Consider the following 57,671-nt stretch of genomic DNA (forward strand, 5'->3'; position numbering starts at 1 on the left):
ATAATACTTGGATTAATTTTCCCAACCAAAGGAAAAATAATTTATAATGCAAAACTAAATAGTGGTTATGTACCACAAAAATTATCACTGGATATAATAATGCCTTTAACAGTTAAACGATTTATGACATTAAAAACTGGCATAAAAACTAATCACATTATTCCTGTATTAATGCGTGTTGGCGCAGATCATCTTATTGATAAACAAATGCATAAATTATCTACTGGTGAAATTCAACGTATTTTACTTGCGCGTACATTACTTAATCCACCACAATTACTAGTTTTAGATGAACCAACACAAGGTGTGGATATAAATGGTCAGATAGCTTTATATAATTTAATTGATAGTATTCGTAATGAATTAAATTGTGCTGTTTTTATAATATCACATGATCTTCATTTAGTAATGGCTAAAACCGATCAAGTATTATGTATTAATAAAAAAATATGTTGCTCAGGGAGGCCTGAAGATATAGCTTTAAATCCTCAATTTATTAATATGTTTGGACATATTGCGGTAAAAAAAATAGGTATCTATCGTCATAATCATCAATAATTAATATAACTAGATTAATAATATTAATGATACAACTATAGGATATATACTATTATCATGATTGAATTATTATTACCTGGTTGGGTAGCTGGTATGCTATTAACAATTGCGGCAGGACCGCTAGGATCCTTTATTGTATGGCGACGTATGTCATACTTTGGTGATACTCTTGCTCATGCCTCATTATGTGGCATTGCTTTTGGTTTATTAATTAATATCAATTTGTTTTATTCTGTTATTAGCATAACATTTATTCTTTCAATATTATTAGTTTGGCTGGAAAAAAAACCTCAACTAGCAATAGATACTTTATTAGGAATAATTGCTCATAGTACTTTATCACTTGGATTAGTAGTAATTAGTTTAATGAGAAATATTCGTATGGATCTTATGGTGTATTTATTTGGTGATTTGTTATCAGTAACAACTGAAGATATTTTCTCAATTGCAATAGTTGTTACCATTGTTTGTTTAATTCTTATTTGGCAATGGCGTAATCTATTATTAATAACAGTAAATCAGGATTTAGCATATGTTGATGGCATAAAAATACAGCAACTAAAAATACTACTAATATTAATAACTGCTCTTACTATAGGTATAGCAATGAAATTCGTTGGTGCTTTAATTATCACATCATTATTAATTATTCCTGCTGCTACTGGAAGACATTTTTCTAAAACACCAGAACAAATGTCAATAGCTGCAATTATTAGTGGAATGGTTGCAATAACTTCTGGATTAGCTTTATCTGTATATTATGATACCCCAGCTGGTCCTTCTGTTGTAATTTGTTCTAGCATATTATTTATAATAAGTTTATTTTTTAAAATAAATAATTCAACTTAGATTAACAAAATATTTTTTAATAAAAAAAATAAATACACTTTTGTTTTATATTAATTTTTTAAACTATTTTTCAGTGACAATTTATAATGACTAAAATAGTTATAAATAATAGATTTATTATTTATTTACAAATACGTTTTTTGATTAGATAATACTTTATTTAAGATTGGATGATTATGTTAATATTTTCCTAAAATTTAACATATCAAATATAACATCAACAAATCTTTTATATAATAAATATTCATAATACATTAATACAATTTAATTGTTTAAATACTATTTCCAAACGATTAACCATAGAAGTTTGACCCATTCGTAACCAAATACGAGGATCATAATATTTTTTATTAGGTTTATCTGCACCGTCTGGATTACCTAATTGACTTTGTAAATAATCTTTATTATTTTTATAATAATTTAAAATACCTATCCAAGTTGCCCACTGAATATCAGTATCAATATTCATTTTTACAACACCGTAATTAATTGCCTCATGAATATCTTCAATATTTGATCCTGAACCACCGTGAAAAACAAAATTTATATTATTTTTTGTTGGTAAATTAAATTTCTTTGTAACATATTGCTGTGAATTTTTAAGAATTTTAGGTATCAATTTAATGTTTCCTGGCTTATAAACACCATGCACATTACCAAAAGATGCAGCAATTGTAAATCTATGACTAATTTTAATTAATTTTTCATAAGCATAAGCAACATCTTCAGGCTGAGTATAAAGTGACGCATTATCTAAACTTGTATTATCAATACCATCTTCCTCTCCTCCAGTACAACCTAATTCAATTTCTAATGTCATTCCAATTTTTTTCATCCGTTGTAAATATTGAGAACAAATATCAATATTATCCACTAAAGATTCTTCAGATAAATCTAACATGTGAGATGAAAATAAAGGTTTACCAGTAATTTTGTAAAATTTCTCGCCTACATCTAATAAACCGTCAATCCAAGGTAATAATTTAAGATTACAATGATCAGTATGTAATATTACTGCTACTCCATAATGTTTTGCCATTTTATGTACATGATGAGCGCCTGAAGTAGCCCCTAAAATTGCCGCTTTATGATCTTCTATTTTTAAACCCTTACCAGCAATAAATAAAGCACCACCATAAGAAAATTGAATAATAACCGGATAACTAACTTTAGCAGCAGTTTCTAAAACAACATTAATTGAGTCTGTACCTATACAATTAACTGCTGGTAATGCAAATTTATGCTCTTTTGCAACAGCAAAAACTTTTTGTACATCATCTCCAATGATAATATCTGGTTTTATAAATTTAAATATTTTATACATGAGATAACGTCCTATTTTAGATAGGTAATTCATAATACTTGTAATTTCTTAAATTACTTATTAAGATCGTTCTTCTAAAACTGCAACTGCTGGTAATTTTTTACCTTCAATAAATTTAAGAAAAGCACCACCACCAGTAGAAATATAAGATATTTTATCCTTAATACCAAATAGATCAATAGCTGCTATTGTATCACCACCACCAGCGACAGAAAAAGCTTGACTATCTGCAATAGCTTGTGAAATTATTGCCGTACCATTCCTAAAATTAGGCAACTCAAATACTCCAATTGGGCCATTCCACAGAATAGTTTTTGCCTCTTTAATGATATTAGTTAATATTTTAACTGATTTATCACCTAAATCTAAAATCAATTCATTATCTTTAATTTCATCAACAAATCTTAATTTTTTTTCTGCCTTAGCAGAATATTCTGTTGCTACACAAACATCATTAGGTATAAAAATATCACAAATGGATAGTAATTTTTTCACTTCTGGGACTAAACTAGCTTCATATAAAGAACGACCAATATTATAACCTTTAGCAGCAATAAAAGTATTTGCAATCCCTCCACCTACAATAATCTGATCAGCAATCTTTGTTAAAGAATCTAATATAGTTAATTTAGTAGAAACCTTTGAACCACCAACTATAACAACCATTGGCCGATCAGGATTTTTTAAAACTTTAGTTAATACTTCTAATTCAGAGGATAATAGTAATCCTGAACATGATATAGGTGCAAAATTTGCAATACCATAAGTTGATGCATGCATACGATGAGACGTGCCAAAAGCATCCATTACGTAGATATCACAAAGTGCTGCATATTGTTTAGAAAGAATTTCATCATTCTTTTTTTCTCCTATATTAAACCGTACATTTTCTAAGACTACCAATTCACCTTTAATAACTTCAACTCCATTTAAATAATCTTTTACCAAACGGACAGGATATTTAAGCTTTTCTTTTAAATAATCTACAATTGGTTGTAATGAAAAAATCTCATTATATACACCTTCAATTGGACATCCTAAATGTGATGTTATCATAACTTTTGCATTTTGTTTTAAAGCTGTTTCAATAGTAGGTAAAGATGCTCTAATTCTCATATCAGAAGTAATTTTACCATTATTAATGGGAACATTTAAATCAGAACGTATAAATATTCTTTTGTCATATAAATCTAAATCAGTCATTTTAATTAGAGACATAATTAATTCTCTTATTGAATTTTAAAATATTAAATAACTTCTAATATTAAAAATAAAATACATATATATTATCTTATACATATAGAATTACTAAATCCAGTAGTAGCCATTGCTAATGTAGTATTCAACATTCTATTAGCAAAACCCCATTCATTATCACTCCAAACAAAAATCTTAATTAAATATTGACCACTTACACGAGTTTGTGTGCCATCAACAATAGCACTATGTGGATCATGATTAAAATCTGTTGATACCAATGGAACTTCAGTATAATCAACTATACCATTAAACGACCCCTTAGCTGCCTGTTGTAAAATTTGATTAACTTTTTTTACTGTTACTTTAGATCTCACTATTACATTAAGATCAATTGCCATTACATTAATAGTAGGCACACGAACTGATATTGCTTCAAAATGATTTTTAAATTTAGGAAATATACGTGTAATACTAGAAGCTAACTTAGTATCAATTGGGATAATAGATTGGCTAGCAGCACGTGTTTTCCGTAAATCTGAATTATAAGTATCAATAACCTGCTGATCATTCATTGCTGCATGCATTATTGTTACAGTTCCATATTCGATATTTAAAGCATCATCTAATATTTTTATAATAGGAATAATACAATTTGTAGTACATGATGCATTTGATACTAATTTATCACTATTCTTTAATATGTTATCATTGACACCATATACAATAATTGCATCAAGATCACTACTTCCAGGATGAGAAAATAAAACCTTTTTTGCACCACTAGATAAATGAGCATACCCATCTTCTTTTGATCCATAAACACCAGTACAATCTAGTACTACGTCTATATCTAATGAATGCCATGGAAGTTCTTCAATTTTATCTTGATGAAATAAATGAATACTATCATTTCCTACCATTAGTAAATCTTTGTCAAGACTAATATCTAAAGTAGATCTACCATGACTAGAATCATATTTTAGTAAATGAGCCATACCTTCAGAACTAGCAATTTCATTAATTGCAACAACAGAAATTTGAGTTCTGTGATTAGATTCATAAAGAGCTCTTAATACACTACGCCCTATTCTCCCAAAACCATTAAGTGCTACTCTAACTACCATACTATTCCTTTAATTTAATAACTACTTTTTTTAACTGCTAAGAATACTGATAATTACAGCTTTTCTACTAAAAATTTTTATTATTAACAATAATTATACTGTAATTTTAAATTATCAATCTAAAAAACAAAACTTTTAGCACTTTTACGATACTAAAAAATCGCAATATACCAAAAATTTTTGCTGTAAAAAGTACATCTATATTATATAAAATGCGCAAATAATTTCATCTATTTTTTAATGTAATAAAGATTTTGCCCTAGTAATAACATTTTCTATAGTAAAACCAAATTTTTTAAATAATACTTTTGACGGCGCTGATGCGCCAAAAGTACATATACCAATAACAGAACCAGTTGTGCCAATATATTTATACCAATAATCAGGAATACCTGCCTCAATAACAAGACGAGCAGTAACTGAAGAAGGTAATACAGATTCACGATAATCAAGATCCTGTTTATCAAAAGTATCAGTTGATGGCATAGAAACTACTCTTATGTTATAACCATCAATAGTCAATTTTTCGTAAGCCTTAACAGCTAATTCCACTTCAGAACCAGTTGCAATCAAAATAAGCTCTGGTTGTTCTGTACTATCTCTAAGCACATAACCACCTTTTATAATATTAGATAATTGGTTGCTATCACGTGATTGATAACAAAGAACCTGACGTGAAAAAATTAATGCACTTGGACCATCTTTGCGTTCAATTGCATACTGCCATGAAATAATAGATTCAACTTGATCACAAGGACGCCAAGTACTTATATTTGGTGTCATACGTAAACTAGCTAATTGTTCAATAGGTTGATGAGTTGGACCATCTTCACCTAAACCTATAGAATCATGAGTATATATAAATATACTATGAATTTTCATTAATGCAGCCATACGTACCGCATTACGTGCATATTCAAGAAACATTAAAAATGTTGCACCATAAGGAATAAAACCACCATGCAAAGCAATACCATTGATAATGCCTGACATACCAAATTCACGTACACCATAGTGAATATAATTACCAGATGGATCGTGTTTTATTGATTTAGAATTTGACCACATCGTTAAATTGCTTTGAGCTAAATCAGCAGAACCTCCTAAAAGTTCAGGAAGTATATGACCAAAAACATCTAAAGTATTCTGAGAAGCTTTACGACTAGAAATATTATCAGGATTATGTTGTATTTTTTCTATAAAATTTTTTACTACAGATGACCAATTAATAGGTAATGTACCATTAATACGACGAATAAATTCATCTGCTAATTGTAAATACGAATTTTTATAAGAAGCAAATTTCTCACGCCAAATAACTTCTTTTTTTTTACCTATTGTACACGCATTCCAAGCTTTTAAAATATCTTCCGGTATCTCAAAAGATGAATAAGGCCATTCGAGTGCTTTTCTAATTTCTAAAATTTCATTTTCACCTAAAGGTGAGCCATGTACTATTTCTGAACCAGCTTTATGTAATGAACCATAACCAATTATTGTTTTGCATATTAATAAAGATGGTTTATCTATAACTTCGCGAGCTTGTTCAATTGATAATTTTATTTGTTCTGTATTATGTCCATCAATTCCATCTATAACATGCCAATTATAAGCATCAAAACGTTTTGCTGTATTATCTGTAAACCAATTTTTTACATCACCATCAATCGAAATACCATTATCATCATAAAAAACAATTAATTTACCTAATTTTAATGTTCCAGCCAATGAACAAACTTCATGTGAAATACCCTCCATCATACAACCATCACCCATAAATGCATAAGTATAATGATCAATAATATTATGGCCAGGACGATTAAATTGATTAGCTAAAGTTCGCTCAGCAATAGCAAATCCTACAGCATTTGCTATTCCTTGGCCTAGTGGTCCAGTTGTGGTTTCAACACCTGGTGTGTGGCCATATTCAGGATGTCCTGGTGTTTTTGAGTATAATTGACGAAAATTTTTTAATTCTTCTATCGATAAATCATAACCTGTAAGATATAATAAACTGTAAAGTAGCATTGAAGCATGTCCATTAGATAGAACAAAGCGGTCACGATTTATCCATTTAGGGTTAGATGGATTATGGTTCAAATAATCTCTCCAGAGTACTTCAGCAATATCTGCCATCCCCATTGGTGTTCCTGGATGACCTGAATTTGCCTTCTGTACTGCATCCATACTAAGAAAACGTATAGCATTAGCAAGAATTTTACGGGTGACCATTGTATGCTCCATAACTAATAAATCACAAAATTTATATATATTTTCTGTACATTATTTTCTATAAAATAATATATTTTATAAATATAACAATAACAAAACTTATTGATAATAAAAAACTCTTTTAATAAAAAACTTTTAAAAATAAGATATAAATAATATAGAGTGATGTTATATAAACATCAAAAATATTACTATATTTATATTAATGCTAAGTAAAAACTAATATCATTGAATATGATTTTACTAGAAAAGATCTATAATTTATATTATAAAAAATATAAATTTTAACATAATACTGGCGGTGCGGACGGGACTTGAACCCGCGACCCCCGGCGTGACAGGCCGGTATTCTAACCAGCTGAACTACCGCACCTAAAATTAGCGTTTATATAATATTACGAATCAGTCATCTATACGTCAATATTTTAATAAAAATAATTTTATATTTATTTTATCAATATCTTAAAAATTTAAACTTTATTTTACTCTTTAAGAGTATCATATAATCGCCATAAAGAAATTTTTCCACTTTTTTTTTCAATAAAATCTAATTTTGCTTCATGAGAAATAATTTCTTCTTTATTGGCATAAGCTACTCTTAATTTATTAGTTTGTTTATTTACTTTATCAAAAAAAATATCATTATCTAAATCTGAATCAAATGAAAATGCTAAAGATGTTTGTCCACCAGTCATTGCCATGTAAACTTCAGCTAAAATCTTAGCATCTAGCAATGCACTATGTAATTTACGTTTTGAATTATTAATATGATAACGTTCACATAAAGCATCAAGATTATTACGCTTTCCAGGAAATAGTTGTCTTGCTAAAATCAAGCTATCTGTAATTCGACAAAAATCTTTTATTGGAGGAATATTTTTATTTAACATAGAACATTCGTAGTCTATAAATCCTATATCAAAAGGAGCATTATGAATAATTAATTCAGTATCTCGGATAAAATTTAAAAATTTTTCTGATATTTCAGAAAAAGATGGTTTGTTTTGTAAAAACTTATTATTAATTCCATGTACTAGAAAGGCATCATGATCAATTAATCTTGGTGGTTTTACATAAAAATGAAGATAACGACCAGTAATACGGCGATTAATTATTTCAACCGCACCAATTTCAATAATATTATGTCCTTCATAATGGATACCTACTTTATTCATACCGGTAGTTTCAGTATCAAGAACAACTTGTCTTATATTATCTGTGCTCATAATATCTTTTATGTCAGAATTATAAATATAATTCAAGAATAAACGAGTTAAAAAATAATGAAAAAGATAGAAATTTTTACTGATGGTTCTTGCTTGGGTAATCCAGGACCTGGTGGTTATGGAATACTACTTCGTTATCATAAGTACGAAAAAAGTTTAAGCAAGGGATATTTTTGTACTACTAATAATCGTATGGAATTAATGGCTGCTATTATTAGTTTAGAACTATTAAAAGAACCATGTCAGATTATTTTAACTACAGATAGTCAATATGTGCGTTATGGAATAACTCAATGGATACACAAATGGAAAAATCAACATTGGCGTAGAACAAATACATCACCTGTTTTAAATATTGATTTATGGCAACGTTTAAATATATTAATATCTAAACATAAAATAAAATGGTATTGGGTAAAAGGACATTCAGGTAATCCTGATAATGAACTATGTGATCAATTAGCAAAAAATGCAGCAACTCTTCCAACAGAAGAGGATACTGGTTATATGGTAGAGAAAAATTTATAATAAAAATAGTTAATATTAACATTTTATAACCTCAACTTTATTACATATTTCCATAAAAGATTTTATAAATTTTGTTGGTGTTGGAGTAAATGGTAAAGTTCTTTTACGTGCAATTATAAGATTAATACAACCTATAAATTGTATATTTTTATTTATAAAATTATTAGGACTTATCCATGGTATTATTTGAAAACTTTGTTGATACAAAATTTCGTAACTTAATAAACTTAACCAATCAAGTTGACGATAAGTTGAAAACATACGACATCGATATGGTTCTTTCTTACATAAGAAGGGAATATATTTTACTATTCCTAATAAACTAAATGGATTAAAATTAGATAAAATTAACCAGCCATCATCTACTAAAATTCTATTAACCTCATATAATAAGCAATGTGGATTAATGCTGTATGATAGTTGTTGTATCAACAAGCAAGCATCTATCGATTTATCTCCAAAAGGCATTTCATTAGGATTACCTAGTAATTGGAAATTATTACCTGATATATTCATACTAAATTGATGTGTAATCAAAGATGATTGAGTGTCAACCTGTAAACTTAATTGACCAATTTTTAGTAAATGATCACCTAATATTTTAGGCCACCATGGCTGTAATTGCTTATTTAATGCAATAAGATAATATTTTCCACCTGGAATATCTTCCCAAGAATTAGGCATTTTAGATAATTTTGTAATATGAATGGATTTCATTTATTCATCTTATGAATTTTATAATATGAATAGCATATCAAAATAACTTTCATAGTTACACATAATATATTATAGTGATAAATCATTAATAATGATTTATCATACATTCTATTGCCAATAGAATACAAACTCATAGAATCATATAATTTTTTTATTTAATAAATTTCATAAAAAATAAATATTGTTTGTAATTTAAATATCAAAATTATAAAAAATATTAAAATAATTAAATATGAATAAAATTCATTACACTATAAAAATATTTATTATTTTTAAATTATTTATTTGATATTTTAATTTATATATATAATTAATGAAAAATAATCTATAAATAATTAAAAAATGCTTTAAACATTAGCTAATATAATAATTTTTTAAAAGATGCACTATTAATAATATATATTATAAACTAATTTATATAAACACAATTCACATAAATATTGATGTTTAAATACTTATGTGAATTGTGTTTATATTTAACTACAGAAATTTAATACTCAGTTTAATTATCATTCTGTGAATAGAATAATATTATTACATATCCAATAATATACAATTCATTTTTTCAATAAATAGAAAAAATGAATTGTATAATTTATAAAAAATTTAAATTAACGTACATTATTATAATATTTTTAATATCTTTAGTTTTAAGAAAATGATATTTAATATATAAAAAATATACTTCATAAAAATTATACTTTTAATCTATACTTAAAATTCTTCTATAATTTGTAAAATAAAAATATGCTATAAAAGAAAAATTATAAAGAAAAATAAAATACTTCTAAAGAAAATAATATCTATTTTTAATTTTAGATTATTGTAATACTCATTAAATATATAATATAAAAATATTATTTATTTAATTTGTAAATAAATTTATTAATAATTAGAGATCTATTTTAAACCATTAAAAATATCTTTTTTACTTAATGCTTCTTCAATACGAATTAATTGATTATATTTAGCTACTCGATCCGAACGACTCATAGACCCAGTTTTTATTTGACCTGCTGCTGTACCTACTGCTAAATCTGCAATAGTAGCGTCCTCAGTTTCACCGGAACGATGTGAAATAACTACAGTATAACCGGCATCTTTAGCTATTTTAATTGCTTCTAAAGTTTCAGTTAGAGTACCAATTTGGTTCAATTTTATTAAAATTGAGTTAGCAATACCTTTTTTAATTCCTTCTCGTAAAATTTTGGGATTAGTGACAAACAAATCATCGCCAACTAACTGAATATTATCCCCTAATACTTTTGTTTGATAAGAAAATCCAGCCCAATCTAACTCATTAAGACCATCTTCAATAGAAATAATAGGATATTGTTTTGTTAGATCTTCTAAATAATGGGTAAATTCTTGTGAAGAAAAACATTTTTTTTCTGCTTTTAATTCATAAAAACCATTTTCTTTATTATAGAATTCTGAAGCTGCGCAATCTATTGCAAAAGCAATATCTTTACCTAGTATATAACCAGATGATTCAACTGCTTCTTTAATAATATCTAATGCTATGGCATTAGATTTTAAATTTGGAGCATAACCACCTTCATCACCAACAGTAGTTGGCATACCTTTATTTTTTAATATTTTTGCTAAATGATGGAAAACTTCTGAACCAACCCTAACTCCTTCTTTTAGACTTTTTGCACTTATGGGTTGAATCATGAATTCTTGAATATCTAGATTATTATTTGCGTGTTTACCACCATTAATAATATTAATCATAGGTAGTGGCATAGAAAAGTTACCTTGAGTACCATTTAATTCAGCAATATGCTCATATAAAGGCATACCTTTTGCAACTGCAGCTGCTTTAGCATTTGCTAGTGACACTGCTAAAATAGCATTAGCGCCAAATTGAGATTTATTTTTTGTGCCATCTAATTCAATCATAATATTATCAATAAGATCCTGATTTTTAGCATTTTGACCAAGTAATGCTTTATTAATTGGACCATTTACTGCTGCTACTGCTTTTAAAACACCTTTACCTAAAAACCTATCTTTATCATTATCTCGTAATTCTAATGCCTCTCGTGAACCAGTTGATTTACCAGATGGGGATGCTGCTAAGCCAACAAATCCACCCTCTAAGTGAACTTCTGCCTCAACTGTAGGATGACCTCTAGAATCTATAATTTCACGAGCTATTATTTTAACTATTTTAAACATTAAATTATCCCTTCTATAATCATAAATTAAACAGCAATAATATTTATATTTTATACAATATTTTTTTTTAATTTAAACTGTTGATATTCGTTAGCAGCCTTTATAAATCCAGCAAATAAAGGATGAATATCTCTTGGAGTAGAAGTAAATTCTGGGTGAAATTGACATGCTATATACCAAGGATGATTAGAATCTTCAATAATTTCTACAAATTTATTATCAGCAGAACGACCTGAAACACACAAACCAGCTGCTTCAATCCGTGATAAAAACATATTATTAACTTCATAACGATGCCGATGTCTTTCTACAATAGTATCTTTATTGTATAATTTACGAACTTTACTACCATGCATCAAATGACATAATTGACTACCTACCCTCATTGTACCACCAAAATGACTATTTTCATCACGAACTTGAATATCATCTACATCATTAGACCATTCTGTAATTAAAGCAATAACAGGATAAGGGCAATTAGGTATAAATTCTGTAGAATTTGCTCCTTCCATTCCTGCAACATGACGAGCATACTCAATAAGAGCTATTTGCATTCCTAGGCAAATACCTAAATAAGGAATATGATTTTCACGAGCATAACGTGCTGCTATAATTTTTCCTTCAATACCTCTTTCACCAAATCCACCTGGAACTAAAATAGCATCAATATTTTCTAATAAATTAATACCATATTTTTCAATATCTTCAGAATCAATTAATTTAATCTGAACTGTTAACTTGTTTTTCAATCCACCATGTTTTAATGCTTCAATAACTGATTTATAAGCATCAGGTAACTCTATATATTTACCTACCATACCAACAGTAACTTGCCCAATAGAATTAGATTGCGTATAAATAACATGTTCCCAATCAGATAACTCAGCTTCTGGACAAACTAAGTCAAATTTTTCACAAACATAATCATCTAATTTTTGAGATCTTAATAAATTAGGAATTTTATAAATTGAATCAACATCTTCTAATGAAATAACTGCTCTTTCAGGTACATTGCAGAACAATGCAATTTTTACTAATTCATTAATAGGAATAACTCGATCTGAACGACAAATTAATATATCAGGTTGGATTCCAATAGATAAAAGTTCTTTTACTGAATGTTGTGTAGGTTTAGTTTTTAACTCACCTACAGCATGCAAATAAGGGACCAAAGTTAAATGTAAAAAAAGAGTATGTGTACGACCAACATCAATAGCTAATTGACGGATAGCCTCTAAAAAAGGTAAGGATTCAATATCTCCAACTGTACCTCCAACTTCCACAAAAACAATATCATATTTATTATTCCCAAGATAAATTCGATGTTTGATTTCATCAGTAATATGTGGAATTACTTGAATGGTTTCACCTAAATAATCACCACGACGTTCTTTACGTAATACTTCAGCATAAACTCTACCAGTTGTAAAATTATTATGACGTGTCATTTTAGTGCGAATAAATCTTTCATAATGTCCTAAATCAAGATCAGTTTCTGCGCCATCTTCAGTAACAAAAACTTCTCCATGTTCTATTGGACTCATATTACCAGGATCAACATTAATATAAGGATCTAACTTCATAATAGTAACATTTAATCCACGAGATTCTAATATAGCAGCTAGAGAAGCAGCAGCTATTCCTTTTCCTAAAGAAGAAACTACTCCTCCAGTTACAAAAATATAATTCGTTTTCATATTAAACCTGAAAATATAGGTATAAAAATGATAAGTATAGTAATGGTGGAAAATATATCATAACAGTAAATTTTATGTAGAGCTAATTTAAACACAATAACTAATATCCATTATATTTTCAATTTATCTAAAAATAAATTGATTATCTAAAAATAAAATTATTTTATGCCTTAACATAAAAATTATTAATAATTAATTTAATTATTTTAATTATTTAATTATATAAAAATATCCCTAATTAAATTTATATAATCTACTTTTATACTGTTATGATTTTTTTTTTGAAAAAAATAAATTATTTATTAAAAATCATTTATATATTTTAATTAAATAGCATTTATATTAATAAATTTAATTATAATTAATAGAAATAACTATACAGTCTATAATAACAGTTCACAATAATAATATTTTTCAGTAATAAAAAATGATATTAATTAAATTAAAAATAAAAATCTAATATTTTTTAACAAATATTATCTATGATAATTTTTATTAGAGTTATTAATAACACATAATAAAATTACATTATTTGACTACATACATACAATTATATAATTAAAGTTAACTATAAATTTCATAAAATATTTTTCTATAACGAATAATCTTCTGTAACGCTATCAATTTGCTTAACCAAATAAGATGATTTTCATAAAGATTTACTCTACTAGTTATTATAACTCCACTTTTGTATTTCCAATGAGCTGCAATACCTAATTCAGCATCTTCATGCATTTTTTTAGTCCTTATTTGTATCTCAATAGTTTTAACATTTGGACCTAATATAACAGTATGGATAGATTGATAGCCATTGGGTTTAGGATTAGCAATATAATCATCAAACTGATCAGATAAATAGCAAAAATATTTATGAACTATTTCTAATACAATATAACAATCTTTTAAAGATTCAACTATAATTCTCACTGCACGGATATCGAAAAGTTTATCAAAATAAATATTTTTTTTTTGCATTTTTCTCCATATACTATAGATATGTTTTGGTCGACCATAAATCTCTGCTTTAATATTTTTTATTAGTATAAAATTTCTTAATAACAAAATAAAATCTTCAATATATTTTTCACGTTCTATACGTTTTTCATTAAGTAATTTAGCTATTTTTTTATATTCTACTGGGTTTAAATAATAAAAACAAAAATCTTCTATCTCCCATTTTAATTTTCTAATTACTGATAAATTAGCTAAAGACCCATATATATTCCAAGAATCTTTTGAAATTAAAACTTTTTCATCTTTAAAACCTTCTTTTAACTTATGCAAGTATATAATATTTTTACTATATTAATAACAAAATAAACTCTATACCATATTTAATAGCATATACTAACTAATATTATTTATTTAAATAAATTTATGTTATTTAATTTTCTAAATATTTATATCACTAATAATATTTATAATATTTTTCACTAAATTATCAATAAATCTATCAGTACCTACTGATATTTTTAATAATAATATTTAAATCAATAATATAGCAGAAAAAACTATCACAATAAACTTCTAAAGTTGATGAATTTTTTCATCTCGATTTAACATCAAATTATTAATTAATAATCTGATTTTGATTAAATTTAATATAATATTATTGAATAAATATAATTAATTTTTATTAATTATTTATAACTTTAAAATTAGAAATTAATTTTTATATTAAAAATTTTTAATATATATGAAAATCAATAATTTTAATTTATAATTAAAATTATTGATTTTTTAAAAAATAAAAAGTATCACTATATAGGCATATATAATATATCACTAAATGATATTTAATATTTGATACATATAAATTTACGCTAGAGAGAAAGACCTTTACAATATTTTATTGATATATATGATAGAAATAAATTAATTTATAATTGAATATGATAATAAGTAATATTTCTTTATAATCTTTATTTAGATAATATTTAATTAAAATTTTATTGATGTCTATTTTAATACATATTGTTTAAAGATAAACATATACGATATTGATTCATTTGTATTTTTAATGAAATCCACTATAAATCTAAATAATTATAATATTATAAACTAATCAATAAACATATTAATAATATATCAAAAAATAATTACAAAATTTATTATGGAAAATTTAATACTCTTGATATTTTTTATTAAAATCAGGTATTAGTAAGGTTTTTACTACAATAGGTGCAACTATTTCTAATAGAAAACTTTACACCTACATTATACTATTAATATTAGACGCTGGCAGCCCATTACTTACTTTACTTGGATATTTGTAATATCAACAAAAGTTTTTTATCATGATGTTAATATAACTCTTCTTTTGGATATCATCAAATGGCATAATGCCCTGTTAAATTTAATGCAAATAAAGTATTAATTAAATTAGCTGAAAAATATATTAAAGAATTAAATTTATATGGTATGAATGGTTTAATATGCAGTGACGATAGTTTTATAAACAGTACAAAAATAGCAAATTATAATATTCATAAAACGTGAAAATTTTTCTAATACTATAGCTTTTAAAATGTAAGGGCAGATATAGGTCATATCTGCTATATATTTAATACTCTATTAAAATTATAATATACGTGCAATTTCTGGTATAGCTGATAAACAATTTAATAAATATATTAAAAAACTTAAAAAAACTTGATATTAACCTCTTATAGCTCAAGTGCAATTATGCAAGCTACACTAGCATATTCAGCTTTTTATTAAAAGAAACAATTAACTAATAAAAATTAATCTGATAAACATTAATTGTTATAAAATATATTATTTATTTTATATAAAAATTAAATACTAAACGAAGATCCGCAACTACAAGTTGTTTTAGCATTTGGATTAATTACTATAAATCTTGATCCTTCTAATCCCTCAGTATAGTCAATACAACCGCCAAGTAAATACTGCAGACTCATAGGATCAATTATTAGTTCTACACCTTGTTTTTCAATAGTTAAATCACCTTCATGCATTTTATCATCGAATGTAAACCCATATTGAAATCCACTACAACCTCCACCAAAAATATAAACTCGTAAACGTAAATTAAAATTATTTTCATGAGCAATCAATGATTTAACTTTTTTAGCTGCATCATCTGTAAAATTTATATGCAATTTATTATTATTGCACATCTTTTAAAACTCCAAATAATTATATTAAATACTAAAATAATGATATATTGTAAACAATACAGATTAGATTAACTCATTATCAAAATCAATATTATTTTTATTTATTTCAATTATATTAATAAAAATATATATCTAACGGAAAATTATGTTATTGATTAAATCAATAAAGCAAAATACCTATATAAAAAATTATTTTTTAAAAAAAATTAATTAACATAACATAATATCAATTATTGATATCATTTAAATTACTACTATGTACAGTAGTAATTTTTAAAAAAAATATTAAAAATATATATAATTAAACAATATTATAATAATATTAATTATTTTTATAGTACTAAGTTTTTATACAATATTATACATGGTTATACTTTTAATACCTTTAATCTTATTTTATGATTTTAATAATTTGACCTATTAAATTATAATTATTTAATAATAAAAAAAACATTATTAAGATATACGGCAAAAATAATATTTTCACTTTTTATTAATTTAGTTAAAGTAATAAAAATATCATAAATATAATTTCTCTATTAGTATATATTTTGATATTCAAAAATCAATATTTTGATAAAACTAGTAATATTGGTGTTTATATTATCATGAAAATTAAATAAATTAAAAATTATATGGTTATTATACTATTTAATAAAAATCAATAAAAAAAATTAAAGTCACATTATTATAGTATTTTAATAAAAAAATAAAATTTATTGATATCTAAAAATAAAAACTTAGTAAAAAGTATAATTTATTTTATTTAAAATAATTTTTTATGATTAAAATACCAGGTCATCTCAAAAAATTAAATTCATATTAAACATCATATTTCTAAAAAATTTTAATAATTTTATATGTTATATCTTAGATTAAGATATATTACTTACTTTTTTGTAAATTCATAAAAAATATAGTAAGATAATTAAATGTTTAAAAATTACTCTTAATAAATTTAAATAAATATATTACTGTTAATTTAAATTTAAATTTGGTTTTAATGACTGAACTCCTAATTGACATAATGTTTTTGGATCTTCCGTCCATACTGGTAAAATACGATATCCACCACCTGAACAATTAAAACTTCCATCATTATTAATTCCCATATCTATTATACCTTCTGGTGGAAAATTATCCAATACTAATGGTGTTTGATTTTCTAAATAACGATGATATATTTTCAATGCACCACTAGATCCAGTAAGATTTGTAGGTCCATTATTATCACGTCCAGACCATACAATTACTACTTCCTTACCATCAATACCAACAAACCAACTATCCCGAAGATCATTTGTTGTACCAGTTTTACCTGCTAAATGGTATTGAGAAAATTTATTCATTAATAAATCAGACGTTCCGCGTTCAACTACTTGTCGCATACCATAAAGTGTAAGATAAGCTGCTTGAGGGGATACTACAAGCTCTGATGATGGATAACTTTGGTAAAGTTCATTGCCATCACTATCTATTACAAATCTTAATGATGATAATATCGCTCTATTACCACCACAACTAATTGTTTGAAACATTTGAGCAGTTTCTACAGGTGTTAAGTTTAACGAACCCAATAGTATTGCAGGAACTTTTTCTATTATATTACTTGGAATACCAAGAAGGACTAATACTTTAGCTATCTGATCTAATCCAATACTCAAACCAATATTCACTGTTGGAATATTTAATGAACTAACTAGAGCATCAATTAACATAACTTGACCCCAAAAACTTCGATCATAATTTTTAGGTTTCCACATTTTATTACCAAATTTAATACTAATTGGTTCATCAGGAATCCAAGTATTTAACCGAAATCGATCTGGTTCACTTAATGCAGTTAAATAAGTTGATGGTTTTATCAATGAACCTATTGATCGACGTGCATGTAGTGCTCTATTATAACCAGAATATTGTGGTTGAGAACCACCAACAATAGCACGTATTTCACCATTAATACGGTCAACAACTACCATAGCACCTTCAAGATCAGGTAATTTGCGTATTTTACGTAAATCAGCTACTCCATACTCAATAGCATTTTCAGCTGCTTGTTGTGAAATTGGATCTAAGGTAGTAAAAATTTTAGTACCAGAAAGGTTATTGACTTTATCCTTTAATTTTTCAATTAATTCTTGCTTAACAAGTTGCATAAAAGCAGGTTGTGATGTTAATGTAACATTTCTACTTTTAACACCTAAGGGACGAATAATTAATATATTATACATTTTATTATTAATAATTTGACGTGTTTCCAATAATTTTAATACTAAATTTCTTCTTTCAAGTGCTAATTTTGGATTACGCCATGGATTATATAATGATGCTCCCTTTACCATACCTACTAATAAAGCAAATTGATCAATACTTAATTCATTGATAGGACAACCAAAATAATAAAGACTTGCAAGTGGAAACCCACGAATTTGATCGTCACCAGATTGACCTAAATAAACTTCATTAAGATAAAGTTCAAGAATATGTTCTTTACTATAATAAAAATCCATTAAAATAGCCATATACACTTCATTAATTTTACGTACTAATGTTTTTTCATTACTTAAAAATAAATTTTTCACTAACTGTTGTGTTAAAGTACTACCACCTTGAACTGTTTTACCGGCCATAAAATTAGCAATAACAGCCCGTCCAATGGAATAAATACTTACTCCATCATGATCATAAAAATGTCTATCCTCAATTTCAAGTAATATCTTAATTAGAGAATCAGGAAAATTTTTTCTTTGTAATACTAATCGATATTCATTATTAGTTAATTGCATCATACTAATAAGCTTTGGATCAAGCCTAAAGAGACCAAATTCTCGTCCATTTTCCATATTAATAATATTGATAAGTTTGCTTTTTTCAAAAGTTAATCTTGCTAAGATTTGTCCTTCTATTTGATCAGGAAATGAAAATGGTCTGCGCAACATCTCTATTATATTGTTTTTAACAATATATTCTCCAGGTGCAGTAATTTCATTTACTTGACGATATTGTATACAATCTAATAATTGTATAATATCTGATTGACTATAATTCATTCCTGGTTCAAGACTAACCATTCTACCATAAACAGCTGCTGGTAAATCCCATACTACTCCATCAAGACGATGACGAATTTTTCTATACAAATAGATACCATAAATTCCAATAAATAATTCTACTAAAAATAGAATTGCTATAAATAAACAAAAATAACGCCATTTGTTTTTTGCTAACATAAACTGATTTATTTTATGATATAATGTCATTATTTTTCTTTATTATTTCACGAGTTATATACTATATGATAGTAATAATATAATTAATTATTTCAAAAATTTTAAATTATATTTACATATTTTATTTGAAAAATAATTATTATAAAGTAATACGTAAATTATAAAAAACTATTTATGGATAAAAAGTAAAAAATAAATAATAAAAAACTAATATTAAAAGTATAAAATTTATATATTAAAAATAAGATTTATTATTTTTAATATATTACTTAATTAAAATATTTTTATATGAATATTTTAATTAAGTAAAAACTAATTTTTTAAGTGTTGATTAATTTATATATTAGATATTATGTTTTATTTTAAATATTCTAAATATAACAACCTCATAAGATATATAAAATAATCAGCAATAAAAATATTTATATATAGTTCTATAAAAACTTTTATATATAATCATATCTATAAAAGTTATAATAATTTTAAAAAATTTATTATTTAATTATTTACTATTTAAGATTTTTAATAAAATTATTTATATTAGGAGAAATATTATGCAATCGAAGAAAAAAACTAAAACATCATCCTTAAGCATTCTTTCTATAGCTGGAGTAGAGTCCTATCAAGAAAGACCAGGAGAAAATTACATGAATAATTCCCAATTAGCACATTTTAAACATATTCTAGAAACATGGCGTAACAAACTTAAAAACGAAGTTAATCGTACAGTAACTCATATGCAAGATGAAGCATCAAATTTTCCAGATCCTATTGATAGAGCAGTACAAGAAGAAGAATTTAATCTTGAATTGCGTAATAGAGATCGTGAACGTAAATTAATTAAAAAAATAGAAAAAACTTTAAAAAAAGTTGAAAAAGAAAATTTTGGTTATTGTGAAAGCTGTGGAATTGAAATAGGACTACGCCGATTAGAAGCTCGGCCTACAGCAGATTTATGTATTGATTGTAAAACACTAGCTGAAATTCGTGAAAAACAAATAGCTGGATAATCAATATCTTATTTAAAATAAGAATAACTTCTATAAATTTTATAATAATATAAGTAATAAAAGTTATTAAATTTTTAAATAAAATCAATATTTAAAATTATCTTTTAAAAAGAACAATAAGAATTTTAATAAATATTCTTACAAAAAATTACTTATTATATTTTCGTTATATAAATTATAAATATAATTTTTTATAGTTTTTAATTTAAATAGAATAAAATATTAAAAAATATTTTTTGTAATTTAATAAATAGATATATATTAATTTTTAATTAAAATAACATTTATATATTATATTTATAAAAATATCAATGAATTAGATTTTACTTATATATTTACTATCAATAATAATACATATATAATGCTGTTATTATTTAATAATAAAAACGAAAAAAATTTAATTTATTTACTAAAAACTATCCATAAAATTAATTAAACTATTATACATAATTCGTAAAAGTTGTTTAAACATAATTTACAATATTAAAATTTGTTCTTTCAAAGAAACTATAAATAATAGTATTATTATTACAAATATAAACAATCAAATAAATTTTTTACTAATTACTTTATATTTCTAATCTTAAAATTATATATTTTGATCTGAAATTAAAATATATAATATAATTATGATATATAAAAAAATTATATCTATACTAATCAAATATCGTGAAATTTATTTCAATGAAATATAAATCATTTTATTAATAATAAAATATTCTATTAAAAATAAAATTACCTATAGTGTGTGCATAAAATTAGGAATTAATTTAAATCATTTAAAAATAAAAGTAATATTTAAATTAATATAAATTATATTTTATATGAAAATATTGATTTTGTATAATCATGATAAAAAATATTTTTAATATTGTTTTTATTTATATAAAATCAAAAAACGTCGATTAAATTATGATTAAAAATATGGGAGAATAAAAATTATTAAAATAATTAAATTAGCAGATAAAATAATACATAGACCTGATATAAATACTTCAATATCAGTTATTCCTCGAAATAAGCATCCTATCTCGAGAAAAAATATCAGTGATAATGCACTTAAAGTTCTTTATCGTTTAAATAATTTTGGTTATGAAGCCTACTTAGTAGGTGGTAGTGTTAGAGATTTACTTTTAGGTAAAAAACCTAGAGATTTTGATGTTAGCACAAACGCAACACCTGAACAAATTCGTAAACTATTTTATAATTGTTATTTAGTTGGACGTCGCTTTAGGCTAGCTCATATAATCTTTGATTATGAAATCATTGAAGTATCTACTTTTCGTAGTTCTCATAAAAAAACAAAAAATAATAACATAATTAACCAAACAAAAAATGGAGTTTTTTTAACAAATAATATTTTTGGAAATATTGAAGATGATGTAATTCAAAGGGATTTTACTATTAATAGTTTATATTATAAAATTAATGATCACAGTATACATGATTATGTAGGTGGTTTAAAAGATCTAAAACATGGAATGATTCGCTTAATTGGTGATCCAGATATTCGCTATAGAGAAGATCCAGTTAGAATATTACGCGCTATTAGATTTGCTTGTACACTTAATATGAAAATGGATGATAAAACTTCTAAAGTTATTCCTAAATTAGCATTTTTATTAAGGTCTATTTCTTCAGCACGTTTATTTGAAGAATTTATAAAGCTATTATATACCGGCAAATTATATAAAATATATCAGGAATTAAAACGTTATAATATTTTTCAGTTACTATTTCCATTACTTGAAAAACATTTTACAAATAATGGTGATTCGCCAATGGAATTGCTTATAAAGCAATTATTAAAAAGTATTGATCATAGAATAAAAAATAATAAACATGTTAATCCTGCATTTTTATTCGCTACAATATTATGGTATCCTATGTTAAATTATACAGACAATCTTTTACAAAAAGGCACTTTTTCATATTACGGAGCTTTTCATATAGCAATAAATCATGTGTTAAATAAACAGTGCCGTTCTATAGCAATTCCTAAACGATTCACTTCAATAATACGTGATATATGGCAACTGCAATTAAAACTGTTGCGTCGCCGAAGTAAAAAAGCAAATAAAATACTGGAACATTCAAAATTTCATGCCGCATTTAATTTATTAGAACTTAGAGCTCAAGTAGAAAAAGAATATAACTTAAAAGAAATAGTGCATTGGTGGGATGCATTTCAAAAGGCTAATAATATACTACAATAAGGCTAATAATATACTACAATATAAAATGATTGTAGCATTAGATAATATAGCTAATAGTATTTCCTTATATGAATATTACACTTAAACTAAATCATATAACAAACAAATTGAAAAATAATAGAGTTAATAAAGTATGAATCGTGCTTATATTTCCATTGGAAGTAATTTAAATAATCCATTACAACAAGTAAAAAATGCAATTAAAAAATTAGAAGAATTACCTAAAACAAAATTAATTATTGTTTCTAGTTTTTATCGTTCTAAACCTATGGGTTCTAAAAAACAACCGGATTATCTTAATACAGTTGTTGCTTTAGATACTAAGTTATCACCAGAAATTTTACTTAAATATATACAATACATAGAATTTATACACGGTAGAACGCGCAAAATCGATCGTTGGGGGCCAAGAACACTAGATTTAGATATCATGTTATATGGTCAACAAATTATTCGAACAACAAATTTAATTATTCCTCATTATGGGCTTAAAGAACGTCATTTCATGCTTTATCCACTAGCAGAAATTGCACCTAAATTAAGTTTTCCAGATAATGAATTACTTAGTGAAAGATTACTATTAGTTGCTAAAAATGAGTTGACTCTATGGTAAATAATTAATTATTTTACATAGATATTTTTATACTTTGAATAAAATTTAAAAATAAAAGTAATGTAGGTTTAAAAATTATATTTTAATTTTTAGCTAACTAATATAGTTATATAATAAGCATTATTATATCACAAAGTTTAAAATTAAAATTTATATATAAAATTATAAAATCATTATCTCATTCATATTGATGAATTCATATTTATTGATTTTTATAATAATATTAGTTTTTTAATCCATGACCTCTTTCAATTAAATACCAGGCTATAGAATACAAAATGATGATAAAAATCACTAATACTGATAATGTAATAGATAATACAACATCACTAATTCCAAGAAATCCATAACGTAATCCACTAATCATATAAACTATAGGATTAAGCTTAGATATTTTTTGCCAAAAATCTGGTAAAAGAGATAATGAATAAAAAACACCTCCTAAATATGTTAAAGGTGTTAAAACAAAAGTAGGAATAATACTAATATCATCAAATGTTTTAGCAAAAATAGCATTTAATAATCCTGCTAATGAAAATAAGATAGATGTCATTAATACAGTAATAATTACCATCCACCATGAATAAATATCTAATGGAACAAAAAAAATAGAAACTAAAGTAACTAAAATGCCGACTAATCCACCTCTAGAAACACCACCACCAACAAAACCAATTATTACAATATGAGTAGGAACTGGTGCAACTAATAATTCTTCAATACTTTTTTGAAATTTTGCACCAAAAAAAGAAGAACAAACATTTGTATAAGCATTAGTAATTACTGACATCATAATCAAACCTGGTACAATAAATTGCATATAATTTACACCTTCCATATTTCCAATTTTTTCACCAATTAAGCTACCAAAAATAATAAAATATAGTGACATAGTAATAACAGGTGGTAATAAAGTTTGCACCCAAATTCTTGCAAAACGTGTTATTTCTTTAATCCATATGGTTTTCATTGCCACCCAATAAAGTTGAATCATCTATTATTTTCCTCTTTCTTTATGGATAAATGACGTTGTTTATTCATTAAACCAATAAATAATTCTTCTAAACGATTTACCTTATTACGCATACTATTTATCTTTATCCCTTGATTAGAAAATTGATGAAATAAATAATTCAATCCTTGATTTCGAAGTACATCTACCTCTAACGTTGAACTATCCATTAATCTAAATTTGTAATTATTTAATTTAGGTATAGGGCTATTTTGTGTTAAATCAAAAATAAATGTCTCCAATTCTAATTGATTTAATAATTTTTTCATACTAGTATTCTCAATTAATTGCCCATATTGAATAATACCAATATTGCGACATAATATTTCAGCTTCTTCTAAATAATGAGTTGTTAAAATAATAGTAGTGCCATGCTCATTTAAAGTTTTCAAAAAATCCCACATTAAACGACGTAATTCTATATCAACACCAGCAGTAGGTTCATCTAAAATTAGTAATTTTGGTTTATGCATTAATGCTCTGGCAATCATTAATCTTCTTTTCATCCCTCCAGATAAATCTCTGGCAGGATTATTACGTTTGTTCCATAAAGCTAATTGAGAAAGATAAAATTCTGCTCTAGATAAAGCTAGCGAACGTTGTAACCCATAATAACCAGCTTGGTTTAACACAATCTGTAATACTGTTTCAAATGGATTAAAATTAAATTCTTGAGGTACTAATCCTAACTGACGCTTTACATTCACTACATCATGATCAAGATCATGACCAAATACTCTTACTTTACCACTAGTTTTATTAATTAATGAACTAATAATACCAATTGTCGTTGATTTACCTGCACCATTAGGTCCTAATAAAGCATAAAAATCACCAACCTCAACTTGTAAATCAATTCCAATTAATGCTTTTATTCCACCAGGATAGTTTTTTGTAAGTCGTGATAACTCTAACGCATACATTATAGAAAACCTTTCATATATATTCCATATATGATAACAAATTATACAATAAGTAATTTTTTAAATTAAATTACAAACAATAATCATTAAATAAAAAATTAATTGATGTTATATATAATTATTATCACAGTTATTAATAATTAATTTATAGAAATTACAATAAAAAATAAAATAAATTAAATATATATAACTAATGAATTATTTTCATGAATTACTATTGTCTATTAAGATTTTATCGCAATGTAATTTCGAATGTTTTTTGAATCTTAAAAAAAATCATAAAACTCTCTTTTCATTAAATAATATAATCGATCTTATTAAGACAAGATGATTGATATCATCTATAAAATAATAAATTAATTAAAATTATATTAATTGATTTAATCATATAAACATATAATATATATAATAACTAATTAAATGAATAAAAAATAAAAATTAAAATATAAGTTTTTAATTACTAAAATAAGAAGAATATCATTATCTTTTATAAATATTTACAAAATCACATATCCAATATATGGTAAATGTCTGTATTGCTGTGCATGGTCAATACCATAACCGACAATAAATCTATCTTTAATGGTATAACCAATCCATTTAACAGATACTTCTACTTCACGTCTGGAAGGTTTATCTAACAATGTACAAATATCAAAAGATTTAGGACCACGTAAATTTAAAATTTCTTTAACTTTTTTTAATGTATAACCAGAATCAATTATATCTTCAACAACTAAAACATGTTTGCCACGAATATCTTCATCTAAATCTTTAATAATTTTTATATCTAGTGTAGAATTCATACCGTTGCCATAACTGGAAACTGTCATGAAATCAACTTCATGTGGAATATTAATTTCACGGCATAAGTCAGCCATAAAAATAAAAGATCCTTTTAAAAGACCTACTAAAACTAAATCATTTTCTATTGATTTATAATATTCAGTAATATCTTTTGCCATCTCATTAATACGTTGTTTAATATTTGCAGCTGAGATCATAACTTTTACTATTTGTTTCATAACTTAAAATATTCATGAAAATAAAAGCTATAGATTCTAACATAAGGATAATAAAGACGCGATAAAATTATATTTATTGATATATTAATTACAATAAAATTACTAATTAATTGACATTAAATTAATTAAAAATACACACGAAAACACATATAACTATATAACAAATATCGATTATAATTAGCTATCATTATCTAATTTTATTAGGACACTAAAATAGTAAATATAAATTTAATATATTATCTTTTACGAAATCTAAATTTTTATATTAGAGATAAAAAATAATGAAATTAATTTATATCTAAAATATATTTATATCTAAAATATAACATTATTTATTTTTACTAATACTATTTTAATTAGTTAAAATTATTGAATTTTTTATTTTATCAATTCATTTTAAATAAAATAATAATTTTTCTCAAATAAAACGATAAACTAAAATTTTAAAATTAATTATTTATTTTTATTATTACAATAAATCAAATATGCAGAACATTTTTCACTAAAAGTAGTATTAATTTTAATTACATAATCAATTTTAGTAAGTAACTATATCTTCTCTTACATTAGGTCAATATCAACTATTACTAAATTAAACAAAATTAGATAGAATTACAACTCTAGAATTTTCATTTTATATTGTAATTCTACAATTAGCTTTATTTGTTAATTGATATTATCATCAATTTTTTTTAATTAGTATAAATTTACTTAAATATTCCTATAATAAAATACCAAAATTATTTATAACTATACCAATAAATTAAATTTAACACTATAACTGGGACATTTTATATAAAATAAGTTGATTTCATTTTTTAAAAACTTATTATAAATTAATTTATGAATTCGGACACTACTAGAAGACTATCCTTTATATAATTTAATAAATTAATTTTTCATGGGTTCACAATGTTCTCTATCTAATATAATTTTAAAATCTACACGGAATTAGTTTATTTATAATATAAATAGTCACTAAAATATCTGCTTTAAAATTATAATAAAATATTGAAAATATCATTATTTTATAAAAATATCTTTAACTAATATCTACAAAAAAAATAATCTTATTATATTAAAAAATTATAAAAATCAATATTAAATAAATTTAAAGTAGAATTATATTAAAATAATATGTATTAGTACTAACTAATAAAACTATTAACTAACAAAACAAAACCCTGAATTTATATTATACTCAGGGTTTTATTAGTTAATGATTGAATAATGATATATAGGATTAATGAATTAAATTACATCATACTACCCATACCACCCATTCCACTATTCATACCGCCACCAGCACTTAGATCAGCTTTGTCTTCTTTTGGTAAATCAGTAACCATAGCTTCAGTTGTAATCATAAGACCAGCTATTGATGCTGCAAATTGCAAAGCAGAACGAGTAACTTTAGTTGGATCTAAAATACCCATATCTATCATATCGCCATATTCTTCTGTTGAAGCATTATAACCGTAATTATCTTTACCATATTTAACATTGTTGACAACAATAGCAGGTTCTTCTCCGGCATTCTCAACAATTTGTCTCATAGGTGCTTCCATTGCACGTAAAGCAATACGAATACCAACAGTTTGATCTTCATTGTCACCTCTCAACTTATCTAAAGCAGAAGCAACACGTACCAAAGCAATACCACCACCTGCAACAACACCTTCCTCTACTGCAGCTCTAGTTGCATGTAAAGCATCATCAACACGAGCACGTTTTTCTTTCATTTCAACTTCAGTTGCAGCACCTACTTTAATTACAGCAACTCCACCTGATAACTTAGCAATCCGTTCTTGCAATTTTTCCTTATCATAATCAGAAGTAGCCTCATCACGCTGCTGCGCTATTTGTTTGGAACGATTATTAATTTCATCTTTTGAACCTACCCCATCAATGATAGTAGTAGTATCTTTATTAATAACAATTCGTTTAGCTTGGCCTAAATCTTCTAAAGTTGATTTCTCTAACTCCATACCAATTTCTTCAGAAATAACAGTACCTTTAGTTAGAATAGCAATATCTTGCAACATAGCCTTACGGCGATCACCAAATCCAGGTGCTTTTACCGCAGCAACTTTTACTATACCACGCAAATTATTTACCACTAATGTAGCTAATGCTTCACCCTCAACATCTTCAGCGATAATCAATAAAGGTTTACCTGCCTTAGCAACAGCTTCTAGTATTGGTAATAGTTCACGGATATTAGACACTTTTTTATCTACTAAAAGTATATAAGGATTTTCTAATTCAGCAGAACCAATATCTGACTTATTAATAAAATAAGGAGATAAATAACCACGATCAAATTGCATTCCTTCAACTACCGCTAATTCATCTTCTAAACCAGAACCTTCTTCAACTGTAATAACACCTTCTTTACCAACTGCTTTCATCGCTTTAGCAATTAATGCACCTACAGTTTGATCTGAATTAGCTGAAATTTTACCAACTTGTTCAATTTCTTTATTGTCAGAACAAGGTTTGGATAAAACTTTTAATTCTTTAACTGCAGCAGTAACAGCTTTATCAATACCACGTTTTAAATCCATTGGATTCATACCTGCAGCAACAGCTTTTAAACCTTCACTAACAATAGATTGAGCAAGTACTGTTGCAGTAGTTGTACCATCACCTGCAGCATCATTAGCTTTCGAAGCTACTTCTTTTACCATCTGTGCACCCATATTTTCGAACTTATCTTCTAATTCAATTTCACGAGCTACAGATACACCATCTTTAGTAATTAAAGGTGCTCCAAAAGATTTATCTAAAATCACATTTCGTCCTTTAGGACCTAAAGTAACTTTAACCGCATCAGCAAGAATATTCACACCACGAAGCATTTTTGCCCGTGCATCAATTCCAAATTTTACATCTTTAGCTGCCATTGTTTTTTTCCTTTCTACATTCTTTCATTTCTGAAGATCTAACAGAGAAATTATTTTTCAATAATTGCCAAAATATCACTTTCTGACATAATTAATACTTCCTCATTATCAATCTTTTCTGTCTTCACACTATAGCCGTCGTTAAAAATAACGGTATCACCAATTTTTACATCTAATGGTTTACTTTCACCGTTTTCTAAAATGCGACCGTTACCAACAGCTAACACTTTACCTCTAGTTGATTTGCTAGCAGCAGATCCAGTAAGAACAATGCCACCAGTAGATTTAGATTCAACTTCTTCTCGCTTAATGATAACCCTATCATGTAATGGACGTATTTTCATTAATAGATCTCCTATAAAATAAAATCCATATTAAGGTAAATTACGGATATACTAGTAAATCTTATTTATAATTTAAGATTACTAAACTATATAATTAAGTGGGGGCAATTAAAATCAGTTCAAGGGGTAGATAAAAAAATTTTTTTATTTAACACAATGCTTAATAAATTGTACTTAATTATGATCTTTATTAAAAAATAAACCTTCATGTAAAATGTTATTAAATTCAAAAATCAGATTCTTTATATTGAATTCAATCTTTACAAGTATATCTTAATCTTAAAATAAATTAAAATTATTTTTATACTTAAAAACAAAAATAAATATAAAGCATTAACTTACTAAGTGTCTTTTTTTTGAACAAAAAAATAATAATAACAATGCACATTCCATATAAATCAGTACAAAACCTAGGTAAAATTAACAAAATTACAGCAATTAAAAAACTAAATTTTTAATCAATTTTATGACATGAAATTCATAGAAAATTAAAATTTTTATAGTAAAAAATACTATTTATCCTTTTTATTTTGAATAAAAATAATAAAAATTTATTTAAATAACTAAATACCTTTTATATTTAATTATTTATTTTTATTATTATAAAGAAATTATACTAAATTTACAGTAATCAATGTTACTTTATTACTTATTTTCATTAAAAAATACACTTCAATATAATACGTTCATTACATAATAAAGCAATCTAAATATTTCTTTAATTTTTCATATTTCACACATAAATAAAAATCAATTAATTATAAAGAATAATGATACACAATTTTATTATTTTTATTTATTTATTTATTAAATAAATTAACTAAACCATAATTAATTGTTCAAAATTAATCTTTTTAAAAGAATTTACTAATAATTTAGCACCTACTAAATTATTTTCTGATGAAATACCGACAGAAAAAATATTTGCTTTATTTAAGCCATCAATGCCTGCCTGTGAATCTTCAAATCCAATCGCTTCACTTGGTAATATATTAATTAAATTAGCTGCCATTAAAAAAATTTCAGGATTAGGTTTACTATTAGTCACAGAATAAGGATCAACAATAACATTAAAATAATCTTTGATATTCAATCTCTCTAAAATTAGAGTAGCATTTTTAGATGCCGAAGCTATAGCACAAGGTATTTTCTTTTTTCTAGTTTGTTTTATAAAATCTAGTACACCAGGAAAAATATCCCTTTTTGATAATTTACTAAGTAATTTAACATAATAATCATTCTTCTTAGCCATAAGAATATATTTTTCTGTAGTATTAAAAATTTTTTCTTTATCTCCATAAATTAAAATTTTTTCTAATGATTCAATTCTACTAATTCCTTTCAAGTTTTCATTAAATGAAATATCAAAATAAATATTAATTTGTTTAGCTAAATATTGCCATGCTTTAAAATGATAAAAGGTAGTATTCACTATAACACCATCAAGATCAAAAATCATTCCTTTCTTCATGCTAATAATTCCTTTTTATAAAAAATATTGGCATATTTACTTGCAGAAATATAATATCTATTATTACCTACTTGTATTTCAGTATCTTGATCACAATTAATAGATAATGTTTCATGAGTAATAAAAAATTGATAATGTATATCTACATGGTATAAATTAAATTGAAGATATTTCCAATGAATCGGTAATGAAGGGTTTATTATTAATATTGGTTGACGAATATCTACTCCACCATATGACATAATTGTCATGTTAAGAGTAGCTGCCATTACACCAGTATGAATACCTTCTGAAGTAGTTCCTCCTTGAATATCATTATAATCAGAAAATAAAGACGAACTATATAACTGCCATGATAAATCTGACATTTTAATGTTTTCAGCTAATAAAGCATGAACAATACGAGATAATGTGGAACCATGAGAAGTGCGAGAAAAATAATAAAAAAAATTTTTTTCCATATAATTATTAGGCATAGGATACTTCATATCTTTTAATAATTTTTTGACTTCATCTTGATGAAGATTATTAAATATCATAAGCAAATCTGCTTGTTTAGCTATTTTGTAATTATCTGGTGCTTTTCCTTCAGAACGTAATATTCTATCTAATCTAGAAATATTCTCGTATTTATTAATATATTTCTGCCAATCTATTTCTTTAAGTACAAAATAACCATCAAACTGTCCTATAATATTTTCATTATTAATTGAAATAGCTAAGTTTTCTCTGATAACTTTTAATTTTTCCCAAAAATCATTATTAATGCCTAATCTACTTATAATCTTATTTATATCTAATTCAAAAAAAGATAAAACTATCTTGTCAATTTGATTAAACAACCATGCTACCATCAAATTAGTATAAGCGTTATCTTTTAATCCTGCTTCTTTATTACCTAAACTATATTCATGAAATTCATCTGGTCCCATGATACCATTAATATGGTATCTATTTGTAATATCATCAAAAGTTGTTTTACTAATCCAAAACTTAGCAATCTCAAATAATAATTCTAATCCAAATTCAATCATAAAAGATTTATCACCTGTATTTAACCAATACAACCAAATATTATAAGCAATACTTAAAGAAATATGATATTGTAAATGACTATGATCTGGATTCCATTCTCCTGTAAGTGGATTTATATGCAATGTTTGAGTTTGCTCACTACCATCATATCCTGACTGCCAGGGAAACATGGCACCTTGATAACCTGCATTTTGAGCAGCTAATTTTGCAGTATTTAATCTACGATAACGATACATTAATAACTGACGAGCTGTTGTTGGATAATGCATAATATAAAATGGCAGAATAAATATCTCATCCCAAAAAATATGACCTCTGTAAGCTTCTCCATGTAATCCCCTAGCAGAAATTGAAACATCTAATTTATATTTACCATTAGTTAATGGAGAACAAGAAGACAAAAGATGATAAGTATTTAAACGCAATAATTTCTGCGTCATCATATCACCAGAAATAACAATATCACTTTCTAACCAAAGGGTTTTCCAAGCATTTATACTTTCTGCTAACTGAGTGGCGAAATTAGGCATTTGCCATGTATTAACATATTTCCAATCTTCTTTAAAAACAGTAGATATGGCAATAGCAACATTTTTTTCTAATTTATAATAAATACCTTCTACTGCAAGAAAACATATCATCTGTGTAATACAGTTACCATTTATTATTTTATTTTTTATATTTTCTTCTGAAAAAAAATCACCTATAATTTCTGTATAAATACCAATTCCTATTTTGCTTTGATTTGTTTCAGCTAATAAATAAGTTTTATTCCTATCAGCTATTAAATCTTTAATTTGATAATGATTAGAATTAAGAGAACGGTATCTTTCAACTCCATAATTAAAAGTTCCACCATCTGTTTTTGTACAAATAGTTATTTGATCGGTAAAATTTATAGGACAAAATTTATATTCAATACTATAATTAGTCATCCTAGCCATATTAACAAATTTTTTACTATCTATTTTTAAGCGCCTGCCATTTTCATCTTCAATCTGTAATTCACTAGATAAAATTCCTTTCATAAAATCCAAATGACGATAAAGAGATACAACCTTAAAATCAGTAAAATTAATAAATTTGCCATTACCAATACGTAACGAGATATATTGAGTATTAGGTGCATTAACAAAATCTTCGTTATTTATCTTATAACTATTAATAACAGAAATAGCTTGATTATACAGACCAGCCAAATAAGTTGCTGGATATGTATCATCACTAATTGTCATTTCAGGTAATGTACCTCGTAAACTTAAATATCCATTTGCTACGGTTAATAAAGATTCAGTAGTATATTCAGATATACCAGGATAATATCCACAATAATCTATACCACAACTAATTATGTCTTGTTTTTTTAAAAATGCATCTTTTAATGTTTCTTCACTATCATCAATTAAGATATCTGCCCTAATAAAAGGTATATTAAATATTTCATAAAAACATTTTTCTATGTCAATTACTTCTTTATGAGAAATTTCTATGCAAAAAGTTGAATAACAATTCAATGAATCTCCTTTTAATATTCCACCATTTATATTAGGAAAATCTACTTTAATTAATTTTATTAATTTTAATAGATCCAATTTATTAATTTTTCTATATCGTACTGAATAAGATTTATTGTTTATTTTAGTTTGATAAGCAATTAATTTCTCTGGTTTAAAAATAATATACAAATAATTCATATTTTAATTCGCTATTAAATAGATTATAAAAAAATAACTTCTTAATTAGAAATTAAAATTCCTTTTCTTTTTTGGTAACGATAAACAAATATAGTTAGAATAATTGGAATAATAATAGAAATTATTGTCGAAAAAAAATAAATTGGCCAATACATAGGTTTAATAGAAAGAAAAGCAGGTAGTCCACCAATACCAATACCATTTGAAAGTACATTAAAAAGACCACAAATAAAACCTGCACAAGAAGATCCTGCCATAGCACAAAATAAAGGAAATCGATAATAAAGATTTACGCTGTAAAGAGCAGGTTCAGTAACACCAAAATAAGCAGAAATAGCAGCTGGAATAGTTATTTCACGTTCATTTTCTTTACGACTAATAAGAATAATACCGACTACAGAAGAAGCTTGTGCTATATTAGCCAAAGCAATAATTGGCCAAATTGGTGTTCCTCCTTGAGATTGCATAATCTGTAAATCAATGGTTAATGTCGTATGGTGAAGACCACTAACAACTAATAAAGGATAAACAAAACCAAAAATAGCAGATCCAATTGGTGCAAAATTCCCAAACATGATAAATTTAATTATTACTGCTATTTCATTACCTATCATTCTACCTATTGGTCCTAGTATACCATGTGCAACAACAAGAGATATACTTAAAGTAATAATTGGAATAATAACTAATTTTAAATAATCTGGAATAAAACGACGCATAAATTTTTCAAACCATCCAAAAAACAAACCTGAAAAAATAGCAGGAATAATTTGAGCTTGATAACCTATTTTTTGGATAGCAAATAGACCAAAATCCCAAACATTTGGAGATTGATCAATTAAATTATAGGGATTCATTAGTTGCGGTGAAACTAATGTAATTCCAAGAATTATACCTAATATTGGTGTTCCACCTATTTTTTTTACAGTCGACCAGCAAATTGCAACTGGTAAAAAATGAAAAATAGCCTCACAAGGTAACCAAAGAAATTCATAAATTGGTTTTAATATAGGATAAAATTCTAATAATGATTTATTATCAATTATTGGAATTTCGCTAATAACATTTCTTAATCCTAATATTAACCCACCACAAATTAATGTAGGTAATAATGGAAAAAATATCTCAGATAAGTTACTGATTAAACATGTGATAAATTTAGAATATACTTTATTTGATATTTTATTGTTTTTATTATCATCAATTTTTAAAATATATTGTTGAATAGTTTTATAATATTTTTCTACATTTGTACCAATAATAATTTGTAACTGATCATCCTGATTAAAACAACCCTTAACTTCAGGTATTTTTTTTAAATCGTCTATCTTTACCTTTAGCTGATCATATAAAATAAAACGTAATCGTGTTAAACAATGAGTAATCTTGCTGATATTTTCTTTTCCACCAACCATAGAAATTATTTTTCTAACATTAACATGATTTATTGAAGTATCTTTTAACATAATTTTAAAATTATTATATGAATTTAATTAAATAAATAATAAAATATATAATTATTAATTATATGTTTTATAGAGATAAATCACAAAATAGATATATAAATACATTAATTATTTAAAAATATTATTAATTGGTAATTTAAATTTTATTTATTCATTTATTAATATTTAAATAAATAAAATTTAATATATACTTATTCAAAAAATTAATATACAATTAATGATATAAAAATTAATTATATATTAATAAATATTATAAATTAATAAATATTATAAATTTTTATATTCTTTAAAAGAAATAGTAAATGAAATAGTATATTAAAAATATAATATTTTTTAAAAAGTGCTAGTAATCAAATATAAATTGTAATATTTAAAAATAATTATTTAAAAATAATTTTAAAGCAAATGTGCAATAAAATAGTTCATACAAAATTAATACAAAAAACAAAATTATCTACAAAATATCATAAACATCACTATTTTAGTGTAGCCCCAATGCTGCATTTAACAGATCGTCATTGTCGATATTTTCATCGTTTATTAACTAAAAAAGCATTACTTTATACAGAAATGATAACAACCAATGCTATTATTTATGGTAAAAATAATTATTTAACGTATAATGAAGAAGAACATCCAATTGCATTACAATTAGGTGGTAATGAACCTAAAATTTTAGCTAATTGTGCAAAAATGGTACAAAAAGCTGGTTATGATGAAATAAATTTTAATATTGGCTGTCCATCAAAAAGAGCTCAAAATGGTCAATTTGGAGCTTATTTGATGCGTGAAAGCTCTCTAGTAGCTGATTGTATAAAATCAATGCAAGATGTGGTTACCATACCTATAACAATAAAAACAAGACTTGGAGTTGACAATGATGATAGTTACGAATTTTTAATTGATTTTATAGATAGGATTGTAACAAATAGTCAATGTCGTTTATTTATTATTCATGCTCGTAAAGCTTGGTTATCAGGATTAAATCCAAAGCAAAATCGAAAAATACCACCATTAAATTATTCATATGTTTATCAATTAAAAAAAGAATTTCCACAACTCACTATTATAATTAATGGAGGTATTAAAACCATTAATGAAGCTAATCAACATTTATATTATCTTGATGGTGTTATGATAGGTAGAGAAGCTTATCAAAATCCACAATTATTAATCAATGTTGATCTTAAAATTTTTAATAAAAATAATTTAATTATTAATCCAATTATCGCAGTACAAAAAATGTTTCCTTATATTGCAAGAGAATTAAAAAAGGGGACTTATTTACATCATATCACAAAACATATGTTAGGGATATTTCAATCTGTACCTGGTGCTTGTAAATGGAGACGTTATTTAAGTACCAATAGTTACAAAAAAGGAGCTGATATTTCTATAATTAAAAAAGCACTTGAGTTTATTATCAATAAAATTGATTATTTATAACCATCTCATAAATAAATAAAACACTTCTAATATAATTAGATTGTTATTAAAAATTTTATAATGATCATTAATACATTATGTACTTATATATAATAAAAATTATAATAACTTATATTTAAGTAACCACTTAATTTAATTAATAAAATCATATAAAATTTAAAAAAAACACATACAAAAAAAGAATATTAAGATAATATCTATAATATTAAATAACTAAAATTTCACTTAGTAAACATTAAATAACATATAATTATGAATTATCTATGTATCAATGTATTATATGGATAAATGGGATAAGTGATATGACAAATAATTATTATACAAAAACAGCATTCAAAGATCTTCAAATAGAAGAATTAAAAATTCCACCTCATTCCTTAGAAGCCGAACAATCTATACTAGGTGGATTAATGTTAGATAATAAATGTTGGGATACTATTTCAGAAAGAGTAAACAAAACAGATTTCTTTAGTCTACCACATCATACTATTTTTTCTGAAATGCAGTATTTACTTGATCAAAATAAACCAATTGATCTAATTACTTTATCTGAATCTCTAGAACAAAAAGGTAAATTAGATAGTGTTGGTGGATTTGCCTATTTGGCGGAATTAGTTAAAAACACTCCAAGTGCTGCTAATATAAATGCTTATGCAGATATTGTACGTGAGCGTGCTGTTATTAGAGATATGATAGCTGTAGCAAATGAAATAGCCGATGCCGGTTATAATCCTAAAGGTCGTAGCAGTGAAGAATTATTAGATATAGCTGAATCACGTGTTTTTCAAATTGCTGAAATTAGATCTAATAAAAATTATGGGCCAAAAGGAATTGAAGAAATTTTATCAGAAACAGTAGAAAAAATAGAAAAATTATACCAAAACCCTAATAATGGTATAACAGGTATATCTACAGGGTATCAAGATTTAGATAAAAAAACAGCTGGACTACAAAATTCTGATCTTATCATTATAGCAGCTAGACCTTCAATGGGTAAAACTACTTTTGCAATGAATTTATGTGAACACGCAGCAATGACAGAAGAAAAACCAGTATTAATTTTTAGTTTAGAAATGCCAGCTAATCAAATTATGATGCGTATGTTAGCTTCACTATCAAGGGTTAATCAAACACGTATTCGTACTGGTCAGCTTAATGATGAAGATTGGGCTCGTATCTCTAGTACAATGGGTCTGTTAATGAAAAAACATAATATTTATATTGACGACTCTGCTAGATTAACACCAACAGACATTCGTTCACGTGCTAGACGCATGTATCGTGAACATGAAGGTTTAAGTTTAATTATGATTGATTATCTTCAATTAATGCATGTCCCTTATATGTCTGATAATCGTACCCTTGAAATTGCAGAAATATCTCGTTCACTAAAATCATTAGCAAAAGAATTACAAATACCAGTTATCGCATTATCACAACTTAACCGTAGTCTAGAACAACGAGTAGATAAAAAACCAGTAAATTCAGATTTAAGAGAATCAGGTTCTATTGAACAAGATGCTGACTTAATTATGTTTATTTATCGAGATGAAATTTATCACGATAATTCAGATCTTAAAGGAATTGCAGAAATTATAATTGGCAAACAACGTAATGGCCCAACTGGGACAGTACGTCTAACTTTTAATGGACAATGGTCGCGTTTCGATAATTATGCTGGAATAAACTATAATAACAAATGATTTATATAAATTAATTCAAACTGAGAATACAATGAAATCGCCAGTTGCAGTTATTCATAGTAATGCTATACGCTACAATTTACTACAGATACGGAAAATTGTAGTTCATAGTCGTATAATGGCTATAATAAAAGCTAATGCCTATGGACATGGTTTATTAGAAATAGCTAAAATTCTTAAAGATTTAGCTGATGGTTTTGGAGTTGCTCGTATTAGTGAAGCAATAATGTTACGTAATAACGATATAACTAATCCAATCTTATTATTAGCTGGTTTTGTTAATATTAATGAATTACCTATTATCATTAAAAATGAAATTGACGTTGTTATACAAGACATTAAACAAATTGAAATTTTAGAAAAAATTAAATTGCAAAAGTTAATAAAAGTTTGGATGAAAATTGATACTGGTATGCATCGTTTAGGTTTTAGACCTGAGGAAGCAGAAATATTATATAAAAGATTAATAGAATGCAAAAATATTCAAAAACCTATTAATATTATTAGTCACTTTAGTATGAATGATAAACCAGGACTACACGATATTGCATTTCAACAATTAAATTGCTTTAACAATTTTATAAAAAATAAATTAGGTGAAAAATCAATTGCTTCATCTATAGGTATTTTATTATGGCAAATATCACATTTAGATTGGGTAAGACCTGGCATAATGATTTATGGTGCTTCACCACAAGAAGGAAAACAAGGGAAAGACTTTGGTCTACTACCAGCAATGACACTTAAATCTTATTTAATTGCTATTCGTAAACATAAAGCTGGAGAACCTATCGGTTATGGTGGTATTTGGATTAGTGATCATGATACAACCATTGGTATAGTAGCAATTGGTTATGGAGATGGTTATCCAAGTAATGCTCCATCTGGAACACCAATTTTAATAAATGGGCGCAAAGTTCCTATTGTTGGTAAGGTATCTATGGATATGACTTCAGTCAATTTAGGAATTAATAGTCATGATAAAGTTGGAGATGAAGCTATTATATGGGGAGACTTATTACCAGTTGAAGAAATTGCTAAACATACCGGGATAAGTCATTACGAATTATTAACAAAATTAACATCAAGAGTCCTGATAAAATATCAGGAATAGTAAACTTTATTAAAGTTATTTAAAGTACAACTATTGAATAATAATATTAAACATTTAATATTTTACTATATTTTTAATATTATCATTAATTGATTAACACTATAAACTAATAATTACTCTTTATTTTTCAGTTATACATAACCTTTTATAATTTTATTATAAATAATACACAGTTATTATACATTATTACTTATAAAATACAATTTATTATGTAAAATTTGATAAATTATTAATTAATTATATTACTAATTTAATTATTAAATAAATAATAAAACAAAAATATTTAACACGCTCTACAGGATTTGAACCTGTGACCTACGGCTTAGAAGGCCGTTGCTCTATCCAAACTGAGCTAAGAGCGCTTAAAAAAATTACTTAAAATATCTATCAAAATAGTTTTATTTAAATTATAAAAGAATTAAAAATTAAAACAATCTTTTTTTATATAGTGAAATACACTTCATATATTTTATCTGCTATACAAAACATAGTTTTATTTCTTTAAAAAAGAAATATTCAATAATCTTAATGGATTAAATAATAATGTCAGCAAAAATTATTGATGGAAAAATGATTTCTGAAATAATAAAACAAGAGATCATCAAAAAAGTTACATTAAGGCTTTCATTAGGTAAGAGAGCTCCAGGAATTGCAGTGATTTTAATCGGTAATCATCCAGCTTCAAAAATTTACGTAAATAGTAAAAGAAAAGCCTGTAAAGATGTTGGTTTTATTTCTTATTCCTATGATTTAACAGAAACTATTTTTGAATCTAAACTTTTAAAATTAATAGATAAACTTAATAAAGATAAAACTATTGATGGAATACTTATTCAATTACCATTACCTAAAAATATTAATTATATTAAGATACTAGAGCATATAGATCCAAATAAGGATGTTGATGGATTTCATCCCTATAATATAGGGCGTCTCTGTCAATGTGCTCCGAGATTACGTCCTTGTACCCCACTAGGTATTATTACATTACTTGAACGATATAAAATAAACTTGTTGGGTCTAAATGCTGTTATGATAGGAGATTCAAATATCGTAGGTCGTCCTATGGGGCTAGAATTATTACTTGCTGGTTGCATAACTACTATAGCTAATAAATTTAGCAAAAATTTACCAAAAATAATAAAACAGGCAGATTTACTTATTGTAGCTATTGGTAAACCAAATTTTATTCCTGGTAATTGGATAAAACCAGGTGCTATTGTTATAGATGTCGGGATAAATAGACTTAAAAATGGAAAATTAACAGGTGATATTTGTTATCTAGAAGCACAACAAAGAGCTAGTTGGATTACTCCTGTACCAGGTGGTATAGGCCCAATGACTGTAATAACACTAATGCAAAATACATTACAAGCTTGTGAGGAATATAATGACAGTTAAAATATCAAAATAAATCTTTGATATAAATTAAATTAAAAATTTAATACATTAAAAATGTAAAAACTACAATGGTTACTGTAAAGGTTACTGTAAAGTTTTAATATATTAATTATTATAAAATATATAAAATTAATAATTAATTATTTTTACTAAGGTAATGAACCTTTATAAATATTTTAATATACCATTTGAAATATCTTAGATTTCAGAATCTATGATATATATTTCTCATAAATTAAACTTAATATGTTTAATTTAGTATTTATATTACTAAATCACTTGTAAAAAATTAAAAATTAATTTTTTAGTGGTATTTTAAAAATAAATTAATATAGCCATCGTAATTATACTTATTATAAATAATAAGTAAAAATAATATTATTGACTTAAATTTTAATAAAGTAATATTTTTAAATTAAGTAGAATGAAAAAATACCCTTACTAAATATGAGTAAGTTAGTAACTTATAGTAACTAAAACTATAAATTTTGCTATATATCACTATGAATAATAGTGTATATTAATATTATCTAAAAGTTAATATATTGAATAATTTATTTAGCGCTTTAGAAAGTTAATTATCTTAAATTTATCGTTTGTAATAAATTTACATTTAAAATACAATAGTTAAACAACAATAAAATATGAATTTTTATAAAATTTTATTAAAAAATAAAATTTTTCTAAATTATCAAAAAGTACATAAAATTAATAAAATAAATCAAATAAAATAATTTTTATAATTATTTAATATATTCTAATTATATATTTAAATATATTTTTATTAAACTTTAAATGAGGGAATTTTGATGACTACATTTATTTCTAAAGCAATTGCTTCATCTGATAGTCAAGTACATGGAAATACATATTATTTGATTATCATGCTCGTTATTTTTGGATTAATTTTTTATTTTATGATTTTAAGACCACAACAAAACCGTGCTAAAGAGCATAAAAAGTTAATTAATTCTATTTCTAAAGGTGATGAAATACTGACAAATGGTGGTTTGATTGGTCGTGTCACTAAAATATCTGAAACAGATTATATTATTATTGCATTAAATGATACACTTGAAGTAAGCATAAAACGCAATTTTATTGCTGCTGTATTACCAAGAGGTACAATAAAATCTATTTAATTTTTGTTTTTTTTAGAAAGAGAATTTCTAGTGCTAAATCACTATCCTATATGGAAATATTTAATACTTATTTTTGTACTATTGATTAGTATAATATATACAATTCCAAATTTTTATGGAGAATATCCAGCTATCCAAATTACTGGATTAAAAGAAAATATTATCAATAAAAAAACTTTGAATTTAGTCGCTTCTTTTTTAAAGAAAGAAAAAATAATAAGTAAAGAAATTATATTAAAAAATGGTAAGATTTTTATTTGCTTCAATAATTCAGATACACAAATGCACGCATATGACGTTTTAACTGTAGGTTTAGGCAATAAATATATTGTAACATTAAATTTAATACCTGCTACCCCTAATTGGTTGCGTAAATTAAATAGTAAACCAATAAAATTAGGATTAGATTTACGTGGTGGTGTTCATTTTTTAATGGAAATAGATATGGATAAAATATTATCCAAAATACAAGAAAAAACTATAAATAGGTTAGTTAATGATTTACAAAAAAAAAGCATTAAATATTCTAATATATGTAAATTAGATAATTATAGTATTAGAATTATTTTTCTAAATAAAAATAGTTTTTTAAAAGCTAAATCTCATATAACAAAGCATTATGACGAATTAAATATTACCAATGATAGTAATAATATACTAAAAATAAGTATTACAGATAAAAAAATACGTGAGGTAAAGAATAATGTAATATCACAAAATATTAATATTATTCGTAATAGAATTAATCAATTAGGTATATTAGAAGCTTTGATTCATTATCAAGGATCTGATCGTATCGCAGTTGAAATGCCAGGAATTCAAGATATTGCACGAGCAAAAAATATTTTAGGAGCAACTGCAACACTAGAATTTCGTCTAATTAATAATAATATAGATCAATTTGCTATTATTAATAATAATATTCCTAATGATTCTGAAATAAAATATACTAAATATGGAGATCCTGTTGTTTTATATAAAAATGTTGTTTTAACAGGTGATCATATCACTGATGCGAAATTTAATTTCGACGAAATTGGTAACCCACAGGTTACCATTGATCTAGATAGTATTGGTGGATCTATTATGTACAAATTTACCCACGATAATCAAGATAAATGGATGGCAACTTTATTTGTTGAATATGAAGATATTGGTCATAAATATGATAATGGTCGAATTATTTTAACAAAAAGTGAAAAAATTATTAATATAGCTAAAATTTCTGGAGTTTTTGGTAATAAATTTCGTATAACTGGTATTAATGATCTACCAGAAGTTCGTCAATTATCTTTACTACTACGTGCTGGTACATTACTTGCACCACTTAAAATTGTTGAAGAACGTATCATTGGGCCAACATTAGGTTTAAAAAATATAAAAAAAGGAATACAAGCATCTTTAGCAGGTTTATTTACTTCTATTATATTTATGGTGCTTTACTATCGCAAATTCGGCTTCATCGCTAGTTCTGCATTATTAGCGAATTTAATTTTAGTCATTGGAATAATGTCTTTATTACCAGGAATGACTCTTACTATGCCTGGGATTGCAGGTATTATTTTAACACTTGCTATTGCTGTTGACGCTAATGTATTGATTAATGAACGTATTAAAGAAGAATTAAAAAATGGTCGTTCTATACAACAAGCGATACATAGAGGTTATAAAGGAGCATTGTCAAGTATATTAGATGCAAATTTAACTACTGTAATTACAATAACTATTTTGTATATAGTAGGAACTGGTGTAATTAAAAGTTTTGCCATTAGTACAGCAATTGGTATTATAACCTCTATGTTTAGTTCTATTATTGGAACACGTGCTATAGTAAATTTACTATATGGTGGGAAAAATATCAAAAAATTATCTATTTAAAGTTATCTATTAAAGGAAATTAATTTTAAGTGCAAAAATATAATATAGAACAATTGAATCATGGTCGTAAAGTAATTGATTTTATGTACTGGGACTATTTAGCTTTTTATATTTCAATTATATTATCTATTATTTCTATTACAATAATATTAACACAAGGATTTAACTGGGGGTTAGATTTTACAGGAGGGAATATTATTGAAATTACTCTAAGTAAACCTATAGAACTTGATAAAATTAGAAATTATTTAAATCAAAATGGATATAAAGATCCATTAATTCAAAATTTTGGAAATAGTAGAAATATTGTTATTAGATTAAGATTTTCTAAAGAAAATATAAATAAAGACATTAGTGAAAATATTATCACAATTATTAAAAAAAAAATTGATAATCAAGCGACACTGCAACGTATTGAATTTATTGGTCCTAATATTAGTAATGAATTAACACAAACAGGAATAATAGCAATCTTATCTTCTTTAATATCCGTTTTAATTTACGTTAGCATTCGTTTTGAGTGGAGGTTAGCTATTGGAGCAGTTATATCATTAATTCATGATTTAATTATTACATTAGGTGCTATATCTCTTTTTAAAATTGAAGTAGATATGACTATCCTTGCTTCATTAATGTCAGTTATAGGTTATTCTTTAAATGATAGCATTGTTGTATCAGATCGGATTCGAGAAAATTTCCTAACTATCCAGATAGGAACTACTTATGAAATCTTAAATGTTTCATTAACTCAAACATTAAGCAGAACACTCATTACATCAGGAACTTCATTATTAGTTATATTAATGTTATATTTTTTAGGTGGATTAGTTATGAAAGGGTTTTCATTAGTAATGATAATCGGTATTACCATTGGAACTTTTTCTTCAATTTATATATCTTCTACTTTAGCATTAAAGATGGGGATAAAACGAAAACATCTACTTTAAAAAAGTAACAATAAATATTGTTCTAATAATAGAATTTAATATTCTAACAATTAACTTCATTTAGCAATTGAAGTAATGTTAATAATAGGAATTTATTTAAAAACGTAATTTAAATTTTATCATCAAAATAGTTTAACTGATTACAAATACCATAAATAAATAATTTTTAATTATAATATTAAGATATGTAAAAAATTAAAAAAAGTCATCAAGTAATTATAATACAAACAATTATATATCAATACATCTATACATTTTATAACAAAAATGTTAAAAAATAGAAGTTTACTATATTAAAAATAATTTGTTTTGCAATTATGTTTATAAAACAAATTAGCTAAAACTAATTATAATTTTTACTTTAATAAAATATTACACTATTTCAATAACAATATTGTTAAATATAGGACTATTAAAAATAATGGTTGTAAATGATCAAAAATTCATGAACCATGCCTTATTTTTAGCAAAAAAAGGACGCTTTACAACATCACCTAATCCTAATGTAGGTTGTGTAATTGTATCTAATGGTATAATTGTAGGTGATGGTTTTCACAGTAAATCTGGAGCACCACATGCTGAAATTTATGCTTTGCAAAAAGCTGGCAAAAAAGCTAATGGAGGTACAGCTTATATAACGTTAGAACCATGTAGTCATTATGGAAAAACACCTCCTTGTGTAAATGCTCTAATAAATGCTGGCATTCGGCGTGTTGTTGTAGCGCTAAAAGATCCAAATCCTAATGTTTCTGGTCGTGGTTTAGTTCAATTACAAAAAGCTGGTATAGAAGTAGTATATGGGTTACTTATGGACAAAGCTGAACAGTTAAATTTAGGATTTTTAAAAAGGATGCGAACCGGATTTCCTTATGTTCAACTGAAATTAGCTACATCACTTGATGGCAAAACAGCTTTAGCATCAGGAGAAAGCAAATGGATTACTTCTCTTAATTCCAGAAAAGACGTTCAAAAACTTAGAGCTCAAGCAAGTGCTATTTTAACTACTAGTGTCACTGTTTTAGCTGATAATCCTATTTTAAATGTTCGTTGGACAGATTTCCCTAATAAACTGAAAAATATTTATCCAAAAAATAAAATTAGACAACCAATAAGAATTATTTTAGATAGCAAAAACCAAGTTAACCCTGAACATCTTATAACGCAAACAAACAGTCCATGTTGGCTTATCCGTCCTAATCCTATATTACAACATTGGTCTAATAATGTTGAACAAATAGTTATTCCAAAATATAAAAAAAGAATTAATTTAATTATTCTTATGATACAACTAGCTAAACGTGATATTAATTCAATTTTAGTAGAAAGTGGACCAACTCTTGCTAGTGCTTTATTAAAATTAGATTTAATAGATGAATTAATTATTTATATTTCCCCAAAAATTTTAGGAGAAAAAGCAAGAGAATTAATTAACATTCCAGAATTAAAAAAATTAAAAGATGCCCCTAAATTTAAATTTATTAATATTAAACTTCTTGGCCCTGATTTACGTGTTAAACTACGCCCATTGAGAAAATAATATATTTTATGTATTTTATAAACAATTATAATATAATACTCCAAATAACATAATCAAATTATTAAAATGATTGTAATATAAGTATATATATAATGAATATTATTGTTGATATTTAAGGAAAAACTATGAAAGTAATAAAATGTAAGCTAGTAGCATCCAAAGCTCGTGTAGCAATTATTGTTGCACGATTTAATAATTTTATAAACAATAGTCTTCTAGAAGGTGCTATTGATACTTTAGAACGTATTGGGCAAGTTACATCAGAAAATATTACTGTAGTTTGGATTCCTGGAGCTTATGAATTACCTTTATCAACTAAAATATTAGTAGAAACAAAAAAATATGATGCAATTATTGCACTTGCTAGTATAATACGTGGTGCTACGCAACATTTTAAATATATTGCAACTCAATGTAGTACTAGCATTACTGATATTTCTATAAAACATAATATTCCTGTTGCTTTTGGTGTATTAATGATAGATAATATAGAACAAGCTATTGAACGAGCAGGGACGAAGTTAGGCAATAAAGGTGTTGATGCTGCTTTAGCTGCATTAGAAATGATTAATGTTATTCAGGAGATAAAAACCTGACGTCTAAGGAGAATTTTGTGAAACCTACTGCTCGTCATCGTGCAAGAAAATGTGCTATTCAAGCTATTTATTCATGGCAATTATCAGGCAATAATATTACTAATGTAGAAATAGATTTTTTATTTGAACACGATATGTCAAATGTTGATGTAGTTTACTTTAGTGAATTATTAAAAGGGGTTTCAAACCATATATTAGACTTAGATAAAAAAATGGCTCCTTATCTTTCACGTCAAATTTGTGAACTAGATCAAATAGAAAAAGCAGTTTTACGTTTAGCAATGTTTGAACTATGCTATCGAGATGATATACCATATAAAGTTACAATTAATGAAGCTATCGAATTAGCAAAAATTTTTGGAGCCCAAGAAAGTTATAAGTTTATTAATGGTGCACTTGATAAGGTTGTTTCTACTGTATGCAATGCAAAGAATTAAATTAAAATATTAAATATTGTAATTTTACAATAAAATGATTATTTCAATATTTTAATCAGTTTGAAACTCAAAAACAAAATTATGATTTGTAGTGAATTTGATATCATCAATACTTATTTTAATTATAAACAGCAAAATAGAAATGATGTTAATATTGGTATCGGTGATGATTGTGCTTTAATAAATATTTCAGAAAAACAACAATTAGCAATCACTACAGATACACTAATTGCTGGAATTCATTTTTTTGATACTATTTCACCAGAAGATTTAGCTTACAAGTCTTTAGCTGTTAGTTTAAGTGATTTAGCTGCTATGGGTGCAGAGCCAACATGGATTTCTCTAGCATTAACATTACCAAATATTAATGAAGAATGGCTAGAAAGATTTAGTTTTATCTTATTTAAGCAACTAAATTGCTATGGAATACAACTTATTGGTGGGGATACAACAAAAGGTCCAATGAGTTTAACGTACACAGCTCATGGCTTAATTCCTATAGGAGAATCACTGACAAGAAATGGTGCCTGTAAAGGTGATTTGATTTATGTTACTGGAACATTAGGAGATAGTGCTGCAGGGCTTGCTATTTTAAAATCACATTTAACTGTTAATAATCCAAATGATCGTCATTGGTTAATTCAACGTCATTTAAGACCAGAACCAAAAATTGCACAAGGTAAAATGTTACGTAATATTGCTTCTTCAGCAATAGATATTTCTGATGGTTTAGTTTCTGATCTTAGTCATATTTTAAAGATTAGTGGTCATGGTGCTATAATTAAATTAAATTGGTTGCCTATATCTAGTGTATTATCTAGACAAGTTAGTTTAAAACAAGCATTAATTTCAGCTTTAAACGGTGGGGAGGATTATGAATTATGCTTTACTGTACCAAATATAAATCTTAGTATATTAGAATCCGTTATTATAAATAATAAAGAAAAATTTTACTGTATAGGTCAAATTACAAAAAAATCAGATGGAATTCGTTATTTTTATAACGACAAAGAAATATCATTTAATTTAGTAAAATTTGATCATTTTAATAATAATATTAATAATATTTATAATGACTAATTACAAATTTACATTAAAATTATCAAATCCTTATCATTTATTAGCTACTGGATTTGGTAGTGGATTATCACCTGTCATTCCTGGAACAATAGGATCACTAGCTGCTATTCCATGTTGGCTATTTATGCATAAAATATTTTCTGTTTTGGCATGTTGGTTTATTATATTATTTGGTTTTATAATTGGTATTATTGTTTGTCAACGGACATCAAATGATATAAAAATTTATGATCATAAAAGTATTGTTTGGGATGAATTTATTGGTATGTGGATAACATTAATGTATATACCTTTAAGCAACTGGAAATGGTTATTAATATCTTTTTTACTTTTCCGTTTTTTTGATATTTTAAAACCTTGGCCAATCATATGGTTTGATAGAAAAATTCATAAAGGAATTGGTATAATGTTAGACGATATAATCGCCTCTATTTTTGCAATTATTATTATGGAAATGTTTAAATATTGGTTTTTTTATTAAAAATCTTATTTACTTATCGAATAAATCACCGTTATATTCATAATAAATTTATTTTAAATAATAATTATTAATTGATTTAACTATACCATCTGTATTAAGTCCTAATTCAGCTCGTATTTCTTCCTGACTACCTTGAGAAATATAATAATCAGGCAACCCTAAATTAATTATAGGCATAATATTACTTACTTTTAATAAAAATTCATTTACACCACTACCAGCACCGCCCATAATAGCATTTTCTTCTAAAGTTACTAATAAGTTATGAGTTTTAGCAATATCTAATATTAATATTTCATCTAATGGTTTTACAAACCGCATATCTACTACAGTAGCATCAAGTATTTCTGCTGCTTTTATTGCTTCTATTAATAATGTCCCAAAATTCAAAATAGCAATTTTTTTTCCTTTACGTCTAATTAAACCCTTACCTATTGGAATTTTTACTAATGGTTGTAAAGTAGCACCAGAACCAATTCCTCTGGGATAACGAACAGCAACAGGACCACCCTGATAGTGATAACCAGAATGCAACATTTGACGACATTCGTTTTCATCACTAGGAGACATAATAATCATATCAGGTAAACAACGTAAAAATGACAAATCAAAAGCACCTTGATGTGTTGGTCCATCTGAACCAACAATTCCTGCTCTATCTATAGCAAATAAAATAGGTAATTTTTGAATAGCTACATCATGAATAACTTGATCATAAGCACGTTGTAAAAAAGTTGAATAAATTGCAACAACAGGCTTATAACCTCCAATAGCAAGACCAGCAGCAAAAGTAACTGCATGCTGTTCGGCAATAGCAACGTCAAAATATTGTTTAGGATATGTTTTAGAAAATTTAACCATTCCTGATCCTTCTCTCATAGCTGGGGTAATTGCTATTAATTTAGGATCATCAATTGCTTCTTGACACAACCAATCGCCAAAAATTTGCGAAAAAGTCAATTGTTTGTTATTGCTTTCAGGCAAAATAAAAGTTTCTGGATCAAATTTTGGTACAGCATGCCAATTAATGGGATCTTTTTCAGCGGGTTCATAACCCTTACCTTTTTTAGTTATAATATGTAAAAATTGAGGTCCTTTTAATTCACTCATATTTTTTAGTGTATGTATTAATGTGAATACATTATGTCCATCAATAGGTCCAATATAATTAAATCCTAATTCTTCAAACATAGTACTAGGTACTACCATTCCTTTAAGATATTCTTCTATTTTCTTTAATAATTTTTTAATTTGAGGAATATTAGAAAAAACTTTTTTCCCACTTTCACGTAAACTAGTATATAAATCTCCTGATAATAATTTTGCTAAACTATTATTTAGCGCTCCAACATTTTCTGAAATTGACATATCATTATCATTAAGTATTACTAGTATATCTTTATGAATATCACCAGCATGATTCATTGCTTCAAAAGCTAGTCCTGCAGTAATAGCACCATCACCAATAACACAAACAGTTTTACGATTTTTATTTTCATATTCTGCTGCTACAGCCATACCCAATCCAGCACTAATTGATGTTGATGAATGACCAACGCTCAAAATATCATATTCACTTTCTAATCGCCATGGAAATGGATGTAATCCATTTTTTTTTCGTATTGTATCAATACGATCTCTACGACCTGTTAATATTTTATGTGGATAAGCTTGATGACCTACATCCCAAATAAGATTATCAAATGGAGTTTTATATACATAATGCAAAGCTACAGTTAGTTCAATTACTCCTAATCCTGAAGCAAAATGTCCACTAGAACGACTAACACTATTTAATAAAAATTGTCGTAATTCTTCACATAATGTTGAAAGACTTTCCATTGGCAACAGTCGCAAATCTTCTGGTGTTTTTATTAACTCTAAAGTTGGATAAGAAATGATATTTACTCCTATTATTTTTTGTTTATATATAATGCTCATTATATAATAAGCATATTAAAGCTATAAATAAATAGATAAATTTTTAGATATATTCCTAATCTCAGTAAGATTTTTATCTTAAATCAAATGAATTAATTTTCTCTTTCGATAATAAAATGTGTTAAATTTTGCAAAGTTTTTGTATTTAGTCCATATTGTTTTTCTATAAAAAATAACGTGTTTAATGCTTGTTTGTATAATTTTTTTGCTTTTTTTTGTGCTTGTTCAAGACCTATTAATGATGGATAAGTATTTTTTTTATGTTTTTTATCAGATCCCTTATTTTTACCTAAAATATTCGTATCACCAGTAACATCAAGAATATCGTCTTGTACTTGAAATAATAATCCAATAGAATTAGCATAATTATCTAACAATGGTAATAAAATACAACCTTGTTTTCCAGCAGTAAGTGCGCTAATCCTAATAGATGCACGAATTAAAGATCCTGTTTTATGATGATGAATGGATTCAAGTGTTGTAAGATTAATATGTTGACCTCCTGATTCAATATCAAGAGCCTGACCTCCACACATTCCTGCTGCTCCAGTAGCAATAGCTAAATTAGCTATCATAGCAAGACGATTAGTATCACTAACATCTGGCATGGCAGAACGAGATAAAATATCAAAAGCAAGAGTTTGTAAAGCATCACCTGCTAAAATAGTATGCGCTTCACCAAAAGAAATATGACAAGTTGGTTGGCCACGACGTAAATTATCATTATCCATTGCAGGTAAGTCATCGTGAATTAATGAATAAGCATGAATACATTCAACAGCTGCAGCAGGAACGTCTAGATTTTCCACTGCAACATTTAACATATTACCTATAGCATAAACTAAAAAAGGTCTAAATCTTTTTCCTCCAAGTAATGTGCCATACTTCATAGCTGAAACAAGTTGACTTTTATTAAACGGAAGATTTTGAAATTGATTTAATAGTGTTTTATTAACCCTATCCTGAACCCATTGACGTTGATCTTTAAAAGAAAGAGCTACTATTTCAGACATAGTTTATTTCCAATGTAAAATTATCAATTTATCTATCATAATAGATATCGTAACACAGTTAATAAACATTATTTTATTTTTTCTTTTAATACATTACGTTGTAATGCCAAATCATTCTATTATTTTACCTAGTTATCTGAGATATATTAAAATTACTAGATTATTTATTAAATTAACCTAAATCTAGTAAAACAATTATTTAATATTTAATTAATTAAATATTAAATATAATAGCATTTTTACATTACAATTATATTTATATGTGTAATAGTTTTTGCTATTTTAATCTTATAGATGTATAAAAATTAATTTAACTTGTTTTCTAAAATTTATGTAACCAATTGATAAAAATAGAAAATATACTATATATAGTTTTATTAATTCATAATCATACTAACTTATAAAAATATTGTTTAAAAAACAGCAAAACAACTAAATTATTAATTATTTAATTTTAACATGCTTTTATGATTTATAATATTTATATAAATATTACATAAAATATAAAATGCTATTAATAATATAATAGTAATTATTTATTTTATATGAAATTATATTTAGATTAATGTACGATAAATTTTTAACAAAAAATAATTTTTACTATAATTACATGAAGTTATATATTATTATTAATCTTAATTATAATTCATATATAATATATAAATAAAATAACCTAATAACATCGCTGAATTAATACATAAATACATATATTTCTATATCGTAAAATACTTAAATACAGTTATTATGTAGTTATGATATATATAATAGATATAAACATCTATTGTGTGTAAATTTAATTTTATATATTCTTATAATATACAAAATAAAATATTTTATTTGTATGAGTTCTATAAATGTTGATTTATAATTAATTATTCATAAAATATGCAAGATCTTTTAAATGAGTACATAAATACAAATCCATAATTTATTATATTTTTAAATATATATTAAATATAAATAATAAATTACATTATAAAATAAATAATTTTCATTAATATCTTTATATTATTAAAATATAACTTATTAATATTTTTTTATCTTTAAAACTAAGGCTCATAAATACCATAAAATAGCAATCATTATTGAGCAAATATTATCATATATAAAATATATTACCTATTTTATAAATTCAAAAACAATCTTGATATTAAAGATACTATACAAAAAAATAATATTTTTATAAATTTTCTTAATCAGGCTGGTGTTTTGGATTTAGATAAAGAATCGATCTTATCGTTCATAAAATTACAAATAAACACAGTTAAATCAATTCAATATTGATATCAAAAAAATGTAATTTTAATAAAAAACACAAAAAAACAAACTAATAACTTGTCAGCTTCTCGTTTAAAAATTAAAAAATAAAATGATAAACTTGTACAAGTAATTGCGACGAATTAAAATAACATAGAAAAATAAAAAATTAAATATTTATATAAATAAAATAAGATTACACAATCTTATAGATTATAAAAAATAAATAACTTACAAATCACTTAAGAAAATTACTTTAGAAAAAGTATAAATTTTAGTCATTTAATTAAATTAAATAAAATATATGTAAAAAATTTTTTAATTCGTTGAAAAAAAAATCTAATTGTAATTGACAATTATGTGGAATTAATATAGCACAAATAGCCAATAAAATAGAAATAGTATATTCTCTCTTTTTATTAAAATCTTTTTTACTGCTTTTTAAAATAGGAAAGCAAAAATTAATTTTAGATGGCCATAAAAAAGGTATTCCCTTTGCAGTTAACATATCTGCAATTAAATGACTAAAATAACCTAATAAAAATGATTGAATTAGCGCATCAGAAAATAAGTAATTATTTTTGAGTTTATTGGACAATAAAATTATAACCACCCATGCACATAAACTATGAGTAAAACCACGATGACCGCATAAACGACATATAGGCACAGAAATAAAACGAAATAAACGACCAATATGAGATGATGGATGATCTATGTCCGGCAGTAAAGATCCAAATAATACACCTACCAACAAATGAATCCAATCACCATGTAAAAACTCTGTGATATTTATTAATTTACGAATAAGTATTAAACATGATAATGAAAATAGTAAATGCCCAGTTGCAGTCATAAAATATGATATCCAAAATATTTTTTATAAAATTTATGTTCTATAAATAATGTTTTAAATTAAAACATATTAATAATAAAAATATAATTTTTTATAGAAATATTATTTTAATGAATTTGATTTAAATGATATGTTGAGATGTTAATTCAATTAGAGTTTTTAACTTAAAATCTGCTAATGTCCACCTTGGATCAGTAAAAAAAATTTTTGGTGGTATTACTATGCTACGCATTCTAGCGGCTTTAACAGCAATCATTCCATGAAAAGAGTCCTCAAATGCAACACAATTAATTGGCTCAACATTTAATGTTTTGGCTGCTTGTAAATATACTTCGGGATGTGGTTTGCTATATGGTAATGTAAATGCCGATATTACAGCTGAAAAATATTCTCTAATATTAAACATGGCAAGTACTTTTTCTAATATTTTCGTTGGGGATGCTGAAGCCAAACCTATTTTTAAATTGTTATTTTTACATAATTCAAGTGCATAATGCACACCAGGTAATAATGGACGTTGTTCTTCTATAAGTTCAATAACACGTTTAACAATTTTTTCTTCAACTTCTTTTAAAGAAGTTCCTGGCCATGGAGCAGCTAAATACCATAATTGTACAACTTGATTAATACGTAATCCTAACGTATCAGGCAGTTGATTAGCTATTTGAGTATCAACACCAAGTTGGCTAAAAACTTCTTTTTCTGCTTGACTCCAAAGAGGTTCTGAATTAATTAATAATCCATCCATGTCAAAAATAGCAGCTTTTATAGATAATTTATGGAACATTAAAACAACTCTCCTATGATTAATTAAATGTTTCTTTATTGTAAATCAATAAAGAAACATTTAATTTTAATATATAATAATTTTTTTACTTTTGATAAAAACAAAAATATAAATTATTTGTAAATTTTAATTAATAAAATTTCTTCTTGAAAGAACTAAAAAATTAGCAATTATATATTTATTACATAAAAAATCTGAATTTCAACAATACAATCTAGTTTAATTAAACGAAATAAAAAATTAACTAAATTTAACAAAATTAGTAAATAAAATTTCTAAATATTAATTTATAAATTAATGCATTTAATTATATTGGAATAATTATTAAAAATTATTTTTGTATAAATTTATAAATAATTCATAATCTTATCTTTTAAAATTTTCTTAATTTCTTATAAATTTTATCAAAAAATAAATCAAGATTTTTTTAAATAAAAATAATGTTTTCTTTTACTAATATAGCTATAAACTAATGCAAAAATAACAAAAATAGCTTGAGCTAAGACAATGCATGGTCCTGTAGCAGCATCAATGTAAAAACTTACAATAGTACCTATTAAAGATGCTATTATAGAAGAAATAACTGCCACTATTAACATTCTATTAAAATCTTTACATAATATAAAAGCAATAATACCAGGAGAGATGAGCATATTAATCACCAAAACTATCCCTACTACTTGCAATGATGCAACAATAGTTAAAGATAATAAAGAAAGTAATCCATAATGTAAAAATTTAACTGGTAATCCAATTACTTTTTCTTGATTAGGATCAAAGCAATAAAGCAAAAAATCTTTATATTTTAGTAAAATTATTATTATAGTAATAATTGAAATCCAAAGTATTTGTTGAAATTCTGATGTGGTTATACCAAGTATATTACCAAATAAAATATGCGTAAAATGTTGATCTGTACTAACACAAGTTAGTAGAACTAAACCAAAAGCAAACATACCAGAAAAAACAATACCCATTATTGTATCTTCTTTTATACGACTATTTTCTTGTAAATAACCTGTCGCAAGAGCACAAAAAATTCCTGATAAGAAAGCACCAATTGTTAAAGGAATGCCAATAATAAAAGCTATTATAATACCTGGTAATACAGCATGAGAAATTGCATCACCCATTAATGACCAATTTTTAAGTATCAAAAAACATGATAAAATAGCACACACTGCTCCAATAACTAAGGAAGTAATAATAGCTTTTTGCATAAAAGGAAAAATAAAAGGTGTTATTAACAATTTCATAAAATTATTTTCATTATAAGTATTAAATATCTCTTGCTCTAACCTTTTTCATATATAATCTTGAATTAATTCTTTTTCGATAAAAATATAATCCATATTTAGGTGCAAATAAAAACACAAAAAGAAAAATTAATGTCTGAAAACTAACTATAACACCACCAATAGAACAATTGATAAAATAACTAAAATAAGTACCAAAAAAACTAGAAAAAAATCCTATCAGCACTGCAATAATAAATAAATGTCTAAATCTATCTGTAAGCAAATAAGCTATAGCACCTGGTGTTATGACCATTGCAATAACAAGTATAGCTCCAACTGCTTGTAAAGCGGCAACAGTACATGCACTTAACAAAGTAAAAAAAATAGTTTTTAATTTTAAAGGATTTAATCCAATTGAAATAGCATGATTTATATCAAAAAATACAAGTAATAAATCTTTCCATATAAACAAAAGTGTAAAAAAAGAAATAGTAACAATAATTTCTACTTGTAATAGATCTTCATCTACAATACTTAAAATATTACCAAATATCATACTTTGTATATTTATTGAAGTAGGATTTAATGAGATTAATAACAATCCAATCGCAAAAAATGTAGAAAAAATAAAACCAATTATTACATCCTCTTTTAATTTTGAAATATGACGAATTAATGTCATAGATAATGCAGCTAAAATACCTGCAAAAAAAGCACCTATAGAATAAGGAAGATTGAGTGCATATGCACCAGCAACACCAGGAATAACAGAATGAGAAATAGCATCACCCATTAATGACCATCCATTTAATACTAAATAAACAGAAAGAAAAGCACAAATACTTCCAACAATAGAACTAACTAAAATTGCTTTAATCATATAATCATATTTAAATGGCTCCATTAATATATCCAACATACTTTTATTCCTATTAACTATATTTATTTATAATTAAAATACAAAATAACATAGATCTTTCATTTAAATAAATTTTAATGTCAAAACGACTCAATACAACAATTACCAAAAGCTAATTGGATATTTTCACTAGTAAATGTTGTTTTAATAGGTCCACTAGCGAGTATT

The 57,671-nt window shown here is 25.2% G+C and carries 42 protein-coding genes, 2 tRNA genes and 2 pseudogenes (2 of these 46 only partly in view); 18 read left to right on the forward strand and 28 right to left on the reverse strand.

Translation table 11 applies throughout. The features are described 5' to 3' along the window. Nucleotides 1–558: the 3' portion of a zinc ABC transporter ATP-binding protein ZnuC gene (gene znuC, locus AUT07_RS01020; RefSeq protein WP_066283021.1), read on the forward strand. It extends 144 nt beyond the left edge of the window; only the last 558 of its 702 coding nucleotides appear in the window; the start codon falls outside the window, past its left edge; its stop codon occupies nucleotides 556–558. 57 nt (nucleotides 559–615) lie between these two features. Beyond that, complete coding sequence (znuB, locus tag AUT07_RS01025) at nucleotides 616–1,407, forward strand: zinc ABC transporter permease subunit ZnuB (RefSeq protein ID WP_066283023.1); 792 nt, start codon at nucleotides 616–618, stop codon at nucleotides 1,405–1,407. Between the two features lie 244 nt (nucleotides 1,408–1,651). Here znuB and fbaA read toward each other — a convergent pair whose 3' ends face one another. The 6 genes from fbaA to dnaQ all read right to left on the reverse strand — a co-directional run bounded on the left by fbaA (nucleotide 1,652) and on the right by dnaQ (nucleotide 8,513). After that, nucleotides 1,652–2,731, reverse strand: a complete 1,080-nt coding sequence (gene fbaA / locus AUT07_RS01030; protein ID WP_066283026.1) for a class II fructose-bisphosphate aldolase — start codon at nucleotides 2,729–2,731, stop codon at nucleotides 1,652–1,654. A 60-nt stretch (nucleotides 2,732–2,791) separates the two neighbouring features. After that, nucleotides 2,792–3,949 (reverse strand): phosphoglycerate kinase, encoded by a 1,158-nt coding sequence (locus tag AUT07_RS01035; RefSeq protein WP_066283030.1) that lies wholly within the window; start codon nucleotides 3,947–3,949, stop codon nucleotides 2,792–2,794. A 68-nt stretch (nucleotides 3,950–4,017) separates the two neighbouring features. Continuing rightward, on the reverse strand, nucleotides 4,018–5,055 hold the full coding sequence (epd, locus tag AUT07_RS01040) for an erythrose-4-phosphate dehydrogenase (RefSeq protein WP_066283033.1): 1,038 nt from the start codon (nucleotides 5,053–5,055) through the stop codon (nucleotides 4,018–4,020). 237 nt (nucleotides 5,056–5,292) lie between these two features. Next, the gene (gene tkt, locus AUT07_RS01045; protein WP_066283036.1) at nucleotides 5,293–7,287 is read right to left on the reverse strand and encodes a transketolase; all 1,995 of its coding nucleotides are present in this window, start codon (nucleotides 7,285–7,287) and stop codon (nucleotides 5,293–5,295) included. Between the two features lie 296 nt (nucleotides 7,288–7,583). Then, nucleotides 7,584–7,660, reverse strand: a tRNA-Asp gene (locus AUT07_RS01050). Nucleotides 7,661–7,769: 109 nt separating this feature from the next. Then, nucleotides 7,770–8,513, reverse strand: a complete 744-nt coding sequence (dnaQ, locus tag AUT07_RS01055; RefSeq protein WP_066283037.1) for a DNA polymerase III subunit epsilon — start codon at nucleotides 8,511–8,513, stop codon at nucleotides 7,770–7,772. A 54-nt stretch (nucleotides 8,514–8,567) separates the two neighbouring features. Between dnaQ and rnhA the strand changes: the two genes are divergently transcribed. Continuing rightward, complete coding sequence (rnhA, locus tag AUT07_RS01060) at nucleotides 8,568–9,041, forward strand: ribonuclease HI (RefSeq protein ID WP_066283039.1); 474 nt, start codon at nucleotides 8,568–8,570, stop codon at nucleotides 9,039–9,041. A gap of 15 nt (nucleotides 9,042–9,056) precedes the next feature. Here the strand turns inward: rnhA and AUT07_RS01065 are convergent, their stop codons facing one another. From AUT07_RS01065 to mrcB, 6 genes and pseudogenes are all read right to left on the reverse strand, one after another. Then, nucleotides 9,057–9,758 carry a methyltransferase domain-containing protein gene (locus tag AUT07_RS01065; RefSeq protein WP_066283042.1) on the reverse strand — a complete coding sequence of 234 codons (702 nt, stop codon included), beginning with the start codon at nucleotides 9,756–9,758 and terminating at the stop codon, nucleotides 9,057–9,059. A 900-nt stretch (nucleotides 9,759–10,658) separates the two neighbouring features. After that, the gene (gene eno / locus AUT07_RS01070; RefSeq protein WP_066283044.1) at nucleotides 10,659–11,942 is read right to left on the reverse strand and encodes a phosphopyruvate hydratase; all 1,284 of its coding nucleotides are present in this window, start codon (nucleotides 11,940–11,942) and stop codon (nucleotides 10,659–10,661) included. A gap of 50 nt (nucleotides 11,943–11,992) precedes the next feature. After that, entirely contained in the window at nucleotides 11,993–13,642 is a 1,650-nt protein-coding gene (locus AUT07_RS01075) for a CTP synthase (protein ID WP_066283047.1), read from the reverse strand. Between the two features lie 606 nt (nucleotides 13,643–14,248). Further along, nucleotides 14,249–14,944: pseudogene (gene relA, locus AUT07_RS01080) on the reverse strand (GTP diphosphokinase); the annotation flags it as partial. 1,496 nt (nucleotides 14,945–16,440) lie between these two features. Beyond that, entirely contained in the window at nucleotides 16,441–16,785 is a 345-nt protein-coding gene (gene erpA / locus AUT07_RS01085) for an iron-sulfur cluster insertion protein ErpA (RefSeq protein WP_066283051.1), read from the reverse strand. Between the two features lie 977 nt (nucleotides 16,786–17,762). Then, a pseudogene (mrcB, locus tag AUT07_RS01090) lies at nucleotides 17,763–20,006 on the reverse strand (bifunctional glycosyl transferase/transpeptidase); the annotation flags it as partial. Between the two features lie 563 nt (nucleotides 20,007–20,569). Here mrcB and dksA point away from each other — a divergent pair. The 3 genes from dksA (at nucleotide 20,570) to folK (ending at nucleotide 23,854) form a co-directional block, all read left to right on the forward strand. Next, complete coding sequence (gene dksA, locus AUT07_RS01095; RefSeq protein WP_066283060.1) at nucleotides 20,570–21,025, forward strand: RNA polymerase-binding protein DksA; 456 nt, start codon at nucleotides 20,570–20,572, stop codon at nucleotides 21,023–21,025. A 1,007-nt stretch (nucleotides 21,026–22,032) separates the two neighbouring features. Beyond that, nucleotides 22,033–23,241 carry a polynucleotide adenylyltransferase PcnB gene (gene pcnB / locus AUT07_RS03390; protein WP_417903565.1) on the forward strand — a complete coding sequence of 403 codons (1,209 nt, stop codon included), beginning with the start codon at nucleotides 22,033–22,035 and terminating at the stop codon, nucleotides 23,239–23,241. A gap of 133 nt (nucleotides 23,242–23,374) precedes the next feature. Continuing rightward, nucleotides 23,375–23,854, forward strand: a complete 480-nt coding sequence (gene folK, locus AUT07_RS01105; protein WP_066283066.1) for a 2-amino-4-hydroxy-6-hydroxymethyldihydropteridine diphosphokinase — start codon at nucleotides 23,375–23,377, stop codon at nucleotides 23,852–23,854. Nucleotides 23,855–24,077: 223 nt separating this feature from the next. Here the strand turns inward: folK and AUT07_RS01110 are convergent, their stop codons facing one another. The 8 genes from AUT07_RS01110 to treB all read right to left on the reverse strand — a co-directional run bounded on the left by AUT07_RS01110 (nucleotide 24,078) and on the right by treB (nucleotide 35,730). Then, nucleotides 24,078–24,848: an ABC transporter permease gene (locus AUT07_RS01110; protein ID WP_066283068.1), complete on the reverse strand. Its 771-nt coding sequence runs from the start codon at nucleotides 24,846–24,848 to the stop codon at nucleotides 24,078–24,080. After that, the gene (locus AUT07_RS01115) at nucleotides 24,845–25,792 is read right to left on the reverse strand and encodes an ABC transporter ATP-binding protein (protein ID WP_066283070.1); all 948 of its coding nucleotides are present in this window, start codon (nucleotides 25,790–25,792) and stop codon (nucleotides 24,845–24,847) included. The genes AUT07_RS01110 and AUT07_RS01115 overlap by 4 nt, the downstream gene beginning before the upstream one ends. A gap of 494 nt (nucleotides 25,793–26,286) precedes the next feature. Then, on the reverse strand, nucleotides 26,287–26,814 hold the full coding sequence (gene hpt, locus AUT07_RS01120; protein WP_066283072.1) for a hypoxanthine phosphoribosyltransferase: 528 nt from the start codon (nucleotides 26,812–26,814) through the stop codon (nucleotides 26,287–26,289). Nucleotides 26,815–28,070: 1,256 nt separating this feature from the next. Beyond that, a complete protein-coding gene (groL, locus tag AUT07_RS01125) occupies nucleotides 28,071–29,720 on the reverse strand; it encodes a chaperonin GroEL (protein ID WP_066283078.1) in 1,650 nt (549 codons plus the stop codon). A gap of 50 nt (nucleotides 29,721–29,770) precedes the next feature. Continuing rightward, nucleotides 29,771–30,064 carry a co-chaperone GroES gene (locus AUT07_RS01130; RefSeq protein ID WP_066283080.1) on the reverse strand — a complete coding sequence of 98 codons (294 nt, stop codon included), beginning with the start codon at nucleotides 30,062–30,064 and terminating at the stop codon, nucleotides 29,771–29,773. Between the two features lie 820 nt (nucleotides 30,065–30,884). After that, a complete protein-coding gene (gene pgmB / locus AUT07_RS01135; RefSeq protein ID WP_066283082.1) occupies nucleotides 30,885–31,535 on the reverse strand; it encodes a beta-phosphoglucomutase in 651 nt (216 codons plus the stop codon). Continuing rightward, nucleotides 31,532–34,264, reverse strand: a complete 2,733-nt coding sequence (locus AUT07_RS01140) for a glycoside hydrolase family 65 protein (protein ID WP_066283084.1) — start codon at nucleotides 34,262–34,264, stop codon at nucleotides 31,532–31,534. Before AUT07_RS01140 ends, pgmB begins: the two co-directional genes overlap by 4 nt. 41 nt (nucleotides 34,265–34,305) lie before the next feature. Continuing rightward, nucleotides 34,306–35,730, reverse strand: coding sequence for a PTS trehalose transporter subunit IIBC (gene treB / locus AUT07_RS01145; RefSeq protein WP_066283086.1), 1,425 nt, complete (start codon nucleotides 35,728–35,730; stop codon nucleotides 34,306–34,308). A gap of 405 nt (nucleotides 35,731–36,135) precedes the next feature. On the opposite strand from treB, the gene dusA reads away from it, so the two are divergent. The 3 genes from dusA to alr all read left to right on the forward strand — a co-directional run bounded on the left by dusA (nucleotide 36,136) and on the right by alr (nucleotide 39,993). Beyond that, a complete protein-coding gene (gene dusA, locus AUT07_RS01150; RefSeq protein ID WP_066283088.1) occupies nucleotides 36,136–37,176 on the forward strand; it encodes a tRNA dihydrouridine(20/20a) synthase DusA in 1,041 nt (346 codons plus the stop codon). 302 nt (nucleotides 37,177–37,478) lie between these two features. Continuing rightward, on the forward strand, nucleotides 37,479–38,879 hold the full coding sequence (gene dnaB, locus AUT07_RS01155; RefSeq protein ID WP_066284145.1) for a replicative DNA helicase: 1,401 nt from the start codon (nucleotides 37,479–37,481) through the stop codon (nucleotides 38,877–38,879). Between the two features lie 31 nt (nucleotides 38,880–38,910). Next, complete coding sequence (gene alr, locus AUT07_RS01160) at nucleotides 38,911–39,993, forward strand: alanine racemase (protein WP_066283090.1); 1,083 nt, start codon at nucleotides 38,911–38,913, stop codon at nucleotides 39,991–39,993. A 287-nt stretch (nucleotides 39,994–40,280) separates the two neighbouring features. On the opposite strand, the gene AUT07_RS01165 is transcribed toward alr, so the two are convergent. Further along, nucleotides 40,281–40,355 (reverse strand) — tRNA-Arg (locus AUT07_RS01165). Nucleotides 40,356–40,536: 181 nt separating this feature from the next. Between AUT07_RS01165 and folD the strand changes: the two genes are divergently transcribed. From folD to AUT07_RS01210, 9 genes are all read left to right on the forward strand, one after another. Beyond that, complete coding sequence (folD, locus tag AUT07_RS01170; protein ID WP_066283093.1) at nucleotides 40,537–41,394, forward strand: bifunctional methylenetetrahydrofolate dehydrogenase/methenyltetrahydrofolate cyclohydrolase FolD; 858 nt, start codon at nucleotides 40,537–40,539, stop codon at nucleotides 41,392–41,394. 809 nt (nucleotides 41,395–42,203) lie between these two features. Continuing rightward, nucleotides 42,204–42,536 carry a preprotein translocase subunit YajC gene (yajC, locus tag AUT07_RS01175; RefSeq protein ID WP_066283095.1) on the forward strand — a complete coding sequence of 111 codons (333 nt, stop codon included), beginning with the start codon at nucleotides 42,204–42,206 and terminating at the stop codon, nucleotides 42,534–42,536. Between the two features lie 30 nt (nucleotides 42,537–42,566). Next, entirely contained in the window at nucleotides 42,567–44,414 is a 1,848-nt protein-coding gene (secD, locus tag AUT07_RS01180; RefSeq protein ID WP_066283097.1) for a protein translocase subunit SecD, read from the forward strand. Nucleotides 44,415–44,497: 83 nt separating this feature from the next. Beyond that, nucleotides 44,498–45,361, forward strand: coding sequence for a protein translocase subunit SecF (gene secF / locus AUT07_RS01185; RefSeq protein ID WP_066284147.1), 864 nt, complete (start codon nucleotides 44,498–44,500; stop codon nucleotides 45,359–45,361). A gap of 421 nt (nucleotides 45,362–45,782) precedes the next feature. Next, the gene (ribD, locus tag AUT07_RS01190; protein WP_066283098.1) at nucleotides 45,783–46,898 is read left to right on the forward strand and encodes a bifunctional diaminohydroxyphosphoribosylaminopyrimidine deaminase/5-amino-6-(5-phosphoribosylamino)uracil reductase RibD; all 1,116 of its coding nucleotides are present in this window, start codon (nucleotides 45,783–45,785) and stop codon (nucleotides 46,896–46,898) included. A gap of 125 nt (nucleotides 46,899–47,023) precedes the next feature. Beyond that, a complete protein-coding gene (ribH, locus tag AUT07_RS01195) occupies nucleotides 47,024–47,494 on the forward strand; it encodes a 6,7-dimethyl-8-ribityllumazine synthase (RefSeq protein ID WP_066283099.1) in 471 nt (156 codons plus the stop codon). 17 nt (nucleotides 47,495–47,511) lie between these two features. Next, the gene (gene nusB / locus AUT07_RS01200; RefSeq protein ID WP_066283102.1) at nucleotides 47,512–47,931 is read left to right on the forward strand and encodes a transcription antitermination factor NusB; all 420 of its coding nucleotides are present in this window, start codon (nucleotides 47,512–47,514) and stop codon (nucleotides 47,929–47,931) included. Nucleotides 47,932–48,012: 81 nt separating this feature from the next. Further along, nucleotides 48,013–49,011: a thiamine-phosphate kinase gene (thiL, locus tag AUT07_RS01205; protein WP_066283103.1), complete on the forward strand. Its 999-nt coding sequence runs from the start codon at nucleotides 48,013–48,015 to the stop codon at nucleotides 49,009–49,011. Further along, a complete protein-coding gene (locus tag AUT07_RS01210) occupies nucleotides 49,004–49,492 on the forward strand; it encodes a phosphatidylglycerophosphatase A (protein WP_066284149.1) in 489 nt (162 codons plus the stop codon). Before thiL ends, AUT07_RS01210 begins: the two co-directional genes overlap by 8 nt. A gap of 48 nt (nucleotides 49,493–49,540) precedes the next feature. Here AUT07_RS01210 and dxs read toward each other — a convergent pair whose 3' ends face one another. The 7 genes from dxs to AUT07_RS01245 all read right to left on the reverse strand — a co-directional run. Continuing rightward, nucleotides 49,541–51,433, reverse strand: a complete 1,893-nt coding sequence (gene dxs, locus AUT07_RS01215) for a 1-deoxy-D-xylulose-5-phosphate synthase (protein WP_395496506.1) — start codon at nucleotides 51,431–51,433, stop codon at nucleotides 49,541–49,543. A 92-nt stretch (nucleotides 51,434–51,525) separates the two neighbouring features. Further along, the gene (gene ispA, locus AUT07_RS01220) at nucleotides 51,526–52,446 is read right to left on the reverse strand and encodes a (2E,6E)-farnesyl diphosphate synthase (protein ID WP_066283105.1); all 921 of its coding nucleotides are present in this window, start codon (nucleotides 52,444–52,446) and stop codon (nucleotides 51,526–51,528) included. Nucleotides 52,447–53,989: 1,543 nt separating this feature from the next. Next, complete coding sequence (locus tag AUT07_RS01225; RefSeq protein ID WP_066283110.1) at nucleotides 53,990–54,559, reverse strand: metal-dependent hydrolase; 570 nt, start codon at nucleotides 54,557–54,559, stop codon at nucleotides 53,990–53,992. A gap of 121 nt (nucleotides 54,560–54,680) precedes the next feature. Further along, a complete protein-coding gene (hxpB, locus tag AUT07_RS01230) occupies nucleotides 54,681–55,346 on the reverse strand; it encodes a hexitol phosphatase HxpB (protein WP_066283111.1) in 666 nt (221 codons plus the stop codon). 416 nt (nucleotides 55,347–55,762) lie between these two features. Beyond that, a complete protein-coding gene (locus AUT07_RS01235) occupies nucleotides 55,763–56,602 on the reverse strand; it encodes a metal ABC transporter permease (RefSeq protein ID WP_066283113.1) in 840 nt (279 codons plus the stop codon). Between the two features lie 22 nt (nucleotides 56,603–56,624). Then, nucleotides 56,625–57,503, reverse strand: a complete 879-nt coding sequence (locus AUT07_RS01240) for a metal ABC transporter permease (protein ID WP_066283116.1) — start codon at nucleotides 57,501–57,503, stop codon at nucleotides 56,625–56,627. An 80-nt stretch (nucleotides 57,504–57,583) separates the two neighbouring features. Then, nucleotides 57,584–57,671, reverse strand: partial view of an ATP-binding cassette domain-containing protein gene (locus tag AUT07_RS01245; protein ID WP_083495542.1) — the end only. Its footprint extends 668 nt past the window's final position; the window shows 88 of its 756 coding nt (coding positions 669–756); its start codon lies beyond the right edge, outside the window — the gene reads right to left on this strand; it ends in the stop codon at nucleotides 57,584–57,586.

Origin of the sequence: Candidatus Arsenophonus lipoptenae, assembly GCF_001534665.1 — a bacterium.
In the GTDB taxonomy this organism is placed as follows: Bacteria; Pseudomonadota; Gammaproteobacteria; order Enterobacterales; family Enterobacteriaceae; genus Arsenophonus; species Arsenophonus lipoptenae.

Coding starts and splice junctions, on each gene's coding strand:
- dksA (WP_066283060.1), top strand. CDS start 20,570: ATGCAATCGAAGAAAAAAACTAAAACATCATCCTTAAGCATTCTTTCT.
- groL (WP_066283078.1), bottom strand. CDS start 29,720: ATGGCAGCTAAAGATGTAAAATTTGGAATTGATGCACGGGCAAAAATG.
- tkt (WP_066283036.1), bottom strand. CDS start 7,287: ATGGTCACCCGTAAAATTCTTGCTAATGCTATACGTTTTCTTAGTATG.
- dusA (WP_066283088.1), top strand. CDS start 36,136: ATGTGCAATAAAATAGTTCATACAAAATTAATACAAAAAACAAAATTA.
- znuB (WP_066283023.1), top strand. CDS start 616: ATGATTGAATTATTATTACCTGGTTGGGTAGCTGGTATGCTATTAACA.
- AUT07_RS01235 (WP_066283113.1), bottom strand. CDS start 56,602: ATGAAATTGTTAATAACACCTTTTATTTTTCCTTTTATGCAAAAAGCT.
- AUT07_RS01225 (WP_066283110.1), bottom strand. CDS start 54,559: ATGACTGCAACTGGGCATTTACTATTTTCATTATCATGTTTAATACTT.
- treB (WP_066283086.1), bottom strand. CDS start 35,730: ATGTTAAAAGATACTTCAATAAATCATGTTAATGTTAGAAAAATAATT.
- ispA (WP_066283105.1), bottom strand. CDS start 52,446: ATGTCTGAAATAGTAGCTCTTTCTTTTAAAGATCAACGTCAATGGGTT.
- AUT07_RS01110 (WP_066283068.1), bottom strand. CDS start 24,848: ATGATTCAACTTTATTGGGTGGCAATGAAAACCATATGGATTAAAGAA.
- epd (WP_066283033.1), bottom strand. CDS start 5,055: ATGGTAGTTAGAGTAGCACTTAATGGTTTTGGGAGAATAGGGCGTAGT.
- hxpB (WP_066283111.1), bottom strand. CDS start 55,346: ATGTTCCATAAATTATCTATAAAAGCTGCTATTTTTGACATGGATGGA.
- pgmB (WP_066283082.1), bottom strand. CDS start 31,535: ATGAAGAAAGGAATGATTTTTGATCTTGATGGTGTTATAGTGAATACT.
- AUT07_RS01065 (WP_066283042.1), bottom strand. CDS start 9,758: ATGAAATCCATTCATATTACAAAATTATCTAAAATGCCTAATTCTTGG.
- dnaB (WP_066284145.1), top strand. CDS start 37,479: ATGACAAATAATTATTATACAAAAACAGCATTCAAAGATCTTCAAATA.
- hpt (WP_066283072.1), bottom strand. CDS start 26,814: ATGAAACAAATAGTAAAAGTTATGATCTCAGCTGCAAATATTAAACAA.
- alr (WP_066283090.1), top strand. CDS start 38,911: ATGAAATCGCCAGTTGCAGTTATTCATAGTAATGCTATACGCTACAAT.
- AUT07_RS01130 (WP_066283080.1), bottom strand. CDS start 30,064: ATGAAAATACGTCCATTACATGATAGGGTTATCATTAAGCGAGAAGAA.
- ribH (WP_066283099.1), top strand. CDS start 47,024: ATGAAAGTAATAAAATGTAAGCTAGTAGCATCCAAAGCTCGTGTAGCA.
- thiL (WP_066283103.1), top strand. CDS start 48,013: ATGATTTGTAGTGAATTTGATATCATCAATACTTATTTTAATTATAAA.
- folD (WP_066283093.1), top strand. CDS start 40,537: ATGTCAGCAAAAATTATTGATGGAAAAATGATTTCTGAAATAATAAAA.
- erpA (WP_066283051.1), bottom strand. CDS start 16,785: ATGTGCAATAATAATAAATTGCATATAAATTTTACAGATGATGCAGCT.
- AUT07_RS01210 (WP_066284149.1), top strand. CDS start 49,004: ATGACTAATTACAAATTTACATTAAAATTATCAAATCCTTATCATTTA.
- yajC (WP_066283095.1), top strand. CDS start 42,204: ATGACTACATTTATTTCTAAAGCAATTGCTTCATCTGATAGTCAAGTA.
- secF (WP_066284147.1), top strand. CDS start 44,498: ATGTACTGGGACTATTTAGCTTTTTATATTTCAATTATATTATCTATT.
- folK (WP_066283066.1), top strand. CDS start 23,375: ATGAATCGTGCTTATATTTCCATTGGAAGTAATTTAAATAATCCATTA.
- AUT07_RS01240 (WP_066283116.1), bottom strand. CDS start 57,503: ATGTTGGATATATTAATGGAGCCATTTAAATATGATTATATGATTAAA.
- dxs (WP_395496506.1), bottom strand. CDS start 51,433: ATGAGCATTATATATAAACAAAAAATAATAGGAGTAAATATCATTTCT.
- dnaQ (WP_066283037.1), bottom strand. CDS start 8,513: ATGAGCACAGATAATATAAGACAAGTTGTTCTTGATACTGAAACTACC.
- eno (WP_066283044.1), bottom strand. CDS start 11,942: ATGTTTAAAATAGTTAAAATAATAGCTCGTGAAATTATAGATTCTAGA.
- fbaA (WP_066283026.1), bottom strand. CDS start 2,731: ATGTATAAAATATTTAAATTTATAAAACCAGATATTATCATTGGAGAT.
- AUT07_RS01075 (WP_066283047.1), bottom strand. CDS start 13,642: ATGAAAACGAATTATATTTTTGTAACTGGAGGAGTAGTTTCTTCTTTA.
- AUT07_RS01035 (WP_066283030.1), bottom strand. CDS start 3,949: ATGTCTCTAATTAAAATGACTGATTTAGATTTATATGACAAAAGAATA.
- ribD (WP_066283098.1), top strand. CDS start 45,783: ATGGTTGTAAATGATCAAAAATTCATGAACCATGCCTTATTTTTAGCA.
- AUT07_RS01140 (WP_066283084.1), bottom strand. CDS start 34,264: ATGAATTATTTGTATATTATTTTTAAACCAGAGAAATTAATTGCTTAT.